The 55,857-nt window shown below is 70.9% G+C and carries 50 protein-coding genes and 1 pseudogene (2 of these 51 running past the window's edge); 30 read left to right on the top strand and 21 right to left on the bottom strand.

The features are described 5' to 3' along the window. The 7 genes from sdhA to F0L46_RS12670 form a co-directional block, all read left to right on the top strand. On the top strand, positions 1-252 hold the end of the coding sequence (gene sdhA, locus F0L46_RS12640) for a succinate dehydrogenase flavoprotein subunit (RefSeq protein WP_149818027.1). Its footprint begins 1,584 nt before the window's first position; 252 of the gene's 1,836 nt are visible here — the last part of the coding sequence; its start codon lies beyond the left edge, outside the window; it ends in the stop codon at positions 250-252. Between the two features lie 81 nt (positions 253-333). Next, positions 334-597 carry a DUF433 domain-containing protein gene (locus F0L46_RS12645; protein WP_149818029.1) on the top strand — a complete coding sequence of 88 codons (264 nt, stop codon included), beginning with the start codon at positions 334-336 and terminating at the stop codon, positions 595-597. 5 nt (positions 598-602) lie between these two features. Then, positions 603-980, top strand: coding sequence for a DUF5615 family PIN-like protein (locus tag F0L46_RS12650; protein ID WP_240539983.1), 378 nt, complete (start codon positions 603-605; stop codon positions 978-980). Then, positions 980-1,759: a succinate dehydrogenase iron-sulfur subunit gene (locus tag F0L46_RS12655; protein WP_149818032.1), complete on the top strand. Its 780-nt coding sequence runs from the start codon at positions 980-982 to the stop codon at positions 1,757-1,759. Before F0L46_RS12650 ends, F0L46_RS12655 begins: the two co-directional genes overlap by 1 nt. 165 nt (positions 1,760-1,924) lie before the next feature. Further along, positions 1,925-2,548 (top strand): AprI/Inh family metalloprotease inhibitor, encoded by a 624-nt coding sequence (locus tag F0L46_RS12660; protein ID WP_149818034.1) that lies wholly within the window; start codon positions 1,925-1,927, stop codon positions 2,546-2,548. After that, positions 2,548-2,949: a carboxymuconolactone decarboxylase family protein gene (locus F0L46_RS12665; RefSeq protein WP_149818036.1), complete on the top strand. Its 402-nt coding sequence runs from the start codon at positions 2,548-2,550 to the stop codon at positions 2,947-2,949. Before F0L46_RS12660 ends, F0L46_RS12665 begins: the two co-directional genes overlap by 1 nt. A gap of 45 nt (positions 2,950-2,994) precedes the next feature. Next, a complete protein-coding gene (locus F0L46_RS12670) occupies positions 2,995-3,309 on the top strand; it encodes a DUF2293 domain-containing protein (protein ID WP_149818038.1) in 315 nt (104 codons plus the stop codon). A gap of 158 nt (positions 3,310-3,467) precedes the next feature. Here F0L46_RS12670 and F0L46_RS12675 read toward each other — a convergent pair whose 3' ends face one another. Together F0L46_RS12675 and F0L46_RS12680 are read right to left on the bottom strand one after the other, a co-directional pair. Further along, complete coding sequence (locus F0L46_RS12675; protein ID WP_149818040.1) at positions 3,468-4,691, bottom strand: adenylate/guanylate cyclase domain-containing protein; 1,224 nt, start codon at positions 4,689-4,691, stop codon at positions 3,468-3,470. A 135-nt stretch (positions 4,692-4,826) separates the two neighbouring features. Beyond that, positions 4,827-5,426, bottom strand: coding sequence for a GNAT family N-acetyltransferase (locus F0L46_RS12680; RefSeq protein ID WP_149818042.1), 600 nt, complete (start codon positions 5,424-5,426; stop codon positions 4,827-4,829). 146 nt (positions 5,427-5,572) lie between these two features. Between F0L46_RS12680 and F0L46_RS12685 the strand changes: the two genes are divergently transcribed. After that, entirely contained in the window at positions 5,573-6,046 is a 474-nt protein-coding gene (locus tag F0L46_RS12685; RefSeq protein ID WP_149818043.1) for a hypothetical protein, read from the top strand. 84 nt (positions 6,047-6,130) lie between these two features. Continuing rightward, the gene (gene zapE / locus F0L46_RS12690) at positions 6,131-7,336 is read left to right on the top strand and encodes a cell division protein ZapE (protein ID WP_149818045.1); all 1,206 of its coding nucleotides are present in this window, start codon (positions 6,131-6,133) and stop codon (positions 7,334-7,336) included. Positions 7,337-7,427: 91 nt separating this feature from the next. On the opposite strand, the gene F0L46_RS12695 is transcribed toward zapE, so the two are convergent. Next, on the bottom strand, positions 7,428-9,137 hold the full coding sequence (locus tag F0L46_RS12695) for an MFS transporter (protein ID WP_240539978.1): 1,710 nt from the start codon (positions 9,135-9,137) through the stop codon (positions 7,428-7,430). Between the two features lie 352 nt (positions 9,138-9,489). Here F0L46_RS12695 and F0L46_RS12700 point away from each other — a divergent pair, with 352 nt between their 5' ends. The 8 genes from F0L46_RS12700 (at position 9,490) to lpdA (ending at position 19,833) form a co-directional block, all read left to right on the top strand. Further along, positions 9,490-10,098: a TetR family transcriptional regulator gene (locus tag F0L46_RS12700; protein ID WP_149818047.1), complete on the top strand. Its 609-nt coding sequence runs from the start codon at positions 9,490-9,492 to the stop codon at positions 10,096-10,098. 263 nt (positions 10,099-10,361) lie between these two features. After that, positions 10,362-11,324, top strand: coding sequence for a malate dehydrogenase (gene mdh, locus F0L46_RS12705; RefSeq protein WP_149818049.1), 963 nt, complete (start codon positions 10,362-10,364; stop codon positions 11,322-11,324). A gap of 37 nt (positions 11,325-11,361) precedes the next feature. Further along, positions 11,362-12,561: an ADP-forming succinate--CoA ligase subunit beta gene (sucC, locus tag F0L46_RS12710; protein ID WP_149818051.1), complete on the top strand. Its 1,200-nt coding sequence runs from the start codon at positions 11,362-11,364 to the stop codon at positions 12,559-12,561. A gap of 12 nt (positions 12,562-12,573) precedes the next feature. Continuing rightward, positions 12,574-13,458 (top strand): succinate--CoA ligase subunit alpha, encoded by an 885-nt coding sequence (gene sucD / locus F0L46_RS12715; protein WP_149818053.1) that lies wholly within the window; start codon positions 12,574-12,576, stop codon positions 13,456-13,458. A gap of 173 nt (positions 13,459-13,631) precedes the next feature. After that, the gene (locus tag F0L46_RS12720) at positions 13,632-16,592 is read left to right on the top strand and encodes a 2-oxoglutarate dehydrogenase E1 component (protein ID WP_149818055.1); all 2,961 of its coding nucleotides are present in this window, start codon (positions 13,632-13,634) and stop codon (positions 16,590-16,592) included. 14 nt (positions 16,593-16,606) lie between these two features. Beyond that, positions 16,607-16,927, top strand: a complete 321-nt coding sequence (locus F0L46_RS12725) for a YciI family protein (protein ID WP_149818058.1) — start codon at positions 16,607-16,609, stop codon at positions 16,925-16,927. A gap of 38 nt (positions 16,928-16,965) precedes the next feature. Continuing rightward, the gene (gene odhB / locus F0L46_RS12730; RefSeq protein ID WP_149818060.1) at positions 16,966-18,219 is read left to right on the top strand and encodes a 2-oxoglutarate dehydrogenase complex dihydrolipoyllysine-residue succinyltransferase; all 1,254 of its coding nucleotides are present in this window, start codon (positions 16,966-16,968) and stop codon (positions 18,217-18,219) included. A gap of 204 nt (positions 18,220-18,423) precedes the next feature. Further along, positions 18,424-19,833, top strand: coding sequence for a dihydrolipoyl dehydrogenase (gene lpdA / locus F0L46_RS12735; RefSeq protein ID WP_149818062.1), 1,410 nt, complete (start codon positions 18,424-18,426; stop codon positions 19,831-19,833). A 286-nt stretch (positions 19,834-20,119) separates the two neighbouring features. Here the strand turns inward: lpdA and F0L46_RS12740 are convergent, their stop codons facing one another. Together F0L46_RS12740 and F0L46_RS12745 are read right to left on the bottom strand one after the other, a co-directional pair. Next, positions 20,120-20,923: a response regulator gene (locus F0L46_RS12740; protein WP_188311950.1), complete on the bottom strand. Its 804-nt coding sequence runs from the start codon at positions 20,921-20,923 to the stop codon at positions 20,120-20,122. Between the two features lie 149 nt (positions 20,924-21,072). Then, positions 21,073-22,050: a tyrosine recombinase XerC gene (locus tag F0L46_RS12745; RefSeq protein WP_438646674.1), complete on the bottom strand. Its 978-nt coding sequence runs from the start codon at positions 22,048-22,050 to the stop codon at positions 21,073-21,075. 65 nt (positions 22,051-22,115) lie between these two features. Between F0L46_RS12745 and F0L46_RS12750 the strand changes: the two genes are divergently transcribed. Then, the gene (locus F0L46_RS12750) at positions 22,116-24,290 is read left to right on the top strand and encodes a primosomal protein N' (RefSeq protein WP_149818066.1); all 2,175 of its coding nucleotides are present in this window, start codon (positions 22,116-22,118) and stop codon (positions 24,288-24,290) included. 159 nt (positions 24,291-24,449) lie between these two features. Here the strand turns inward: F0L46_RS12750 and F0L46_RS12755 are convergent, their stop codons facing one another. Further along, a complete protein-coding gene (locus F0L46_RS12755; RefSeq protein WP_149818068.1) occupies positions 24,450-24,650 on the bottom strand; it encodes a hypothetical protein in 201 nt (66 codons plus the stop codon). A gap of 375 nt (positions 24,651-25,025) precedes the next feature. Between F0L46_RS12755 and F0L46_RS12760 the strand changes: the two genes are divergently transcribed. From F0L46_RS12760 to F0L46_RS12785, 6 genes and pseudogenes are all read left to right on the top strand, one after another. Beyond that, a complete protein-coding gene (locus tag F0L46_RS12760; RefSeq protein WP_149818070.1) occupies positions 25,026-25,598 on the top strand; it encodes a F0F1 ATP synthase subunit delta in 573 nt (190 codons plus the stop codon). Positions 25,599-25,651: 53 nt separating this feature from the next. After that, the gene (gene atpA / locus F0L46_RS12765; RefSeq protein WP_149818072.1) at positions 25,652-27,184 is read left to right on the top strand and encodes a F0F1 ATP synthase subunit alpha; all 1,533 of its coding nucleotides are present in this window, start codon (positions 25,652-25,654) and stop codon (positions 27,182-27,184) included. 48 nt (positions 27,185-27,232) lie between these two features. Continuing rightward, on the top strand, positions 27,233-28,117 hold the full coding sequence (locus F0L46_RS12770) for a F0F1 ATP synthase subunit gamma (protein WP_149818074.1): 885 nt from the start codon (positions 27,233-27,235) through the stop codon (positions 28,115-28,117). A gap of 98 nt (positions 28,118-28,215) precedes the next feature. Then, positions 28,216-29,640: pseudogene (gene atpD, locus F0L46_RS12775) on the top strand (F0F1 ATP synthase subunit beta); the annotation flags it as partial. A 70-nt stretch (positions 29,641-29,710) separates the two neighbouring features. After that, a complete protein-coding gene (locus F0L46_RS12780) occupies positions 29,711-30,112 on the top strand; it encodes a F0F1 ATP synthase subunit epsilon (RefSeq protein ID WP_149818078.1) in 402 nt (133 codons plus the stop codon). A gap of 119 nt (positions 30,113-30,231) precedes the next feature. Next, positions 30,232-31,104, top strand: a complete 873-nt coding sequence (locus tag F0L46_RS12785) for an alpha/beta fold hydrolase (RefSeq protein ID WP_149818081.1) — start codon at positions 30,232-30,234, stop codon at positions 31,102-31,104. Here the strand turns inward: F0L46_RS12785 and F0L46_RS12790 are convergent. Both F0L46_RS12790 and F0L46_RS12795 read right to left on the bottom strand, forming a co-directional pair. Further along, the gene (locus tag F0L46_RS12790; RefSeq protein WP_149818083.1) at positions 31,101-33,287 is read right to left on the bottom strand and encodes a glycoside hydrolase family 3 N-terminal domain-containing protein; all 2,187 of its coding nucleotides are present in this window, start codon (positions 33,285-33,287) and stop codon (positions 31,101-31,103) included. The two genes, F0L46_RS12785 and F0L46_RS12790, sit on opposite strands and share 4 nt — an antisense overlap. A 97-nt stretch (positions 33,288-33,384) precedes the next feature. Next, complete coding sequence (locus tag F0L46_RS12795; RefSeq protein WP_149818085.1) at positions 33,385-34,269, bottom strand: N-acetylmuramic acid 6-phosphate etherase; 885 nt, start codon at positions 34,267-34,269, stop codon at positions 33,385-33,387. A gap of 119 nt (positions 34,270-34,388) precedes the next feature. On the opposite strand from F0L46_RS12795, the gene F0L46_RS12800 reads away from it, so the two are divergent. Beyond that, positions 34,389-35,276 (top strand): glucosamine kinase nucleotide-binding domain-containing protein, encoded by an 888-nt coding sequence (locus F0L46_RS12800; RefSeq protein ID WP_240539984.1) that lies wholly within the window; start codon positions 34,389-34,391, stop codon positions 35,274-35,276. Positions 35,277-35,300: 24 nt separating this feature from the next. After that, on the top strand, positions 35,301-36,320 hold the full coding sequence (locus tag F0L46_RS12805; RefSeq protein WP_149818089.1) for an SIS domain-containing protein: 1,020 nt from the start codon (positions 35,301-35,303) through the stop codon (positions 36,318-36,320). Between the two features lie 9 nt (positions 36,321-36,329). Here the strand turns inward: F0L46_RS12805 and F0L46_RS12810 are convergent, their stop codons facing one another. From F0L46_RS12810 to F0L46_RS12850, 9 genes are all read right to left on the bottom strand, one after another. Beyond that, on the bottom strand, positions 36,330-37,712 hold the full coding sequence (locus F0L46_RS12810) for an FAD-dependent oxidoreductase (RefSeq protein WP_149818091.1): 1,383 nt from the start codon (positions 37,710-37,712) through the stop codon (positions 36,330-36,332). After that, positions 37,709-38,323 carry a cysteine hydrolase family protein gene (locus tag F0L46_RS12815; protein ID WP_149818093.1) on the bottom strand — a complete coding sequence of 205 codons (615 nt, stop codon included), beginning with the start codon at positions 38,321-38,323 and terminating at the stop codon, positions 37,709-37,711. The genes F0L46_RS12810 and F0L46_RS12815 overlap by 4 nt, the downstream gene beginning before the upstream one ends. 179 nt (positions 38,324-38,502) lie before the next feature. Next, positions 38,503-40,047 (bottom strand): acetolactate synthase large subunit, encoded by a 1,545-nt coding sequence (locus tag F0L46_RS12820; protein ID WP_149818220.1) that lies wholly within the window; start codon positions 40,045-40,047, stop codon positions 38,503-38,505. Positions 40,048-40,096: 49 nt separating this feature from the next. Continuing rightward, positions 40,097-41,170 carry an ABC transporter ATP-binding protein gene (locus F0L46_RS12825; protein WP_149818095.1) on the bottom strand — a complete coding sequence of 358 codons (1,074 nt, stop codon included), beginning with the start codon at positions 41,168-41,170 and terminating at the stop codon, positions 40,097-40,099. Further along, positions 41,167-42,207: an ABC transporter ATP-binding protein gene (locus tag F0L46_RS12830; protein ID WP_149818097.1), complete on the bottom strand. Its 1,041-nt coding sequence runs from the start codon at positions 42,205-42,207 to the stop codon at positions 41,167-41,169. The genes F0L46_RS12825 and F0L46_RS12830 overlap by 4 nt, the downstream gene beginning before the upstream one ends. 236 nt (positions 42,208-42,443) lie before the next feature. Further along, positions 42,444-44,045, bottom strand: a complete 1,602-nt coding sequence (locus F0L46_RS12835) for an ABC transporter substrate-binding protein (RefSeq protein WP_149818099.1) — start codon at positions 44,043-44,045, stop codon at positions 42,444-42,446. Between the two features lie 41 nt (positions 44,046-44,086). Beyond that, a complete protein-coding gene (locus tag F0L46_RS12840; RefSeq protein ID WP_149818101.1) occupies positions 44,087-44,977 on the bottom strand; it encodes an ABC transporter permease in 891 nt (296 codons plus the stop codon). Next, positions 44,974-45,915 carry an ABC transporter permease gene (locus F0L46_RS12845; protein WP_149818103.1) on the bottom strand — a complete coding sequence of 314 codons (942 nt, stop codon included), beginning with the start codon at positions 45,913-45,915 and terminating at the stop codon, positions 44,974-44,976. The genes F0L46_RS12840 and F0L46_RS12845 overlap by 4 nt, the downstream gene beginning before the upstream one ends. Before the next feature lie 205 nt (positions 45,916-46,120). Beyond that, positions 46,121-47,755: an amidohydrolase gene (locus F0L46_RS12850; RefSeq protein ID WP_149818105.1), complete on the bottom strand. Its 1,635-nt coding sequence runs from the start codon at positions 47,753-47,755 to the stop codon at positions 46,121-46,123. 219 nt (positions 47,756-47,974) lie between these two features. Between F0L46_RS12850 and F0L46_RS12855 the strand changes: the two genes are divergently transcribed. The 3 genes from F0L46_RS12855 (at position 47,975) to F0L46_RS12865 (ending at position 51,515) form a co-directional block, all read left to right on the top strand. Then, positions 47,975-50,026: a M3 family metallopeptidase gene (locus F0L46_RS12855; RefSeq protein ID WP_149818107.1), complete on the top strand. Its 2,052-nt coding sequence runs from the start codon at positions 47,975-47,977 to the stop codon at positions 50,024-50,026. 151 nt (positions 50,027-50,177) lie between these two features. Continuing rightward, positions 50,178-50,924, top strand: a complete 747-nt coding sequence (locus tag F0L46_RS12860) for a sulfite exporter TauE/SafE family protein (protein ID WP_149818109.1) — start codon at positions 50,178-50,180, stop codon at positions 50,922-50,924. Positions 50,925-51,137: 213 nt separating this feature from the next. After that, entirely contained in the window at positions 51,138-51,515 is a 378-nt protein-coding gene (locus F0L46_RS12865; RefSeq protein WP_149818111.1) for a hypothetical protein, read from the top strand. Between the two features lie 77 nt (positions 51,516-51,592). On the opposite strand, the gene F0L46_RS12870 is transcribed toward F0L46_RS12865, so the two are convergent. The 4 genes from F0L46_RS12870 to F0L46_RS12885 all read right to left on the bottom strand — a co-directional run bounded on the left by F0L46_RS12870 (position 51,593) and on the right by F0L46_RS12885 (position 55,176). Further along, positions 51,593-51,718, bottom strand: a complete 126-nt coding sequence (locus tag F0L46_RS12870; RefSeq protein WP_149818113.1) for a DUF2474 family protein — start codon at positions 51,716-51,718, stop codon at positions 51,593-51,595. After that, complete coding sequence (cydB, locus tag F0L46_RS12875) at positions 51,718-52,779, bottom strand: cytochrome d ubiquinol oxidase subunit II (RefSeq protein ID WP_149818115.1); 1,062 nt, start codon at positions 52,777-52,779, stop codon at positions 51,718-51,720. The genes F0L46_RS12870 and cydB overlap by 1 nt, the downstream gene beginning before the upstream one ends. Before the next feature lie 13 nt (positions 52,780-52,792). Then, positions 52,793-54,253 carry a cytochrome ubiquinol oxidase subunit I gene (locus tag F0L46_RS12880; protein WP_149818117.1) on the bottom strand — a complete coding sequence of 487 codons (1,461 nt, stop codon included), beginning with the start codon at positions 54,251-54,253 and terminating at the stop codon, positions 52,793-52,795. Positions 54,254-54,348: 95 nt separating this feature from the next. Further along, the gene (locus F0L46_RS12885; RefSeq protein WP_149818119.1) at positions 54,349-55,176 is read right to left on the bottom strand and encodes an MBL fold metallo-hydrolase; all 828 of its coding nucleotides are present in this window, start codon (positions 55,174-55,176) and stop codon (positions 54,349-54,351) included. A 165-nt stretch (positions 55,177-55,341) separates the two neighbouring features. Here F0L46_RS12885 and F0L46_RS12890 point away from each other — a divergent pair, with 165 nt between their 5' ends. After that, on the top strand, positions 55,342-55,857 hold the 5' portion of the coding sequence (locus F0L46_RS12890; RefSeq protein WP_240539979.1) for a dienelactone hydrolase family protein. 273 nt of this gene lie beyond the right edge of the window; 516 of the gene's 789 nt are visible here — the first part of the coding sequence; the start codon lies at positions 55,342-55,344; its stop codon lies beyond the right edge, outside the window.

The raw sequence follows: 55,857 nt of genomic DNA on the forward strand, positions 1-55,857 counted from the left end.
GAGGCGATGGAGTTCGACAACCTGATCACCCAGGCCGTCGTCACCATGAACTCGGCCGCCAACCGCACCGAGTCGCGCGGCGCGCATGCCCGCGAGGACTACGCGGAGCGCAACGACAAGGACTGGATGAAGCACACCCTCGCGTGGATCGACGAGACCAAGTACGAGGTCAACATCGATTACCGCCCGGTGCACACCTACACCATGTCGAACGAGATCGAGTACATCGCGCCCAAGGCGCGGGTGTATTGAGAGAGGCGGCCGTGAACGAGGGGACTGCTCATCCTATTCCCTCGCTCACCGCAGCCGACGGCACCTGATCGAGGTCGCACCATGGACACGCCCGACCATACCGCGCTCACCCGCACCTTCGTCGGCTTCCCCCGGCTCACGGTGAACCCCTCCGTGATGGGGGGCAAGGTCTGCATCCGCGGCATGCGCGTGACCGTCGGGATGATCCTCGGCAACCTCGGCGCGGGCGTCTCGATCGAGCGGCTGCTTGAGCTCTATCCGTATCTCGACCGGGACGACGTCCTTGAGGCGCTCCGCTACGGCGCGTGGCTTGCCTCGGAGCGTCATCTTGAGGTCGCTGCTTGAGGTTCGTGGTTGACATGAACCTCTCGCCTCTCTGGTGCGACGTGCTCCAGGCGCATGGCCATGAAGCCGTGCACTGGCGCAGCCTCGGGCCGGGTCATGCGTCGGACGACGTCATCCTGGCCTGGGCGGTCGAGCATGGCTTCGACGTCCTCACGGCCGACCTCGACTTCGCGGCGGCCGTGACCAGCCGCGCGATGGCGGCGCCGAGCGTGGTTCAGCTCAGGGCCGGGAGCACCGATCCCGACGAGGTGGGCGCGTTCGTCGCCCGATCCATCGCCGCCGCTGGCTCGAAGCTCGCCGGCGGCGCCATACTCACGATCGAACGCGGCCAAGCCCGCTTGCGGACGGGGCCGGACCAATCACCGATGACGGACGAACCCTGATGGCCCAGTTTAGTCTCCCCAAGAACTCCAAGATGACCGAGGGCAAGACCTGGCCCAAGCCCTCCGGCCAGAACGTCCAGGAATTCCGGATCTATCGCTGGAACCCGGACGACGACGCCAATCCGCGCATCGACACCTATTATGTCGACCGCGACGATTGTGGGCCGATGGTTCTCGACGCGCTCCTGTGGATCAAGAACAACGTCGACTCGACCATCGCCTTCCGCCGCTCCTGCCGCGAGGGCATCTGCGGATCCTGCTCCATGAACATCATGGGCAAGAACACGCTAGCCTGCACGCTCGGCATCGACGATTGCGACGCCAAGTCGATTAAGATCTACCCGCTGCCGCACATGCCGGTGCTGAAGGATCTCGTGCCGGACCTCACGAGCTTCTTCGCCCAGCACGCCTCCATCGAGCCCTGGCTCCAGACCCAGACCTCCGAGCCCGAGACCGAGTGGCGCCAGACGCCGGAGGAGCGCTCGAAGCTCGACGGGCTCTACGAGTGCATCCTGTGCGCCTGCTGCACCACCTCCTGCCCGTCCTATTGGTGGAACGGCGACCGGTTCCTCGGCCCCGCCGCGCTCCTCCAGGCGTATCGCTGGCTCATCGATAGCCGCGACGAGCACACGGGCGAGCGCCTCGACAATCTCGAGGACCCGTTCCGGCTCTACCGCTGCCACACGATCATGAACTGCGCCAACACCTGCCCCAAGGGTCTCAACCCGGCGAAGGCCATCGCCGAGATCAAGAAGATGATGATCGCCCGCCAGGTGTGACCCGCATCGGTGATGCACCCCCGCAACACCCCCCTTCAAAGGCGCCTCCGGGCGCCTTTTTCATGAGTCCCGCATCCCTACCTCCTTGTCGCGACCACATTCCGGGCCGAACAGAATCCTTCAAGCCCGCCGACCCGAATCCGACCGCCCGACCGGAGCCGCGCCATGCGCCACGCCTGGAAACCCGTCACCGCCCTGATCCTCGTCGCGGCCCTGCCGGCCTGCGTGTCGGCGCGCCTGGGCGGCTCCCCGCCGCGCGCCGTCGCCGCCGTGCCGCAAGCCGGCGCGGGCTATTCGGAGCCCACAGCCCTCGAGCCCGCTCCCGCCGCGCCCGCGGGCTCGGTCTTGGCCGAGCCCCTGCCGCCCCCGCCGGGCTCGCAGGTGGCGGCCGTCGACACGGGCGTGCCGGCTGCCGGCGGCCCCGTCATTGCCGACGTGCCCCCGACCCCCGCGGCTCCCCCGGCCCAGGTCGCGGCGATCAACCCGGTCCCCGCCGCGCCCTCGGGACCGTCGCGCTCCTCGGTGCTCGGCGGCTGGAACGCCCGGGAGGCCACGGGCTCGTCCTGCCGGGTGACGCTGTCGTCCTCGCCGGCCCTCGACCTCTACCGCGCCTCCACCGTGAACTGCCAGAACAAGGACCTCGCCCGAGTCTCGGCCTGGGACTTCCGCGACGGCGAGGTTTATCTCTACCAGCCCGGCGGCACGGTCGCGGCGCGGCTGCGCTCGGGCGGCGGCGCGCTGGAGGGCGCGCTCACCAAGTCCGGCGCGCCTCTGACCCTGGCCCGCTGATGTCCACCGTCCGCCTTCTCGCCGACGACGAGCTGTCGCCCGAGGCGCGCGTCGTCTTCGACGAGATCCGGGCGCTGCGCCGCACCGACGTCGTCAACAATTTCTGGCGGGCGCTCGCCCACGACCCGGCGCTCATGCGCCGGACTTGGGAGAGCGTGCGCGACGTGATGGCGCCCGGCGCGCTCGATCCGCTCACCAAGGAGCTGATCTACGCCGCGGTCTCGATCGCCAACAATTGCGAGTACTGCATCCGCTCGCACACCGCCGCCGCCCGCGCCAAGGGCATGACCGAGGCGCAGTACATGGAGCTCGTCGCCGTGGTGGCCGCCGCCTCCCAGACGAACCGCCTCGCCACCGCCCTCCAGGTGCCCGTCGACGAGGCATTCAAGGCGGTGCCCTGACGGGGCCTCGCGCCCGATCCGCGCTCCCCTGCGTTGACCCCTGCCATGAGCCGTCGCGCCGTCATCGAAGCCCATGTGAGGCTGATCGCCCCCCGCATCCCCCGCCACGAGCTCGGTGCCGTGGCCGACCATGCCCTCGACTCCCGGGGCCTGCGCGGGGCCGCCCCCGACCGCGCCGCCTGGCTCTCCCTCGTGGCCTATATCCGCCATGTCATGACCGAGTACGACGAGCTCCTGGCCGAGGGCTACGACGCCGACAGCGCCCGCTTCTTCGTGCGCGACGCCATCGACGGGATCCTGGAGGGCTGGGGCGCGACCCGGCGCCTGCCGGAGCAGGGAGACGCGGAGGACGAGGCCTGACGCCGTGAGGTTTCACCCTCGATCCTCGTCCTGAGGCGCCCAGCAACGCGGGGCCTCGAAGGGCGTTCTAGGAATCTCCCTCCGGCTCACGACCGTGGTGCGCGCTTCGAGACGCGCTCTTCGAGCGCTCCTCAGCATGAGGAGGGCTGAGCGCACCCTCAGCCGTTCACGCCTCCGGGATCGAGCGTGAACAGCTCCTGCGGGCGGGCCACCCCCCGAAGGGCGTAGCGGCCCACCGAGACGAGGCCGGCCTGCTGCTCCGGGCACGCGGCGGCCTGGAAGGCGCTCGACACCAGGAGGTCCCGCTCGACGGACCGGCACATCGTCGCGATCCGGCTCACCTCGTTCACCGCGGGACCCACCACGGTGAAGTCGAGCCGGTCCCGGCTGCCCACATTGCCGTAGAACACCTCTCCGATATGCAGCGCCACATAGGCCGCCGCGATCGGAAGGCCCCGCGCGCCGCGATCGCGGCTGACGGCATCGACCCGCTCGGTGGCCAGGCGATGGGCGGTCAGGGCGCAGCGGCAGGCGACGCTGGGATCGTCGGCCTGGAATACCGCGAGGGTCCCGTCCCCCATGAGCTTGAGCACGTCCCCGCCGGCCTCGTGGATCGCGGTGATGATCGCGTCCGCATAATCGTTGAGGAACGGGATCAGGAGCTCCGGGGCGATCCGGTCGGCCACCCCGGTATAGCCGCGCAGGTCGCTGAACCAGAGGACGGCCCCGATCCGGTCGGCGACCCCGCGCTCGATTCGCCCGCTCAGGACCCGCCGGCCCGCATCGGCCCCGAGATAGGTCTCCACCAGGGTCTCGGCGATCCGGGCGAGGGACTTGCACTTCACCGCGAGGGCGAGGGACGGGACGAGCTCGGTCAGGGCCGCGACCTGCTCGTCCGAGAAGCCGCCAGGATGGCTCGTCGTCCAGCTCGAATAGACGCAGTCCATCTCGCCGACGCCCCGCTCCTCGGCGAAGCGGCTGATGAGGACGACATGTTCCGTGTGGCCCTCCGCCCTGAGCTCGTCGAGCATCGGGAAATCGCCGTTCGACGGCCGGTCGAGGCGGCAGCGCATGAGCGGCTGTCCCGTCTCGAGAAGGTGGTGGAAGACGCTGCGCCGCCACCGCGCCTGAGCCTCCTCGCTCGCCGAGATGCGGCCGTACTCGACAAGGCTGGTCTTCTCGGGCTCCTGCTCGCGCCAGAGGAAGGCCCGTCCCTCGTGCACGGGGTGGAGCGTGTCGACGAGCACGGTGCCGCGCGCCAGGGGCAGCCCGCGCCCGACGAGCTCCGCGCAGAACAGGGTCAGGAGCTCCGTCTCGGCGATCCCGGCAAGCCCCGCCTCGGTGACGGCGCGATGAACCCCCGTTCGTGTCGCCAGATCCATCGCACGCTCCCGGTTCGCTGCCGGCACATAAGCGCGGCACGATCCCCCGCAAAGGCCTCGGGGGCACACCGTTGCGGGAACGCATGGCACATGTGCGGCAATCGCGGCCGGCGGGGGTGACCCGCGGGCCCGGCCTCACGCCGTCAGGCGCGGCCGGCGGTCAAGGAGCGCAAGCGGCAGGGTCAGCCCTTCGGCGAACGCCTCCTCCCAGATGGAGGCGGGCGTCGGGCCGCGGGTCGCGACCTCGCCCACCATCTCGTCGCCGTCGAAGACCAGACGGGCGCCGTGGCGGCGGGCAAGCGCCTGCATGGCGCGGTTGTGCGGCAGGCAGCGCAGGTGCACCGTCCGGGCGCCGCGGTTGCGGGCGCCGAGCAGGATGCGGCGGAACAGGGCCGCGCCGACGCCGCGGCGGCGATAGCCCGCCTCCACGCTGAAGGCCGCCTCGGCGCGGGTCTCGTCCACCATCTGCAGCTCGGCGACACCCCGCAAACCATCGCCGGCCCGGTAGCCTAGCACGAGGCCGTCGGAGAGGAGGGCGCGCTCGGCGTAGGTTTCCAGGAACGCGTCCGACACCGCGCCCGTGAAGCGCGAGCGCCGCGAGTCGGGATCGAGCCGCAGGAGATGGTCCCGCACGAGCGCGACGTCGCCGGGCCACAGGCGGCGGATGATGCCGGTGGCGGGGAGCGAGGGGGAGGGGAGGCGGATGGGGTCGGTGGCGATTGTGCGCTGCAACATGCCGCTTCAACGGCGGAGCGCGCGGGCCCGTTCCGCCGGGATCCCGCGAACTTTTGCCGTCCGTGCCGAGTTGACGCCCCACACCGACCGCTCCGGACGATGCGCCCTCACGGCGCCCCGGCGGCTGTTCTTGGCAGGAGATCGAGATGAACCAGATGTCGCGGGATGTCACCGCAGGAGCCGTCGGCGGGCTCGCCGGCGGGATCGTGCTCACGGGCGCCATGATGGCCGCCGAGCGCATGGGCGTGGAGCAGCCGCTCCCCGTGAAGGTCGAGCGCTGGGTCGCCTATCACGCGGGGGCCGACCGCGAGGCGCTCAAGCGCGATCCCGACGCCCGCGAGCAGACAATCGCCTATGGCGGCCACCTCGCGGCCTCGATGGCGCTGGGCGCGGCCTTCGGCGCCATGCAGGGCCGGGTCGACGTGTCGCCGACGGTCTCGGGCCTCCTTTTCGGCCTCGGCGTGCATGCGATCAACCTGGGCCTCATCGGCCCCGCGCTCACGATCACCAAGAAGCCCTGGAACAAGAGCCCCGGCACCCATGCCGGCCAGCTCGCCATGCACGCCGTCTTCGGCGTGGTGGCGGCTCTCGTCGCGCGCAACATCGCCCGCCGGCTCTGACAGGGAGCGGGCGGGGGCATCGCCGGGGCGGGTGAACGCCGCGCCCCCGTTGCCCTCGCGCTCCCGCCCCGCTAATCGGAGCCCGTGTCGCCCGCCCCGTCCTCCCTCGCGCCCGCCGGATCCGTCTCGTCGCGCTACGACGCCCTCGTGGCGGCGGGAGCGATCGAGCGCGACCCGGCGCAGGTGGGCCTGCTGCGCCGCCTCGACCGCCTGAGCGCCACGCTCGCCGAGCACCGCCTCGCCCGCAAGGCGAGCCCCTTGGGATGGCTGTTCGGGCGCCGCGGGCGCGATGCGCCGCCCACCCGGGGCCTCTACATCTGGGGCTCGGTCGGGCGCGGCAAGACCATGCTCATGGACCTGTTCTTCGAGAGCCTGCCCGCGGCCTCGAAGCGCCGCGTGCACTTCCACGCCTTCATGGCCGACGTCCACGAGCGCATCCACGCCTATCGGGCGCTCCTGAAGGCGGGCGAGGTGCGGGGCGACGACCCGATCGCCCCCGTGGCGCGGGCGCTGGCCGACGAGGCGGCGATCCTGTGCTTCGACGAGTTCGCCGTCACCGACATCGCCGACGCCATGATCCTCGGGCGCCTCTTCACGGCCCTGTTCGGGCACGGGGTGGTCGTGGTGGCGACCTCGAACGTGGAGCCCGACCGGCTCTACGAGGGCGGCCTCAACCGCGCGCTCTTCCTGCCGTTCATCGACCTTCTGAAGGAGCGCATGGAGGTCTTGCGCCTCGACGCGCGCACGGATTTCCGCCTGGAGAAGCTCGCCGGCGGTTCCGTCTATCACGTGCCGGCGGACGAGGCGGCAGGCCGCGCCCTCGACGACGCCTTCCGCCGCCTCTCGGGACGCGCGCGGGGCCAGCCGGTGCGGCTCACCGTGAAGGGCCACGACCTCGACATCCCGCAGGCCGCGGGCGGCGTGGCCCGGGCCTCCTTCGCGGATTTGTGCATGAAGCCGCTCGGCGCGGCCGATTATCTCGCCCTGGCCCAGCGCTTCCACACCCTCATCCTCGAGGGGATCCCGCGCATGGACCTGTCGCGCCGCAACGAGGCCAAGCGTTTCATCACGCTGATCGACGCGCTCTACGACCGCCGCGTGAAGCTGCTGGCCTCCGCCGACGCCGAGGCGCCCGACCTCTACGTCGCCGAGGACGGCCGCGAGGCGTTCGAGTTCGACCGCACGGTGTCCCGCCTCATCGAGATGCGGTCCGAGGACTACCTGTCGCTGCCCCACGGCAGCCCGGACTCGGCCGCCTCGGGCGCGACCACCGGCCTCGTCGAGACCTGACCCGCATGAAAAAAGGCCCTCCCGGGGGAGGGCCTTGTATAGGCGTGCCGTCGAGGGGCCGTCCCGGCATCGGCCGGGGCGGCCGCCGCGATCAGTTCGTGTAGGTGAAGATGTCGCGATCCTTGGTCTCGGGCACCAGCAGCAGGCCGATGACGAAGGTCATGAGCGCGAAGCCGATGGGGTACCAGAGGCCGGCATAGATGTCGCCCGTGGAAGCCACGATGGCGAAGGACGTCGCCGGCAGCAGGCCGCCGAACCAGCCGTTGCCGATGTGGTAGGGCAGCGACATGGCGGTGTAGCGGATGCGGGTCGGGAAGAACTCGACGAGCGCGGCGGCGATCGGGCCGTACACGGCCGTCACGTAGAGCACCATGATCGTGAGGATGCCGATGATCTTCAGGGCCTGGGCGTTGCCCAGCGCCGAGAAGAACCCGTCCACCTTCACCTTGGCGGGATCGTTCGCCGCCGGGTAGCCGGCCGCGACGGAGGCCGGGCCGATCGCCTGGGCGAAGTTCGCCACCGGTACGTCGGTGCCGCCGACATTGACGGTCGTGGGCGTGCCGGCCGGAGCGGGCGCCAGGTTGTAGCGAAGGGCCTGCTGCGAGAGGGTGCGGCGGGTCACGTCGCAGGGCGTGGTGAAGGTCCGGATGCCCACGGGATCGAAGAGCGAGCCGCAGGTGGCCGGATCCGCCGTCACGGTGATCTTCACGGTCTCGATGGCGCGGGCATAGGTCGGGTTGGCCGTCGCCGTGAGCGCCTGGAAGAGCGGGAAGTAGGTGATCGCCGCGATGAGGCAGCCGCCGAGGATGATCGGCTTGCGGCCAATGCGGTCCGAGAGCGAGCCGAAGAAGATGAACCCGCCGGTGCCGAGCAGCAGCGACCACGCGATGAGCACGTTCGCCGTGAGGAGGTCGACCTTCAGGATGCTCTGGAGGAAGAACAGGGCGTAGAACTGGCCCGTGTACCAGACGACGGCCTGGCCCACGACGAGGCCGAGCAGCGCGATGAGCACCACCTTGCCGTTCTTCCACTGGCCGAAGGCCTCGGAGAGCGGCGCCTTGGACTGGGTGCCCTCCTCCTTCATCTTACGATAGGCCGGGCTCTCGTTCATCTGCATGCGGATGTAGACCGAGATGCCGAGCAGCAGGACCGAGAGGAGGAACGGCACGCGCCATCCGCCCTGCAGGCCCGCGAAGAGCGGGAAGTCGGTCTGGAAGGCCTGCTCGCCCATCGACAGGCGCAGGGTCACGATCACGGCGATGGAGAGGAGCAGGCCCACGGTCGCCGTGGTCTGGATCCAGGCGGTGTAGAAGCCGCGGCGTCCCACGGGAGCGTGCTCGGCCACATAGACCGCCGCGCCGCCGTACTCGCCGCCCAGCGCGAGGCCCTGGAGCATGCGCAGCACGATGAGGGCGACGGGCGCCGCCCAGCCGATCTGGTTGTAGCTCGGCAGCAGGCCGACGAGGAAGGTCGACACGCCCATGATCAGGATCGTGACCATGAAGGTGTACTTGCGGCCGACGAGGTCGCCCAGGCGGCCGAAGACGAGGGCGCCGAACGGGCGCACGAGGAAGCCCGCCGCGAAGGCGAGCAGGGCGAAGATCGCCTGCGTGCTCGGATCGAAGGCGGAGAAGAACTGCCGGCCGATGATCACGGCGAGGGTGCCGTAGAGGTAGAAGTCGTACCACTCGAAGATCGTGCCGAGCGAGGAGGCGAGAATGACCTTCTTCTCCTCCCCGGTCATCGGCCGCGCGCGATTGTTCGCAGCGGCGGCAGGCGTTGTCGCGGTCGTTACAGCCATGGGCTTCCTCCGGCAGGCTCTAAGGGCGCCTGCATTCGCTTGTGTGTGCAAGTGGCGCGGCGCTCGCCCCGGGCTGCAACGCCCGGGGGCGGGGATCTTGTCGAGGCCGTCCCTAGGCCGTGCCACTCTGCCCCCGTTCTAAACCGGCCCCAGCCCGCATTCCACCTGTGAAACCCTTATCAATTGGTGTTGAAACTTTCGTCTAATAAGGCGCCCGGTGGCCCGGCCAAGGTTTCGCTTCGTTTGCACTGCAACAAGACTTGAGCGTCCCCCACGGAAGGCCCCTGTCCGCCTCGACGTCGGCGCCCCTGGCGCCGCCCGGCCGTTTGGGGCAGGATCGCTCGTCTTCGCCATGCTCGGTTCCACCCAGAAACCCTCCGTCGACGCCCGCCTCCTCGCCATCGCGGGGGCGCATCTGCGCCGTTTCGGGCGCCGGCGCCTCACCGTGGTCGGCGTGGCGGAGGACGCCGGCATGACGCACGCCAACGTCTATCGCTACTTCCCCTCGAAGTCCGACCTCGTCGACGCCGTCGTGGCCCAATGGCTCAAGACCCTGGAGGTGGATCTCGCGGCCATCGCGGACGCGCCCGATCCGGCGGACGACAAGCTGGAGCGACTGCTGCTCGCCGTCGCCCATGCCCATCGCGACTGCCTGGAGAGCGACCCCAACCTGTTCGACGCCTATGCGGGCGCGGCCCAGGCCCTGCGGCCCGTGGTGCGCAAGCACCGGGCCAGGCAGCGGGCGCTCCTGGAGCGGGTCCTCGACGAGGGCGTCGCGGCGGACGCCTTCCGGCCGCGCGACCGCGAGCGGGCCGCGGCCTTCGTCATCGACGCGGTTTACCGCTTCATCAACCCGGTCGCGGTCCGAGCCGACGCCGAGGCCCCGCGCGACGTTCTCGACACCCGCCTGAGCGTGATGATCCGGGTCATCCTGCGCTCGCTCGCGAGCGGGAGCGTGTGAAACGACACGAGAGCTGACATTTTTTGTAACTTGTAACACGCTGCCACGTACCCCCGTCAGGAGCGTTAAGGAAACCCTCTCCGGCGGCTAAGTCGTTTCCCTGATGGCACGAATCCGCTTCTCGATCCGCACGCCCGGGAACCCGTCCCTGAGGCTGCGTCCGCTCGCGCCGGGCGCACAGGGTTGAAGGCCGAGGGCCTTTGCGTCAAAGAGGCTGCCATTCGCCGCAAGGCGCCCACGCCCGCTTGGAGGTCAATCTCCCCATGGCACGCAAGAAGATCGCGCTCATCGGCGCAGGACAGATCGGTGGCACCCTCGCTCATCTCGTCGGCCTCAAGGAGCTCGGCGACGTGATCCTGTTCGACATCGCCGAGGGCGTGCCCCAGGGCAAGGGCCTCGACATCGCCGAGTCCGCTCCCGTCGACGGCTTCGACGCCCGCTACACGGGCGCCCAGGACTATTCCGCGATCCAGGGCGCGGACGTCGTGATCGTCACCGCCGGCGTGCCGCGCAAGCCCGGCATGAGCCGCGACGATCTTCTGGGCATCAATTTGAAGGTCATGGAGGCGGTCGGCAACGGCATCAAGCAATATGCCCCCGATGCCTTCGTGATCTGCATCACCAATCCCCTGGACGCCATGGTGTGGGCGCTCCAGAAGTTCTCGGGACTCCCGCCCACCAAGATCGTCGGCATGGCCGGCGTGCTCGACTCGGCGCGCTTCCGCCACTTCATCGCCGAGAAGGTCGGCGTCTCGGTGAAGGACGTGCAGGCCTATACGCTGGGCGGCCACGGCGACGACATGGTGCCGCTCGTGCGCTATTCGTCCGTCGGCGGCGTGCCGCTGCCCGACCTCGTCAAGATGGGCTGGATCAGCCAGGCCGACCTCGACGCCATGGTCGAGCGCACCCGCAAGGGCGGCGGCGAGATCGTAGCCCTCCTCAAGACGGGCTCCGCCTACTACGCCCCCGCGGCCTCCGCCATCTCCATGGCCGAGAGCTACCTCAAGGACCAGCGCCGCATGCTGCCCTGCGCGGCGCACCTGTCGAGCCAATACGGCGTGGACGGCCTCTTCATCGGCGTGCCGGTGGTGATCGGCGCCAACGGCGTCGAGCGCATCGTGGACATCGAGTTCACGGGCGAGGAGAAGGCGATGTTCGAGAAATCGGTCGCTTCCGTGCAAGGCCTCGTCGACGCCTGCAAGACCATCAACCCGTCGCTCGCTTGAAATAGAAGCCCTGGCGACGAGCCCGAGAGAGGCGCGCATGAACATTCATGAATACCAAGCCAAGGCCGTGCTCAAGGAGTTCGGCGTGCCCGTCTCCCCCGGCCGGGCGATCTTCAAGGCCGAGGAGGCCGAGGCCGCGGCGCGCGAGCTCGGCGGGCCCCTCTGGGTCGTGAAGAGCCAGATCCACGCCGGCGGGCGCGGCAAGGGTAAGTTCAAGGAGAAGGAAGCCGGCGAGAAGGGCGGCGTGCGGCTCGCCAAGTCGGTCGAGGAGGTGGGCGAGTTCGCCCGCCAGATGCTCGGCCGAACCCTGGTGACGATCCAGACCGGCGAGGCCGGCAAGCAGGTCAACCGCCTCTATATCGAGCACGGCTCGGACATCGAGGCGGAGTTCTACCTCTCCATGCTCGTGGACCGCGCCACGAGCCGCGTCGCCTTCGTGGTCTCCACGGAAGGCGGCATGGACATCGAGCAGGTGGCCCACGATAGCCCTGAGAAGATCGTCACCTTCACGGTCGACCAGGCCTCGGGGATCATGCCGCTCCACGGCCGCCTCGTCGCCGGGGCGCTCGGCCTCAAGGGCGACCTCGCCAAGCAGGCGGAGCGGCTCGTCTCCAACCTCTACACGGCCTTCATGGCCAAGGACATGGAGATGCTGGAGATCAACCCGCTGATCGTCACCAAGGACCAGCGGCTCCACTGCCTTGACGCCAAGGTGTCCTTCGACGGCAACGCCCTCTACCGCCACCCCGACATCGTCTCCCTGCGCGACACGAGCGAGGAGGACGAGAAGGAGATCGAGGCCTCGAAGTACGACCTCGCCTATATCGCGCTCGACGGCACGATCGGCTGCATGGTGAACGGCGCAGGCCTCGCCATGGCGACGCTCGACATCATCAAGCTCTACGGCGAGGAGCCGGCGAACTTCCTCGATGTCGGCGGCGGCGCGTCGGAGGAGAAGGTCACGGCGGCCTTCAAGATCATCACGGCCGACCCGAACGTGCGGGGCATTCTCGTCAACATCTTCGGCGGGATCATGAAGTGCGACGTCATCGCCCGCGGCGTCATCGCCGCGGTGAGGACCGTCGGCCTCCAGGTGCCCCTCGTGGTGCGCCTCGAGGGCACGAACGTGGAGGAAGGCAAGCGGATCATCCGCGAGTCGGGCCTCAACGTCATCCCGGCGGACGACCTCGACGACGCCGCCCAGAAGATCGTCAGCGCCGTTCGCGGCGGGAAGTAGGGTTTCAGGCCGATGTCCATCCTTATCGACGCAACGACCCGGGTCATCTGCCAGGGCTTCACCGGCAAGAACGGGACCTTCCATTCCGAGCAGGCGATCGCCTACGGGACCAAGATGGTCGGCGGCACGAGCCCCGGCAAAGGCGGCTCGCTCCACCTCAACCTGCCCGTCTTCGACACGGTGCGCGAGGCCCGCGAGGCCACGGGCGCCGACGCCTCCGTGATCTACGTGCCGCCGGCCGGCGCCGCCGACGCGATCCTCGAGGCGGTCGACGCCGAGATCCCCCTCATCGTCTGCATCACGGAGGGGATCCCGGTCCTCGACATGGTGAAGGTGAAGCGGGCGCTCTCGGGCTCCAGGTCGCGCCTCATCGGGCCGAACTGCCCCGGCGTGATGACGGCGGGCGAGTGCAAGATCGGCATCATGCCCGGCAACATCTTCCGCCAGGGCAATGTCGGCATCGTCTCGCGCTCCGGCACGCTCACCTACGAGGCCGTGTTCCAGACCTCCAACGAGGGCTTGGGCCAGACCACGGCGGTGGGCATCGGCGGCGACCCCGTGAAGGGCACCGAGTTCATCGACGTGCTGGAGATGTTCTTAGGCGACCCCAAGACCGAGTCGATCGTGATGATCGGCGAGATCGGCGGCTCGGCCGAGGAGGAGGCCGCGCAGTTCATCGCCGACGAGGCGAAGCGCGGTCGCAAGAAGCCCATGGTCGGCTTCATCGCCGGCCGCACGGCCCCTCCGGGCCGGCGCATGGGCCACGCGGGCGCGATCATCTCCGGCGGCAAGGGCGGCGCCGAGGACAAGATCGCGGCCATGGAGGCGGCGGGGATCAAGGTGTCCCCCTCACCCGCTCGGCTGGGCAAGACCCTCGTCGAGGTCCTCAAGGGCTGACACCGGGGGTCGCAGACCCCACATCAGGATCACGAGCGGGCGGCCCACGGGCCGCTCTCACACCACCCCGTCAAGCCGGGCTCCAGCGGCGGAGATCCCGGACCGGCGGTCCCCCCAGTCGGACCAAAGCCGCGCCCGGGCGAGCGCCCCGGGTTGACGCTCCGGAGAGCACCATGGCACGCCAGGACGCCAACGAAGCCCTTCTTCAGACCTCGTTCCTCTATGGGGCCAATGCGGGCTACATCGAGGACCTCTACGCCCGCTGGACGGTGGATCCCGCCTCCGTCGACGAGCAGTGGCGCGCCTTCTTCGGGGCCTTGAAGGACGAGGGCTCGGTCGTCGAGAAGAACGCCCGGGGCGCCTCCTGGAAGAAGCCCAACTGGCCGATCCACGCCAACGGCGAGATCGTCTCGGCGCTCGACGGCAACTGGACGGTGGTCGAGAAGGCGGTCGGCGACAAGATCAAGGGCAAGGCGCAAGCCAAGGGCGTCGAGATCTCCCAGGCGGACGTGCAGCAGGCCACCAAGGACTCGGTGCGCGCCCTGATGCTCATCCGCGCCTATCGCATGCGTGGCCACCTCCACGCCCATCTCGATCCCTTGAACTTCGAGCCCCGCAACAAGGACGTGGAGCTCCATCCCTCCCATTACGGCTTCACGGAAGCCGACTGGGACCGCAAGATCTTCCTCGACAAGGTGCTCGGCCTGGAGTTCGGCACCATCCGCGAGATCGTCGCGATCCTCGAGCGCACCTATTGCAACACGCTCGGCGTCGAGTTCATGCACATCTCGAACCCGGACGAGAAGGCCTGGATCCAGGAGCGCATCGAGGGGCCCGACAAGGAGATCACCTTCACCCGCGAGGGCAAGCGCGCGATCCTCAACAAGCTCATCGAGGCGGAGGGCTTCGAGAAGTTCCTCGACCTCAAGTACACGGGCACCAAGCGCTTCGGTCTGGACGGCGGCGAGGCGCTCATCCCCGCCCTGGAGCAGATCATCAAGCGCGGCGGAAACCTCGGCGTGAAGGAGATCGTGCTCGGCATGGCCCATCGCGGCCGCCTCAACGTGCTGACGCAAGTGATGGGCAAGCCCCACCGCGCCCTCTTCCACGAGTTCAAGGGCGGCTCCTTCGCCCCCGACGACGTGGAGGGCTCGGGCGACGTGAAGTACCACCTCGGCGCGTCCTCCGACCGCGCCTTCGACGGCAACAACGTCCACCTCTCGCTCACCGCCAACCCCTCGCACCTGGAGATCGTCGATCCCGTGGTGCTGGGCAAGGTGCGCGCGAAGCAGGACCAGCTCGGCTGCCAGCCCGACAACCGCACGGCCGTGATGCCGCTGCTGCTCCACGGCGACGCAGCCTTCGCGGGCCAGGGCGTGGTGGCCGAGTGCCTCGGCCTGTCGGGCCTCAAGGGGCACCGCACCGGCGGCTCGATCCACGTCATCATCAACAACCAGATCGGCTTCACGACGAACCCGCGCTACTCGCGCTCGTCGCCCTATCCGTCCGACGTCGCCAAGATGGTCGAGGCGCCGATCTTCCACTGCAACGGCGACGACCCCGAGGCGGTGGTCTTCGCGGCGAAGGTCGCGACCGAGTACCGGCAGAAGTTCCAGAAGCCGGTGGTGATCGACATCATCTGCTACCGGCGCTTCGGCCACAACGAGGGCGACGAGCCCGCGTTCACCCAGCCGAAGATGTACAAGATCATCCGCCAGCATCCCTCGACGCTGGAGCTCTATTCCAAAAAGCTCGTCGCGGACGGCACCGTGTCCGAGGCGGACATCGAGGCCATGCGCGCCGAGTTCCGGGCGCGCCTCGACACGGAGTTCGACAGCGCCCAGAGCTACAAGCCCAACAAGGCCGACTGGCTCGACGGCCGCTGGGCCGGCCTCAAGGCGGTGCGCGAGGACGTGGACGATCCGCGCCGCGGCGCCACCGGCATCGACGCCGCCATGCTGCGCGAGATCGGCGACGCGCTCACCCGCGTGCCGGACGGCTTCCGCGTCCACCGCACGATCCAGCGCTTCCTCGACAACCGCAAGCGCATGATGGAGACGGGCCAGGGCCTCGACTGGGCCATGGCGGAGGCGCTCGCCTACGGCTCGCTGCTCGTCGAGGGCCATCCCGTCCGCCTGTCGGGCCAGGACGTGGAGCGAGGCACCTTCTCGCAGCGCCACTCCGTGCTCCTCGACCAGGAGAACGAGGAGCGGTTCACGCCGCTCAATAGCATCCGCGAGGGCCAGTCCCGCTACGAGGTCATCAACTCGATGCTCTCGGAGGAGGCGGTGCTCGGCTTCGAGTACGGCTACTCGCTCTCCGAGCCGAACGCGCTGACCCTCTGGGAGGCCCAGTTCGGCGACTTCGCCAACGGCGCCCAGGTGGTGTTCGACCAGTTCGTCTCGTCGGGCGAGCGCAAGTGGCTGCGCATGTCGGGCCTCGTCTGCCTGCTGCCGCACGGCTACGAGGGCCAGGGGCCCGAGCACTCCTCGGCGCGCCTCGAGCGCTTCCTGCAGATGTGCGCCGAGGACAACATGCAGGTCGCCTATTGCTCGACCCCGGCGAACTATTTCCACATCCTGCGCCGGCAGCTGAAGCGCGACTTCCGCAAGCCGCTCATCCTCATGACCCCGAAGAGCCTGCTGCGTCACAAGCGCTGCGTCTCACGCCTCGACGAGCTGGCCTCGGGCTCGACCTTCCACCGGGTCCTATGGGACGACGCGCAGCTCGCGCCCGAGGGCGTGAAGCTCGTGCGTGACGACAAGATCCGCCGCGTGGTCCTGTGCACGGGCAAGGTCTATTACGACCTCTTCGAGGAGCGCGAGAAGCGGGGCCTCGACGACGTCTATCTCATGCGCGTCGAGCAGCTCTATCCCTTCCCGCTGAAGTCGCTTGCCACCGAGCTGTCGCGCTTCAAGAACGCCGACGTGATCTGGTGCCAGGAGGAGCCCAAGAACATGGGCTCCTGGACCTTCGTCGAGCCCTATCTCGAATGGGTGCTCGCCCATTCGGGGGGCAAGGTAAAGCGTCCGCGCTATGTCGGCCGCCCGGCCTCGGCCGCGACCGCCACGGGCCTGATGTCGAAGCACCTGGCGCAGCTCCAGGCCTTCCTGGACGAAACCTTCGCGGCCTGAGGACGGGATCCGCCATGGGCTTCTTCCTCTGCCAGCTGCGCGGGCCGCGCCCCACCTTCCCCAGCGACATGTCGCCGGAGGAGGGGGCGCTCATGGGCGAGCACGCCGCCTATTGGGGCGGCCTCGCCCGCGAGGGCGCGGCGGTCGCCTTCGGCCCCGTCTTCGATCCCGCCGGGCCCTGGGGCCTCGCCCTCGTCGAGATCGCCGACGAGGCGGGCGCGCGGGCGCTCACCGGGGCGGACCCCGTGATCCGGGCCGGCCGCGGCTTCCGGTACGACATCCATCCGATGCCGCAGGTGGTCCTGCGCGCGACCCCCGCTTCCGCAGCATCCTGACGACTTGACAAGGGACGCCCCCCGGGGCGCGCAACGACATGGCCACCGAAATCCGCGTACCCACCCTCGGCGAATCCGTGAGCGAGGCGACGGTCGCCCGCTGGTTCAAGAAGCCCGGCGACGCCGTGAAGGCGGACGAGCCCCTCGTGGAGCTGGAGACCGACAAGGTCACCCTCGAGGTGAACGCGCCGGCCTCCGGCGTGCTCGGGGACATCGTGGCGGGCGACGGCACCACGGTGGAGCCCGGCGCCCTGCTGGGCTCCATCGGCGCCGCCAAGCCTAGCGCTCAGCCGGCTCCGGCCCCCGCGGCGGCTCCCGCCGGCGCCGAGAAGGGCACCTCGGCGGGCTACGGCAACCATGGCGACGTCGCCCCGGCCGCGGCCGGGGCGACGTCGGGCCGCGACAACGGCCCCGCCGTCGGGCGTCTTGCCCGCGAGAGCGGCGTCGATCCCGCGAACGTCCCGGCCTCCGGGAAGGACGGGCGCGTCACCAAGGGCGACATGCTGGCCGCCATCGCGACCGGCGGCGCCACGGCGCAAGCTCCCGCGCCCGCCCCGGTCCAGATGCGCCCCCCCTCCGCCCCCGACGACGCGTCGCGCGAGGAGCGCGTGCGCATGACGAAGCTGCGCCAGACCATCGCGCGCCGCCTCAAGGAGGCGCAGAACACCGCCGCCATGCTCACCACGTTCAACGATGTGGACATGGGCGCCGTGATGCAGATGCGTCAGCAATACAAGGACGTGTTCGAGAAGAAGCACGGGGTGAAGCTCGGCTTCATGGGCTTCTTCACCAAGGCCGTGATCCAGGCCCTGAAGGAGATCCCGGCCGTGAACGCCGAGATCGACGGGCAGGACCTCGTCTACAAGAACTACTACCATGTCGGCATCGCGGTCGGCACCGAGAAGGGCCTCGTGGTTCCCGTGGTGCGCGACGCCGACCGGATGTCGATCGCGACCATCGAGAAGACGATCGCGGATTTCGGCAAGCGGGCGCGCGACGGCAAGCTCGGCATCGAGGAGATGCAGGGCGGCACCTTCACGATCACCAACGGCGGCATCTACGGCTCGTTGATGTCGACCCCGATCCTCAACGCGCCGCAATCGGGCATCCTCGGCATGCACCGCATCGAGGAGCGGCCGGTGGTGCGCGGCGGCAAGATCGAGGCGCGGCCGATGATGTACCTGGCGCTCTCCTACGACCACCGCATCGTCGACGGCAAGGAGGCGGTGACCTTCCTGGTGCGGGTCAAGGAGGCGCTTGAGGACCCGGCGCGCCTCGTGCTGGACCTCTGATCGCCCCGGCGCTGCCCCACCCTCGTCGTCGTCCCCGGGCTTGACCCGGGGACCCAGGCCGACGGGTAGACCGGTCGAAGGACAAGCCCGGCCCTGCCTGACAGGGCGGTGCGCCGAAACGCGATCGGGTGCGGCAAGCCCCCGCTTCCGCCCGCTCCGCCCGCCCCCCATATTCCTGCCATACCCCGCCCTACGAGACCTCCCATGAGCGACGCCCCCTACGACCTCATCGTCATCGGCACCGGCCCCGGCGGCTATGTGTGCGCCATCCGGGCGGCCCAGCTGGGGCTCAAAACCGCGGTGGTCGAGAAGCGCAAGACCCATGGCGGGACCTGCCTCAACGTGGGCTGCATCCCCTCCAAGGCGCTGCTCCACGCCTCGCACCTCTTCGAGGAGTCGAAGAAGCACTTCGCCGATCTCGGCATCGTGGTGGGCGAGACGAAGCTCGACCTCCAGAAGATGATGGGCTTCAAGTCGGAAGGCGTCGACGGCAACACCAAGGGCGTCGAGTTCCTGCTCAAGAAGAACAAGATTGACGCCCACCAGGGCACGGGCCGCATCACGGCGCCGGGCCAGATCGAGGTCACGGCCGACGACGGCTCGACCAAGACGTTCCAAGCCAAGAGCATCGTCATCGCCACCGGCTCCGACGTGACGCGCCTGCGCGGCGTTGAGATCGACGAGCGGACGGTGGTGTCCTCCACGGGGGCGCTCACCCTCGAGACGGTGCCGGGCAAGCTGCTCGTCATCGGCGCGGGCGTGATCGGGCTCGAGCTCGGCTCGGTGTGGCGGCGGCTTGGCGCCGAGGTGACCGTGGTCGAGTATCTCGACCGCATCCTGCCGGGGATGGATGTCGAGATCGGGAAGCAGTTCCAGCGCATCCTCGGCAAGCAGGGCATGCAATTCCGCCTCTCCACCAAGGTGACGGGCGTCGAGACCACGAATGCGGGCGCCCGCGTGACCCTGGAGCCCGCCGCGGGCGGAACCCCTGAGACCCTCGACGTCGACGTGGTGCTCGTCTCCATCGGCCGCGTGCCCTACACCGACGGGCTCGGCCTGGAGGGCGTCGGCGTCGCCAAAGACGACAAGGGGCGCGTGGTGGTCGACGCGCACTACGCCACCAACGTGCCGGGCATCTACGCCATCGGCGACGTGATCGCCGGCCCCATGCTCGCCCACAAGGCGGAGGACGAGGGCATCGCGCTCGCCGAGATGATCGCCGGCAAGGGCGGCCACGTGAACTACGGCGTGATCCCGAACGTGGTCTACACGTTCCCGGAGGTCGCCTCGGTCGGCAAGTCCGAGGAGGAGCTCAAGGCCGAGGGCGTGAGCTATTCGGTGGGCAAGTTCCCCTTCACGGCCAACGGCCGCGCCAAGGCCAACGGCCAGACCGACGGCTTCGTGAAGATCCTCGCCGATGCCGCCACCGACCGGGTGCTCGGCGCCCACATCATCGGCCCCGAGGCCGGCAACCTCATCCACGAGGTGGCGGTGGCGATGGAGTTCGGCGCCTCGTCGGAGGACATCGCCCGCACCTGCCACGCCCACCCGACCCTGGCCGAGGCCGTGAAGGAAGCGGCTCTGGGCGTGGAGAAGCGCGCGATCCATATGTGAGGGGAGGGGGCTCGCACGCGATGGGCGAGCTCGACCTTGTCATCCCCGGCCGGAACTGACCGTCAGGTCAGTGGAGGGGAAGGGGATCCAGCGCAATGATGCTGCCGCGCAGCGGCTCGCGTTGGCCCGCCAAGGGCCCTGGACGGGCGCAAGGCGTCGCTACGCGACATCAAGTCATGCTGGATCCCCTTCTTGGCACGCAAGCGTGCTTCCCCTCCGGCGGACAAGCCGCCTCCGGCCGGGGATGACACGTTGAGCTTGTCCGTTGGATCCTACGCCCCGCCCCCTACCGCGCCGCGGCCTTACCCGGCTGCACGGCCGCCGCGGTGGTCACCTTGCGGATCGCGTTGAGCAGGTAGGGCCGGCGAAGCTCGAAAGCGGCGTGGAGCGCGATGTCGACGTCGCGGGAATAGAACGGCTTGGCGAGCAGCGCCGCGATGCCGAACTGCTTGGCGGCGGAGGCGTGGCGCGCCATGTCGCCCCCCGCCGTGAGCAGGATGCGGCTCTGGGGCGAGATCTCGCGGGTCTGGCACGCGATCTCCAGGCCGTTGCCCCCCGACAGGTTGGCGTCCACGATCACGAGGTCGTAGGAGGTCAGGCGCATGAGCTTCAGGCCGTAGCGCGCGTCCTCCGTCTCGTCGATCTCCAGGTTGAACCGGCTGCCCTCCAGCATCCGCCGGATGACCTGGCGGGCCTGGCCCGATTCCTCGATGAGCAGCGTGCGGGCCGGCCGGAGCATCCGCTCCATGGCGCGCAGGAGCTGCACGACATGCTCGGGGTCGAAGGGCTTCTTCAGGAACTCGTAGGCCTCGAGCTCCGTCGATAGGTCGACCCAGCGCGGCAGGACGAGGTTCGACATCAGGATCGAGACCGGCCGGGCGCCCTTCATGCGGGCGATGGCGAGCGCCTCGGCCCCCGTGACCTCGGGCAGCTGCAGCGACACGAAGGCGACCTCCGGCTGCTCTCTCGTGAGGCAGTCGAGGGTCGCGCGGCCGGTATCCGCCTCGAGGATCGCGACGTTGGGGTCGAAGGCGCGGATCGCCACCGACAGCTGGAGCCGCGTGCCGGCCATGTCGTCCGCGACCAGCACCCTCCATCGGGGTCCTGCCGCCGCAGGCCGTCGGGGTGCGTGGCTGGGCATCCTTCACCTAACGTGTTCGTGTGACCATGTGACCTTAACCCGTGAACCTTTTCATAAGGTTACCAGGCAACTCGCGTTGCGATAGGCATTTGCCGGGATCATGCGCGGCCCGCGCGCGGATGGGCGGCGTCATAGGCCGCGATCAGCCGGGCCGCGTCCACCTTCGTGTACATCTGCGTGGTCGAGAGCGAGGCGTGGCCGAGGAGCTCCTGAATGGCCCGCAGATCGCCGCCGCGGCCCAGGAGGTGGGTCGCGAAGGAGTGGCGCAAGGCGTGCGGCGTCGCCGTCTCGGGTAAGCCCAGCGCCCCGCGCAGCTCCGCGGTGGCGAGCTGGACGATCCGGGGCGAGAGCGGGCCCCCCTTGGCGCCCACGAACAGCGGCCCGTCCGGCGCGAGCCCGTAGGGGCAGATCGCGAGATAATCCTCGATGAGCCGCCGGATCGGGGGGATCACGGGCACGGAGCGGGTCTTCGCCCCCTTGCCCGTGACGGTCACCGCGTCGACGTCCCCCGTCGGCGCGTCGCGCCGCGCGAGGCCTAAGGCCTCGCTGATGCGAAGCCCCGCCCCGTAGAGGAGGGCCAGCACCGCCGCGTCGCGGGCGAGGATCCAGGCCTCCCGCTCCGAGCCCGCCCGGGTGCCGGTGTCGAGCATCGCGAGCGCCGCCGCGGGGCTCATGGGACGGGGCAGGGTCTTTGGCAGCCGTGGCCCCCGGATCGCCGCGAAGGCCGAGGCCGGGCCGTAGCCCTCCTGCGACAGGTGCCGGGCGAAGGAGCGCAGGGCCGCGAGCTGGCGCATCAGCGTCCGGCTCTCGACCCCCTCGGCCCGGCGGCTCGCCAGGAAGGCGCGCAGGTCCACGGGCTTCAGGGCGACGATGCCCACCGCGCCCGGCGTTTCGCCAAGATGGCCGACGAGGAAGGCGAGGAACTGGCGCAGGTCCCGGGCATAGGCCTCCACGGTCTTGGGCGAGAGCCGGCGCTCGCTCGCAAGCCGCCGCAGCCAGCCCTGCGCCTCGCGCACCAGGCCGGGATCGCCCGGCATGAGGGCCGCCTCGACGGAAACTTGCGAATCGTTGGGCATGGGCTCGACCTCGACACGTTCCCTTTTTGTGCCTAACTGGGTTTCCAAGCTCTGAACGGACCCCCATGGCCGACCCCGTCGCGGACGTTCTCATTCCGCTCGCCATCGACACCGCCTATTCCTACGCGATCCCCACGGGCCTCGCCGTAGCCGAGGGCGACGTGGTGCGCGTGCCGCTGGGCACCCGCGAGACGGTGGGCGTGGTGTGGGCCCTGCGGCAGGGCGGGGCGGCGAACCTCAAGAGCGTCGTCGGGCGGGTCGACGCGCCGGCGCTGCCCGCTCCCTTGCGCCGCTTCCTCGACTGGGTCGCCTGGTACACCATCTCCCCCCGCGGCTCGGCGCTTGCCATGAGCCTGAAGGTCGCCGAGGAGATCCCCGACGAGGCGCCCCGGGTGGGGGTGCGCCTCGCCGGGCCCCCGCCCGCCCGCATGACGCCCGCCCGCACCCGGGTGCTCGCGGCCGCGGCCGGCGGGGCGCTGACGACGAAGCGCGAGCTCGCCGAGGCGGCGGGCGTGAGCGCGGGCGTGATCGACGGCCTCGTCGACGAGGGAACGCTCGAGGCCGTGACGCTCGCCCCCGAGCCCGTGGCGGGCCTCCCCGATCCTGACTTCGCCAGGCCCGCTTTGTCGCCTCAGCAGACGGAGGCCGCCGCAGGCCTCGTGCGCGCGGTGGCGGCGGGCGTGGCGGGCGTCACCCTGCTGGAGGGGGTCACGGGCTCCGGCAAGACGGAGACCTATTTCGAGGCGGTGGCGCAGGCGCTGGCCCAGGGGCGCCAGGCGCTCATCCTCATGCCCGAGATCGCGCTCACCTCCGCCTTCCTAGACCGCTTCGCCGCCCGCTTCGGCACCCGCCCGGCCGCCTGGCACTCGGGCGTGACGGGGCGGCGGCGCGAGCGGCTCTACGGCGCCATCGCGAGCGGGGAGGCCCGGGTGGTGGCGGGCGCTCGCTCGGCCCTGTTCCTGCCCTACGCGCAACTCGGCCTCATCGTCGTCGACGAGGAGCACGAGACCGCCTACAAGCAGGAGGACGGGGTCCACTACCACGCCCGCGACATGGCCGTGGTGCGCGGCCGCATCGAGGGCTTTCCCGTGGTGCTCGCCTCCGCGACGCCCTCGCTCGAGACCCGGGTCAACGTGGAGCGGGGGCGCTATGCCCGCATCGCGCTGCCCGAGCGCTTCGGCGGGCGCACCCTGCCCCAGATCGCGGCGATCGACCTGCGCCGGCACCCGCTGCCCCAGGGCCGCTGGATCGCGCAGCGGCTGGAGACCGCGATCCTGGAGACCACGGGGCGCGGCGAGCAGGCGCTGCTCTTCCTCAACCGCCGGGGCTATGCCCCCCTCACGCTCTGCCGCGCCTGCGCCCACCGCTACGAATGCGTGAACTGCTCGGCCTGGCTCGTGGAGCACCGCTTCCGCCGGGCGCTGGTGTGCCACCATTGCGGCCACACCGAGCGCAAGCCCGAGGCCTGCGTCGCCTGCGGCAGCCTCGATTCGCTCGCCGCCTGCGGCCCCGGCGTGGAGCGCATCGCCGAGGAGGTGGCGGCGGTCTTCCCCGACAAGCGCACCATTGTGCTCTCCAGCGACTTTCCCGGCGGCACGGAGCGGCTGCGCCGCGAGCTCGACGCCATCGCGGCGGGCGAGGTCGACATCGTGATCGGCACCCAGCTCGTCGCCAAGGGCCACAACTTTCCCGGCATGACGCTGGTGGGCGTGCTCGACGCCGATATCGGGCTCACCTCCGGCGATCCCCGCGCCGCCGAGCGCACCTTCCAGCTCCTCCAGCAGGTGACGGGCCGCGCGGGGCGCGGCGACCGGCCGGGACGGGCGCTGGTCCAGACCTACCAGCCCGAGCACCCCGTGATCGCGGCACTGCTCTCAGGGGAGGCCGAGCGCTTCTACGAGGAGGAGGCGCGGGTGCGCGAGATCGCGGGGCTTCCCCCCTTCGGCCGGCTCGCGGCGCTCGTGGTCTCGGGGGTCGACCGGGCCGAGACGGAAGCTTACGCCCGCGCGCTCGCCCGCACCGCCCACGAGATCGGCGTCACCGCCTCCGACATGATCGTGCTCGGCCCGGCGGAGGCGCCCCTCGCCCTGGTGCGCGGCCGCTTCCGCTACCGCCTCCTCGTGAAGTGCCCCCGCGAGGCCGACCTCCAGGGCTTCCTGCGCCAATGGATCGCGATGGGCCCGAAGGTGCGCGGCAGCCTCAGGGTGGGGATCGACGTGGATCCGCAGAGCTTCCTCTAAGCCCAGTTCTCTTCTCATCCAGGATCCGCCGCAACCAGGTGAGCGGCGGCAGGATCGCTTCCAGATCCGCCTCGTCGAGGAGGCCGGAGAACCGGTCGAGCACGGGCGTGAAGGCGGTGATGCAGGCCTCGCGCGTGGCACGGCCCTTGAGCGTGCTCGTCATCGTCTGGCGCGTGACCTGGAACGCGGAGCCGAGCCGCACCGGGGAGTGCTCGCCCCCAGCCGCACGAAATGGTTCAGCACCACGAATTGCGGCAGAGCCAGCCCGTCGGGCATGACGCGATCGAACATCGTGCGCGACAATCGCTCGACGATGCCGATCTCGTTGAAGACGCGGAAGGCGAGGGGGGCCGAGGTCATGCGGGGACGATGCGGCTCTCCACGGGCCGCCGGGGGCTCGGCGGGACGCCATCACCATCGCCGATCCGCGCCAGCATCTCCACCTGGCGCCTCTGGAGTCGACGGATAGGCCCGCAGCCGCCATCGCGCCCGCGGGAGAGCGCATCCCCCTTCACCCGCGCCGATTTCAGCCCGCCTCCGTTCACATCGCACTGCACCACTCTGCCCCCTCGCCCTGTTGCGCCCCCCTGACGTCCATGGTAGTGCACGGCCGCCTGACCCGGCGGAGCGCGCCTTCCGCCGTCGTGGCATTTCCGATCGACGTACGCGTCCCGCCTTCCGCCCCCGCGGCGTGGTCCGGCCGGGCGCGGGGGTCCAGTTGAGAGAGACAGGCCGGTGGCTGAGAACGGTTCGCAGACGGGGACTGTGGTGTCGGGCGTGGCGGGGCGTTACGCCTCCGCCCTGTTCGATCTGGCTCGCGATGCCGGGGCCATGGACGCGGTCGGGGCCGATCTCGATCGGTTCGAGGGCCTGATCGAGGGCAATCCGGACTTGGCAAGGCTCGTGCGCAGCCCCATCTTCACGGCCGAGGAGCAGACCCGCGCCATCGCCGCGATCCTGGACAAGGCCGGGATCGGCGGGCTCGCGGGCAACTTCATCCGCCTCGTGGCCTCCAAGCGCCGCCTGTTCGCCCTGCCCCGGATGATCGTGGCCTACCGCGAGCTCCTGGCCGACGCGAAGGGCATCGTGCGGGCCGAGGTGCGGCTCGCCGAGCAGCCCTCGGAGGCCGTGACGAACGAGATCCGCGCCGCCCTCAAGGAGGTGGCCGGGGCCGAGATCGACATGCGGGTGCGCATCGACCCGGCGCTCATCGGCGGGCTGGTCGTCCAGATCGGCAGCCGCATGGTGGACGCCTCCCTGCGCACGAAGCTCAATTCCATCCGCCTGGCGATGCAGGGGGCCCGCTAGGGCCGCCCGCCACCGCCGAACGCTACCCATCATCCGAACCAAAGGGTCCACCGATGGACATTCGCGCCGCTGAGATCTCCGCGATCCTCAAAGACCAGATCAAGAATTTCGGCCAGGAGGCCGAGGTCACGGAAGTCGGCCAGGTGCTGTCGGTCGGCGACGGCATCGCCCGCTGCTACGGCCTCGACCGCGTCCAGGCCGGCGAGATGGTGGAGTTCGAGTCCGGCACCCGCGGCATGGCGCTCAACCTCGAGTCCGACAATGTCGGCGTCGTGGTGTTCGGCTCCGACCGCGACATCGCCGAGGGCCAGACCGTGAAGCGCACGGGCGCCATCGTGGACGTGCCCGTGGGCCGCGGCCTGCTCGGCCGCGTCGTCGACGCGCTGGGCAACCCCATCGACGGCAAGGGCCCGATCGCCTCCACCGAGCGCCGCCGCGTCGACGTCAAGGCGCCGGGCATCATCCCCCGCAAGTCCGTGCACGAGCCCATGTCGACGGGCCTCAAGGCGATCGACGCCCTGATCCCAATCGGCCGCGGCCAGCGCGAGCTCATCATCGGCGACCGCCAGACCGGCAAGACCGCCATCGCCCTCGACACGATCCTCAACCAGAAGCCCCTCAACGTCGAGGGCTCCCCCGAGAGCCAGAAGCTCTACTGCGTCTACGTCGCGGTGGGCCAGAAGCGCTCGACGGTCGCCCAGTTCGTGAAGGTCCTGGAGGAGCAGGGCGCGCTCGAGTACTCGATCGTCGTCGCCGCCACCGCCTCGGACGCGGCCCCGATGCAGTTCCTGGCGCCCTTCTCGGGCTGCGCCATGGGCGAGTATTTCCGCGACAACGGCATGCACGCCGTGATCATCTACGACGACCTCTCCAAGCAGGCCGTCGCCTACCGCCAGATGTCGCTCCTGCTGCGCCGCCCCCCGGGCCGCGAGGCCTATCCCGGCGACGTGTTCTATCTCCACTCGCGGCTCCTCGAGCGCGCGGCGAAGATGAACGACGACAACGGCGCCGGCTCGCTCACCGCGCTCCCCGTCATCGAGACGCAGGCCAACGACGTGTCGGCCTACATCCCGACCAACGTGATCTCGATCACCGACGGCCAGATCTTCCTCGAGACCGACCTGTTCTACCAGGGCGTCCGCCCGGCGGTGAACGTGGGCCTCTCGGTGTCGCGCGTGGGCTCGGCGGCCCAGACCAAGGCGATGAAGAAGGTCGCGGGCAAGATCAAGGGCGAGCTGGCGCAGTACCGCGAGATGGCGGCCTTCGCGCAGTTCGGCTCGGACTTGGATGCCACGACGCAGCGCCTCCTCAACCGCGGCGCCCGCCTCACCGAGCTCCTGAAGCAGCCGCAATTCTCGCCCCTCAAGATGGAGGAGCAGGTCGCGGTGATCTATGCCGGCGTGAACGGCTATCTCGACCGCATGCCCGTCAACAAGGTGCGCGCCTTCGAGGACGGCCTGCTCGGCCGCCTGCGGGGCCAGCACATGGAGATCCTCTCCTCCATCCGCGACTCGAAGGACCTCTCGGCCGACACCGAGGCGAAGCTCAAGGGCGTGGTCGAGGACTTCGCGAAGACGTTCGCCTGAGAGGCGGGCGTCACCCCGCGTGAACAACGATAAAGGTCGAGGCGCTCGATGCCGTCGCTGAAGGATCTGCGCAACCGCATCGCCTCCGTGAAGGCGACGCAGAAGATCACCAAGGCCATGCAGATGGTCGCGGCGGCGAAGCTCCGCCGCGCCCAGATGCAGGCCGAGGCCGCGCGGCCCTTCGCCGAGCGGATGAGCCGGGTGCTCGGGAACCTCGCGGGCGGCCTCACCGCCGGCCCCGACACCCCCCGGCTCCTCTCGGGCACGGGGGCTGACCGCACCCACCTCCTCATCGTCTGCACGGGCGAGCGGGGATTGTGCGGCGCCTTCAACACCAACATCGCGCGCCTGGCCCGCGACCATGCCAACCGGCTCATCGCCGAGGGCAAGACGGTCAAGATCATCTGCGTGGGCAAGAAGGGCTACGACGTCCTGCGCCGCACCTTCGGTGAGCGGATCATCGACTTCGTCGAGCTGCGCTCCGTGCGCCAGCTCGGATTCGAGCACGCCGAGGGCATCGCCCGCAACGTGCTCGCCCGCTTCGACGCCGGCGAGTTCGACGTCGCGACCCTGTTCTACGCCCGCTTCCGCTCGGTCATCGCCCAGATCCCCACCGCCCAGCAGCTGATCCCGGCCCAGATCGAGGCCACCGGCTCGGCCTCGGGCGGCGGCTCCGAGGCGATCTACGACTACGAGCCCGGCGAGGCCGAGATCCTCGCCACCCTCCTGCCCCGCAACATCGCGGTGCAGATCTTCCGGGCGCTCCTCGAGAACAACGCCTCGTTCTACGGCGCGCAGATGTCCGCGATGGACAGCGCGACGCGCAATGCCGGCGAGATGATCAAGAAGCAGACGCTGACCTACAACCGCACCCGCCAGGCGCAGATCACGAAGGAGCTGATCGAGATCATCTCCGGCGCGGAAGCCGTGTGATCCGACTGGCCTGATCGATTGCGGCGGCGCCCGGCGCCGCCACCACCCGACACCGAACGAGGACCACCATGGCCCAGATCAACCCCACCCAGACCCCCGCCGCGCGCGTCGCCACGGGCCGCGTCACCCAGGTCATCGGCGCGGTCGTCGACGTGCAGTTCGACGGCCACCTGCCGGAGATCCTGAACGCCCTCGAGACGCAGAACCAGGGCAGCCGCCTCGTTCTCGAGGTGGCCCAGCAGCTCGGCGAGAGCACGGTGCGCTGCATCGCCATGGACACCACCGAGGGCCTCGTGCGCGGCCAGCCCGTGACCGACACCGGCTCGCCCATCGCCGTGCCCGTCGGCGTCGGCACCCTCGGCCGCATCATGAACGTCATCGGCGAGCCGATCGACGAGGCCGGCCCCGTCCCGGCCGAGGCGCTGCGCGCCATCCACCAGCCCGCTCCCTCCTATTCCGAGCAGGCCACCGAGGCGCAGATCCTCGTCACGGGCATCAAGGTCGTCGACCTGCTCGCGCCTTACGCCAAGGGCGGCAAGATCGGCCTGTTCGGCGGCGCGGGCGTGGGCAAGACCGTGCTCATCCAGGAGCTCATCAACAACGTCGCGAAGGCCCACGGCGGCTATTCGGTGTTCGCCGGCGTCGGCGAGCGCACCCGCGAGGGCAACGACCTCTACCACGAGTTCATCGAGTCCGGCGTGAACAAGCACGGCGGCGGCGAGGGCTCCAAGTGCGCCCTGGTCTACGGCCAGATGAACGAGCCCCCGGGCGCCCGCGCCCGCGTCGCGCTCTCCGGCCTCACGGTCGCCGAGCACTTCCGCGACCAGGGCCAGGACGTGCTGTTCTTCGTCGACAACATCTTCCGCTTCACGCAGGCGGGCTCCGAGGTGTCGGCGCTTCTGGGCCGCATCCCCTCGGCCGTGGGCTACCAGCCGACGCTCGCCACCGACATGGGCAACCTCCAGGAGCGGATCACTACCACGACGAAGGGCTCGATCACCTCGGTGCAGGCCATCTACGTGCCCGCCGACGACCTGACCGACCCGGCCCCGGCCGCCTCCTTCGCCCACCTCGACGCCACGACCGTGCTCTCGCGCTCGATCGCCGAGAAGGGCATCTACCCCGCCGTGGACCCGCTCGACTCGACCTCGCGCATGCTCTCGGCGGCGATCGTCGGCGAGGAGCACTACAACGTGGCGCGCCGCGTCCAGCAGGTGCTCCAGCGCTACAAGGCGCTCCAGGACATCATCGCGATCCTCGGGATGGACGAGCTGTCGGAGGAGGACAAGCTGACGGTGGCCCGCGCCCGCAAGATCGAGCGCTTCCTGTCGCAGCCGTTCTTCGTGGCCGAGGTGTTCACGGGCGCCCCGGGCAAGTTCGTGGCTCTCGAGGACACGATCAAAGGCTTCGGCGGTCTCGTCGAGGGCAAGTACGACCACCTGCCGGAGGCGGCCTTCTACATGGTCGGCACCATTGAGGAGGCGGTCGAGAAGGCCCAGCGCCTCGCGGCCGAGGCCGCGTAAGCGCGCCTTCACCTAGCCGAACCGCCCCTCCCCGCACCCCGGGGAGGGGCCTCTCTTGCCGGAGCGTTCCATGGCCACCTTCCACCTCGAGCTCGTCTCGCCTGAGCGCCTCCTGTTCGAGGGGCAGGTCGAGAGCGTGCAGCTGCCCGCCTCCGAGGGCGACATGACGATCCTGCCGGGTCACTCGCCCGTCATCACCACCCTGAAGCCCGGCATACTGACGGTCTCGGGCGGCACGGGCGGGGCCCAGCGCCTCTTCGTGCGCGGCGGCTTCGCCGACGTGAACGCGGCCGGCCTCACCATCCTGGCCGAGCAGGCCATCCCCGTCGCGGAGCTCGACTCCGCCCGCCTCGACGCCGAGATCACGGCGGCCGAGCAGGCGCTCGCGGGGGCCAGCGGGGCCGACGCCCAGATCGAGGCCGGGGAGCGCCTGTCGCGCCTCCAGGACCTGCGCCGCGCCTCCCTCCAATAGGCTGCGGCGCCTCGTCGCGTCCGCCCTCAAGGCCGCCCCAGGGCGGCCTTTTCTCTACCGGCATCCCCGAACCCTGCCCCGCCGCTCGCCGTTGCCCTGTCCTGGGCAAGGAAGACGCCATGGTCGAGGCCGAGACGGGGGTCGGCGAGGTTCGCCTCGCCACGAACGGGATCACGCTCCACGCCGTCGAGGCGGGGCCGCGCGACGGTCCCCTCGTCATCCTCCTGCACGGCTTCCCCGAGTTCTGGTGGGGGTGGCGGCGCCAGATCGAGCCCCTGGCCGCCGCGGGGCTGCACGTGCTCGCCCCCGACGGGCGCGGCTACGATCTCTCCGACAAGCCCCGGGGCGTCGGCGCCTACGACCTCGACACCCTCGCCGCCGACGTGATCGGCCTTGCCGACGCCCTCGGCCGGCGCAAGGTCGCGCTGGTGGGCCACGACTGGGGCGGCCTCGTCGCCTGGTGGACGGCCTCGAAGCACCCGCACCGCGTCGACCGCCTCGTGGTGCTCAACGCGCCCCATCCGGCCGTCGCGGGCTCCTATATCCGCCGCCATCCAAGCCAGCTCCTGCGCAGCTCCTATGTGGGCTTCTTCCAGCTGCCCGGCCTGCCCGAGGGGCTGCTGCGCGCCCGAAACTTCGCCCTGATGCGCCGGGCCCTGCGCCGGTCCAGCCGCCCCGGCACCTTCTCGCCCGATGATCTCGACCGCTATGCCGCAGCCTGGGCGCAGCCCGGCGCCCTCACGGGCATGCTCAACTGGTACCGCGCGCTTCGACACCGCCCCCGCCTCGCGCGGCCCACGGTCGAGCCGCCGACCCTCCTGATCTGGGGCGGGCGCGACCGCTTCCTGCAAAAAGGCCTCGCCGAGGCGAGCCTCGCGCTCTGCCGGCAGGGGCGCCCGCTCTGGCTCGACGGGGCGAGCCATTGGGTGCACATCGAGGAGGCCGAGACGGTGAACCTCGCGATGCTGCGCTTCCTCACGGGCGGCCGCTAGCGCGCGGCCCGGCGCAGACCGCCCACGACCTCGAAGCGGCCCTCCAGCGCGGCGCGGGCGTCGCCGCCGGCCCAGACCTGGAACGCGCCGGGCTCGACCACGAAGGTCCCGTCGGTGAGGTGGAAGCCGAGATCGGACGCCGCGACCCGGAAGGTCACCTCGCGGCTCTCCCCCGGCTCGAGCCGCACGGCCTCGAAGGCCTTGAGCTCCCGCACCGGGCGGCTGCGGGTCGCAACGGGGTCGCGCACATAGAGCTGCGCCACCTCGCGCCCCGCCCGCGTGCCCGTGTTCGTCACCCGCACCCGCACCCGGATCTCGTCCTCGACGCCGGCCCTCGGCGTGAGCACGGTGAGATCCGAATAGGCGAAGGCGGTGTAGGAGAGGCCGAAGCCGAAGGGAAAGAGCGGCTCCAGGCTCTCGTCCATGTAGCCCAGGGTGAAGCGGTTGTCGGGCGCGCTCGGGCGCCCGGAGGGCAGGCGGTTGTAGGTGAGCGGCACCTGGCCTACGTGCCGCGGCCAGCTCACGGGCAGGCGGCCCGACGGCGCGGCGTCGCCGAACAGAAGTTCCGCGAGCGCAGGGCCGCCCTCCGTGCCCGGATACCAGGCCATGACCAGCCCTGCGACGCGGTCGAGCCGCGGCCCGAGCAGCAGCGGGCGGCCCGTCATGAGGACCACCACCACGGGCTTGCCCGTCGCGATGAGCGCGTCGAGCAGCTCACCCTGGCGTCCCGGCAGGTCGAGCGACACCCGCGACGCGCCCTCGCCCGATTGCGTCCGCGGCTCGCCCATCACCGCCACCACGACGTCCGCCTCGCCCGCGGCCCGCACCGCCTCGGCAAAGCCCTCCGTCGTGCGGCACTCGGCGTCGCAGCCCGGGGCATAGGCGACGCGCACCCCCGCGCGGCCCGCCCGCTCCTCCAGGCCCCGGCGGATCGTGACGCTCTCGTCGGGCCAGCCGCGGGCGGCATGGGGCCCAAGCTGGTCGGCCCCGTTCCCCGCCATCGCGCCGACGAGCGCGATGGAGCGCACGCCGGGCGCGAAGGGGAGCGCCCCGCGATTGGTGAGCAGCACCATGGAGTCGCGGGCGGCCGCGCGGGCCTTGGCGCGGGACTCGGGCAGCATGATCGCGCGGCTCGCCGCCACGGGGTCGGGGTCGGGCCGCCCGAACAGCCCCATCTCCATCTTGATGCGCAGGATGCGCCGCGCCGCCTCGTCCACGCGGCTCACGGGGACGCGCCCCGCCGCGATCTCGTCGGGCAGATGGCGCACGAAGAGGCCGCTCTCCATGTCCATGTCGACGCCCGCCATCAGGGCGCGGCGGGACGCCTCGGCTCCGTCGGCCGCGACGCCATGGGCCATGAGCTCCTTCACCCCGTCCCAGTCCGACACCACGAAGCCGCGAAAGCCCCAGTCCCGGCGCAGCACCCCGTTGAGCATCGCCTCGTTCACGGCGCCGGGCACGCCGTCGAGCGCGTTGAGCGAGGCCATGACGGTCTCGGCCCCCGCCTCGACCCCCGACTTGAAGGCGGGCAGGTGCAGGTCGCGCAGGTCGCCAGGGCCGATCTCCGACACGTCGTAGTCGCGCCCGCCGATCGCGCCGCCATAGCCCACGAAATGCTTGAGCGAGGTGGCAAGCCCGCCCGCGCGAAAACCCTCGACCCGCGCCGCCGTGAACAGGCGGTTCATGAGCGGGTCCTCGCCCGAGCCCTCGACGGCCCGGCCCCAGCGCGGATCGCGCGACAGGTCGGCCATGGGGGCAAAGGTCCAGTTCACCCCCGCCGCGGAGGCCTCCCGCGCCGCGATCGCCGCCGCCTCGCGCGCCATGGCGGGGTCGAAGGACGCGGCTTGCGCGAGCGGCACGGGGAAGATGGTGCGAAAGCCCTGGAGGATGTCGAGCCCGATGAGCAGCGGGATGCCGTTGCGCCCCTCGCGCGCCATGGCCTGGACCCGGGCGACGTCGGGCGCGTCGTTGAAGTTCATGAGCCCGCCCACGAACCCCCGGCGCACCTGGTCCGGCCGGAAGCCCGGGCCGTTGGAGCCCAGATGCAGCTGGCCGATCTTCTCCTCGAGCGTCATCCGGCCGAGCAGGTCCTCGACCCTGCGGTCGATCTCGGCGGGCGTCTGGGCTGCGGCGGAGAGAGGGAGGAGGGCGGCAAGGGCGAGGAACGCAAGACGACGCGACATGGGGGCTCCGAAGGGGCGACGCGATGGGATTTAGGCTGCCGAGCCCGGTTCGCCCAGAGGCAGCGTCGATGGGGGCGGCGATGGACTGCCCTGGTGCTTAACCCTTCAGCATCGCCAGCGCGTCGCGAAGCCGCCCGCCGGCCTGCTCAAGGGCGTCCCGGGCGCGCTCGGGGCTTGCGCCCTCGACGAGGAGGACCGCGAGCTTCACGTGGCCCCCGGCCCGCTCGAGGGCGTCGCCCGCGGCGTCGGGCGTGCAGCCCGTGAGATGGGTCAGCATGGCGATGCTGCGGCGTTCCAGCTTGGCGTTGACGGCCTGCACGTCCACCATGAGCCCGTCATGGACGCGGCCCAGGCGGATCATCACGAGGGACGACAGGAGGTTCAAGGCCACCTTCTGGGCGGTGCCGGCCTTCATGCGGGTGGAGCCCGCGATGCTCTCGGCGCCCGTGTCGAGGAGGATGCCGTGGTCGGCCTCGCTCAAGAGAGGCGTGCCGGGATTGTTGGCGATGCCGATCCCGAGCGCGCCGACGCGCCGCGCCTCGCGCAGGATGCCGAGCGTGTAGGGCGTCGATCCGCTCGCCGCCACCGCGACGACGGCGTCGTCGGGCGAGAGCCCCGCGGCGCGCGCCTCCCCCGCCCCGTCCTCCGCCTGGTCCTCGGCCCGCTCGACGGGATGCAGCAGGGCCCGCTCGCCGCCGGCTAGAAGAAAGACGAGGCGCTCAGGGGGCCAGCCGAAGGTGGGCGTCAGCTCCGCGCCGTCCTGCACGGCAAGCCGCCCCGACGTGCCGGCCCCCGCATAGACGAGCCGCCCGCCGCGGCGCATGCGCGCCTCGACCGCGAGCGCCGCCGCCTCCAGCGCGGGCCGGGCCGCGCGCACGGCGGCCACCGCCGCGAGCTGGCCCTCGACGAGCGCGTCGAGGATGTCGGCGGGGGGCCAGGCGTCGATGCCGGCGAAACGGGGGCTGACGGATTCGGTGGTCAAGACGGTCGCGCTCCCTCGGGGCTTGCCCCGTGAGAACCATCGGGACGCCCTTGGGTTCTGCCCCGGCGCTCCCGACATGACGGGTGAACACGCGGGGGGGAGGGTTCGGCTTGGCCGCGATGCTGCATCTTGGGGTCGACGGCGGCGGCACGGGCTGCCGCGCCCGCCTGTGCGCGCCGGACGGCACGGTGCTCGGCGAAGGCCGGGGCGGGCCCGCGAACCTGCGCTTCGGGGTGGCGGAGGCGCTCGACGCCGTGGCCGAGGCGGCGCGGCACGCCCTGGCGGCCGCGGGGCTCGGCGAAGGCGATCTCGCCCGCGTCGCGGCGGGCCTCGGCCTTGCGGGCGCCAGCGAGCCCGCCCTCGCTACGGCAGCGGCGGCGCATCCCCACCCCTACGGCGCGGTCGCCATCGCGACGGATGCCGGCATCGCGTGCCTTGGCGCCCATGCGGGCGGGGACGGCGGCATCGTGATCGTCGGCACGGGCACCATCGCCTGGGCCGTGATCGGGGGCCGCGAGCACCGGATCGGCGGCTGGGGCTACCCCCTCTCCGACGAGGGCAGCGGCGCCTGGATCGGGGCCGAGGCCCTGCGCCGCACCCTGTGGGCCCATGACGGGCGAGGACCCCGCACCCCTCTCGTCGAGGCGGTCTTCGACCGCTTCGGGGGCGACCCGCACGGGATCGTCGCCTTCATGACGGGAGCGAAGCCCCGCGATTTCGGCGGGCTCGCGCCCCTCGTGGTGGATCGCGCCGGGGCAGGCGACCCGCTTGCCGTCGCGATCATGCAAGACGCCGGCGCCCATGTGGACGCGCTTGCGCGGCGGCTCGTGGAGCTCGGCGCGGGGCGCATCGCGCTGTCAGGGGGCTTGAGCGGGCCGATCGGCCCCTTTCTCGCGGACGAGACCCGCCGCCACCTCGTGCCGGCCCGGGGCGACGCTCTCGACGGCGCTGTCGCCCTGGCCCGATCGCTCGCGGGCCCGGATCGCGCGGCGCCCGAGGGGCGTTAGACGAGCAGCCGAGGGAGGGACGCGATGGCGGACGAGAGCAAGATGGCAGCCGAGATCAGGGAGGCGCCTGCCGTGGTGGCCCGCCAGGCGGAGGCCTTGAGGGCTCCGGTCGCGGATCTCGCGGCGCGGCTTCGCGCCCGTCCGCCCCGCGTGGTCGTCACCTGCGCCCGGGGCAGCTCCGCCCATGCCGCCACCTTCGGCAAGCACCTCATCGAGCGCACCCTCGGCATCCCCGTCGCCGCCGCCTCGCCCGTGATCGCCACCGTGTACGGGCGCCCGCTGAACCTGGAGGGGCAGCTCTTCCTCACCGTCTCGCAATCGGGCCGCAGCGACGATCTCATCGAGCAGGCGCGCTCCGCCAAGGCGGGGGGCGCGCTCACCGTGGCCCTCGTCAACGCCGTCGACAGCCCGCTGGCGCAGGCCTGCGACGTGGTCCTGCCCATGGAGGCGGGCCCCGAGCTCAGCGTCGCGGCCACCAAGACCTTCGTCGCCTCGGCGAGCGCGCTCCTGACGCTTGCGGCCGCGTGGTCGGGCGAGCGGGCCATGGGCGAGGCCCTCGGGCGCCTGCCCGAGCGCCTGGAGCGCGCCTGCGGCCTCGACTGGTCGGCCGCGCTCCCGGCCCTTGCCGACGCGGTGAACCTCGTCACCATCGGCCGCGGCCCGACGCTCGCGATCGCCCGCGAGGCGGCGCTGAAGCTCAAGGAGACCTGCAACCTGCACGGGGAGGCCTTCAGCGGCGCCGAGTTCATGCACGGCCCGGTCACCCTCGTGGGCGACGATTTCCCGATCCTCATGTTCGTCCCGAACGATGCCGGGGCGGAGGGCATGGGACGGCTCGCGGCCTCGCTTCGCCAGAAGGGCGCCGACCTCTTCGCCGCCGGCCTGGACGACGGCGGCCTGCCGGCGCTTCCCCCCGACCATGCCGACGCGGACGCGATCTGCCTCGTCCAGGCCTTCTATGGCCTCGCCGTCCGCCTTGCCGAGCGGCGTGGCATCGACGTCGACCAGCCGCGCCACCTCCAGAAGGTCACCCGCACCCGCTGACCTCGCCCCTCAAGGCTCCGCCCGGCCCGCGAGGGCCCCGTAGGCGACGGCCGTGAGGAGCCCATTGCCCGAGAGGTAGCCCGAGGCCCGGCTGCCCGAGACGCCGCAGGCCGCACCCCCGGCGGCATAGAGGTTCGGCAGGGCCGACCCGTCGGGGCGCAGGACCCGCGCCCGCCCGTCCACCACGAGCCCGCCCTGGGTGTGGAACAGGGCGCCCGTGACCCGCACGGCGTGGTAGGGCGGCGCCAGGGGCGGGACGCCCGCGAAGGAGCGGCCGAAATCGTCGGTGTCGCCTCTGCGCTTGCAAGCCTCCACCGCCTCGAAGGTCGCCATGAACGCCTCCACGGGCAGCCCCAGGCGCCCGGCCAGGGCGTCTGGCGTATCGGCCTGAGGCACGGCGCCCGCGGCCTCCGCCCGGCGGAAATCCTCGAACTGGCGGGCGATGCCCGCGATGCGCGCGTCGAACACGCAGACCGCGAGCCCCTCGGGCTGCGCCAGCACGGGGGCGGCGGCCTCCGAATAGCCCCCCGTCTCGTCGGCGAAGCGGCGGCCCTCCAGGTTCACCTGGAAGCCGCCCTCCATGATCACGGCCCAGGTGATGAGGATCCCGTGGGGATGGGCCACAGAACCGTGGCCCTGATGGCCCGAGAGGTGGCGCGTGGCGGCGCCCAGGGCCTCACCCCAGAGCACCGCGTCGCCCTGGTTGCCCGGATGGCCGAAATAGAGCCCCTCGGCGAGGTCGGGCACGTGGCGGCGCACGAGGTCGCGGTGCCCGCCATAGCCGTTGCAGGCGAGGATCAGCCGCCCGCAGCCGATGCGCTCGCGCGAGCCGTCCGGCCGGGCGATCTCCACGCCCGCGACCCGGTCCGAGGCGTCGGCGAACAGCGCCACGACATGAGCCTCGGGCAGGATGTCGACCCCAGCCGCCTCCGCCGCCGCCCTCAGCCGGTCGATCAGCTCCTCGCCCGAGCGAGAGGGCAGGCCGTGCATGCGCAGGGCCGAGTGGCCGGGATAGCGGAAATCCTCGATGAGCGAGAAGGGCAGGCCGTGCCGGCCGGCGAGCCATTCGAGCACAGGGCCCACGGTCTCCGTCACGGCCGCCACCGCCGCCGCGTCCGGCTCGCCGTGCGCCTTCTTGAGGATGTCGGCGGCAAAGAGCGCGGGGCTGTCCTCGATCCCCGCCGCCCGCTGCCAGCGGGTGCCGGCCGCGGGCACGAGGCCCGCCGAGAGCGCCGTGGAGCCGCGCGGCACGGGATCGCGCTCGAGCACCAGGGCCTCCACCCCGGCCTCGCGGGCCGCGAGCGCCGCGACCAACCCCGCCGCGCCCCCGCCCACCACGAGGAGCGGCACCTCGGCCTCGAACTCGGGCACCTCGCGGACGACCCGGCTCATGCGGCCTCGACCTCCCGGGCCATCTCGGCGATCGTCGCCACCCGGCCGACGGGCCGCAGCGCGTCGATGGCGGTGCGGTGCACCTCCGGCGAGAACGCCGCGCAACCGTCCTCCAGCACGATCGCGTCGATGTCGCGCACATGGGCGTCGCGCACGGTGGAGGCGACGCCGCCGTTCGTGACGATGCCCGCCACGAGGAGCCGCTCCACGCCGAGCTTGCGCAGCACCCATTCGAGGCGGGTCATGTAGAAGGCCGAATAGGCCACCTTCTCGATCACGACGTCCGCGGGCTGGAGCTCGTCCACGAGGCGATGGCCCCAGGCGCCGGGCAGGAAGTCGCCCTTCCCGAGGAAGGGCCGCAGCGCCTTCAGATGCGGCGAGACGATCGGCTCGCCGCCCCGCCCGGGCTGGAGGGTGAACTGCGTCGAGACCACGAGCCCGCCCCGCGCCCGCATGAGATCGGCGAGCGGCTTCACCCGGCCCGGCAGCGCCACGATCTCCGCCGCCCCCTGGCCGGCCCGGCTATAGGCGCCGTCGGGGTGGAGGAAGTCGTTCTGCAGGTCGACGATGAGGAGGGCCGTACGGGCGAGATCGAGGGAGCTATGGGCCATGGGGAACTCGACGGTGTCCCCCTCCCCCTTGCGGGGAGGGGTTAGGGGTGGGGGTCGGAAAGTCGGAGCTGGTGATCGGGATTTGGAGCACGCACGCCCGTACAGCCCTATCTTGGATCGACGGCGGATGGCGTCCCGACCCCCACCCCCAGCCCCTTCCCGCAAGGGGGAGGGGGGACTCACAGCACCACCTCGACGAGGTATGGCCCCGGCGCGTCGAGGCCGGCGCGGATGGCGCGGATGAGGGCGTCGGGGGTCTCGGCGCGCGCTGCCTCGACCCCCATGCCGCGGGCGAGATGCACCCAGTCGAGGGCGGGGCGGTCGAGGCTCAGCATGTCGTGGGCCTTGGGGCCCGGATTGGCGCCGACCCCCGCGAGCTCGCCTTTCAGGATCTCGTAGGAGCGGTTGGCGAAGATGAGGGTGAGGACCTTCAAGCCCTCGCGCGCCTGCGTCCACAAGCCCTGGAGCGTGTACATCCCGGAGCCGTCGGCCTGGAGCGTCACCACTTGCCGGTCGGGGCAGGCGACGGCGGCGCCGGTGGCGAGCGGGATGCCGATGCCGATGGATCCGCCCGTGAGCTGGAGCCAGTCGTGGGGCGGCGCCCCCATGGTGGCCCGGAAGAAGTCCCGCCCCGTCGTGATCGATTCGTCGACCACGATGGCGTTCTCGGGCAGGAGCGCGCCGATCACCGCGGCGATCGCGGCGGGATCGAGGGCGCCGCCGTTCGGCAGGGCGGGACGGGACGCCGGCGCGAGAGGCGGCGGGGTCCCGGCCGCGTTCACGGCGTCGGCAAGGCGCGTGAGCGCGTCGATCCCGTCCTGGGCGGGGGTCGCCAGCACGTGCACGTCGCAATCGACGGGCTTCAGCTCGCTCGGCTTGCCCGGATAGCCGAAGAAGGCGACGGGCGCGACGGCGCCCACCAGCACGAGGTGGCGGATCCCTGCGAGCTTCGTCAAGGCCACGTCCACGGGATAGGGCACCCGCTCCACCGCGACCCGGCCCGCGCCGCGCTCCATGCGAGCGTTCGACATCGGCGCCATCAGCCGCGCGCCCGTGGCCTCCGCGATGCGCCCGGCAAGCTCTGGCCCGCGTCCCCTCAAGGTCTTGTCGCCGATGAGGAGCATCACGGGCTCGCCCGAACGCAGCAGCCCCGCGACGTGCCGCACCGCCGCCTCGTCGACCCGCTCGCGTGCGGGGATCGCGGGGACGGGGGCGATCGCGCCGCCCTCGCCCCAGGCGGTGTCGGCGGGCAGGATGAGGGTCGCGATCCCGCCCGGGGGTGAGAGCGAGGCGGCGATGGCCTCCGCCCCGTCCGCCGCCACCGTGAGGGAGTTCTCGGAGGTGCGCATCCAGGCGGAATGTTGCCCGGCGAGCGCCTCGATGTCGGCGGTGAGGGGAGCGTCGAAGCGCCGGTGGAAGGTGGCGTGCTCGCCCACGATGTTGACGATCGGGGTGCGGGCACGCCGGGCGTTGTGGAGGTTGGCGAGCCCGTTGGCGAGGCCGGGCCCCAGATGCAGCAGGGTCGCGGCGGGCTTGTCGGTCATGCGGGCATAGCCGTCGGCTGCGGCCGTGACCACGCCCTCGAACAGGGCGAGCACGCAGCGCACCCCCTCGACCCGGTCGAGGGCGGCGACGAAGTGCATCTCGGAGGTGCCCGGATTGGCGAAGCACACCTCGACGCCCCCGGCATGCAGGGTGCGCACGAGGCTCTCGGCCCCGTTCATCAGCGGCGCGGGAGCGGGGGCGGGGAGGGGCATGACGGTCCGGGAGCTCTCAGAGGATCGGGGCGAGGGCGGCGCGGCGGGAGGCGAGGACGCCGAGCCGCTCCGCGACGGCGGCCGAGCGCGCCGCGCCCCCGGCGGCCTGGGGCGGCGCGATCTCCTCGGCGAAGTGGCAGGCCGCCTCCCGTCCCGTCCCCACCGGCCGGAGCGCGGGCACGTCCGTGCGGCAGCGCTCGCGGGCATGAGGGCAGCGGGTGTGGAAGGCGCAGCCCGGCGGGGGCGCCAGCGGGCTCGGCACGTCGCCCTGCAGGATGATGCGCTCGCGGGCGAGCAGCGGATCGGGGCGGGGCGCCGCCGAGAGGAGCGCCTGGGTATAGGGGTGGCGCGGGTCGTCGTAGAGGATGCGCTTGTCGCCGATCTCGACGATGCGCCCGAGATACATCACGGCGACCCGGTCGGCGATGTGCTTCACCACCGCCAGGTCATGGGCGATGAAGACGTAAGCCAGGCCGAAGCGCGCCTGCAGATCCTGGAGCAGGTTCACCACCTGGGCCTGGATCGAGACGTCGAGGGCCGAGACGGGCTCGTCGCAGACGATGAGGTCCGGGTTGGTGGCGAGCGCCCGCGCCACCCCGATGCGCTGGCGCTGGCCGCCGGAGAACTCGTGGGGATAGCGCTCGCCGTGCTCGGGCGCGAGGCCGACCAGCCCAAGGAGCTCGCGCACCCGCGCATCCGTCTCCGCCCCTTGCGTCAGTCCGTGGAGCTCCAGGGGCTCGGCGAGGATCTGCGCCACCGACAGGCGCGGGTTGAGGGAGGCGAACGGGTCCTGGAACACGATCTGCATCCGCCGCCGCAGCCGCCGCAAGGGCCCCTTGCCGAGCGCCCGCATGTCGGTGCCGTCGAAGGTGACCCGGCCGGCGGTGGGCTCGATCAGGCGCAGGATCAGGCGGCCGAGGGTCGACTTGCCGCAGCCCGACTCGCCGACGAGCGCCAGCGTCTCGCCGCGCCGCAGGGTCAGCGACACCCCGTCGACGGCCTTTACGACCCCGGCGGGCTTGGCAAAGAGCCCGCCGCCGACGGGAAAGTGCTTCACGAGATCCTCGGCGACGAGGAGCGGCCCGCTCATGCCCGGATCTCCTCGATGGGCGCGTACCAGCAGCGCGCCTGATGGCCGGGCCCCAGATCGCGCAACGGCGGCTCCTCGCGCAGGCAGCGGGAATCGGCGAGCGGGCAGCGGGGCGAGAAGCGGCAGCCCTTGGGCATGGCGTTGGGTGCGGGCACCGCGCCCTCGATGGTCTGGAGCCGGCTGCGGCTCTCGTCGAGGCGGGGGATCGAGGCGAGAAGCCCTAAGGTGTAGGGGTGCTGGGCATCCGCGAACAGGGTGCGCACGTCGGCGCGCTCCACCACCTGGCCGGCATACATCACCACCACCTCGTCGGCGGTCTCGGCGATCACGCCGAGGTCGTGCGTGATGAGGACGATGGCGGTGCCGAGCCGCCGCTGGAGATCGCCCATCAGGTCGAGGATCTGGGCCTGGATGGTGACGTCGAGCGCGGTGGTGGGCTCGTCGGCGATGAGGAGCCGGGGATCGCAGGCGAGCGCCATGGCGATCATCACCCGCTGGCGCATGCCGCCCGACATCTCGTGGGGATAGGCGTCGACCCGCGTCTCGGGGGAGGGGATGCGCACGAGACGCAGCATCTCGACTGCCCGCTCGCGGGCCGCCCCCGCCCCCAGGGCGCGATGGCGGCGCAGGCCTTCCACGATCTGGTCGCCGACCCGGTAGACGGGATTGAGCGATGTCATGGGCTCCTGGAAGATCATGGCGATCCGGTCGCCCCGGATTGCCTCCATCTCGGCGCGGCTCTTCTTGAGGAGGTCCTCGCCCTCGAACAGGATTTCGCCCCCCGCCCGGATGCCAGGCGGCTCGGGCACGAGGCCCATGATGGAGAGGGAGGTCACGCTCTTGCCGCAGCCCGACTCGCCCACGATGCCCAGGGTGCGCCCCGGCCGCACGTCGAAGCTCACCCCGTCGACCGCGCGATAGAGGCCGCGCTCGGTGCGAAAATGCGTGCGCAGGTCCCGCACGCTGAGCAGCGGCGCGGGCTCGGGAGCGACGTCGGGCGCGGGGCCGTCCAGGGTGAGGACGCCGTCGGAGGTCATGAGGTCAGAGGTCCTGGTCTGCTTTGGTGACAGTCACCTCTCCCCGCCGTGCGGGGAGAGGGCCTCAAGCCCCCCTGCCGGGGCTTGAGGCGAGGGCGGCAGCCCGAAGGTGAGGGGGCGTTCCCGGACGAGACTCACCCCGTGAGACCCCCTCACCCCCGCTCACCGTCGTTCGCTTGCCGCGCCTGCCGGTCCGCAGGCGCGGCCCTCTCCCCGCCCGGCGGGGAGAGGGGGGATCAGCGCACGAATTTCAGGTCCAGCCCCTTGTAGAGGCCGCACCCGTAGATGTTGTGGGCCTTGATGGGCGCGAGCCGGTTGGAGGCCGCGACCTTCATGGGCTCGTGGAAGAGCGGGATCCACACGTTCTGCTCGTGGACCTGGCGCAGCACCTCGCCATAGGCCTTGGCCCGGTCGGCGGGGTCGACGGCGGTCATGCCCTGGTCGAGGAGCTTGTCGACGCCCGCGTCGCGGAAGTTCATCCGGTTGGGCGACGGGATGTTGCCCGAGCGGAAGTAGAGGTTCAGCGCGTCGCCCGCCGAGATATAGGGGAAGCTCAAGGCGAAGAGGTCGAACTCCTGCGTCGCGAGCTTGCCCCAGCCAGCGGTGGCGTCGAAGAGCTGGATGCGCATGTCGACGCCGATCTTGCGCACGTCGCCCTGCACCGCCTCCATGATGGTGCGGAACTGGGGCGCGCTGAAGCTGTAGCCGAGCGGCGAGAGGCGCTTGCCGTCCTTCACCCGGACGCCGTCGGGCCCGCGAGCCCAGCCCGCCGCGTCGATGATGCGGTTGGCCTCTTCGACATTGGTGCGCGGGAGCTTGCCCTCGATCTCCTTGTTCCAGTCGAGCGCGTCGCGGCTGATATAGGAATTGGCCGGCTCGACCTCGCCGAAGAACAGGTTCTTCGACATGGCGGCCTGGTCGACGGCCATCACCATGGCGCGGCGCACCTCGGGGTCGCTCACGCCCTCCTTGTCGAGCTTGAAGCCGATGAAGTTGGTCCAGAACGCCTCCTTCGACTCGACGACCCGGATCTGCGGGTTGCGGCGCAGGACCTGGTAGCCGGAGAAGGGCACGTATTGCGTGACCTGGGACTGGCCCGTCATCACGGCGGCGAGGCGCGTGGCCTCCTCGGGCACGATCTTCCAGACGATCTCCTGCACCCCGGCCGGGCCCCGGTTCTCGTAGATCGGCGGGCCCCACTTGTAGGCGGCGTGGCGCTTGAGCGTCATGTCGTTGCGGGGCTTCCAGTCGCCCCAGCAGAACGGCCCGGTGCCGTTGAAGCCCTTGACGCCGAAGTCGTTGCCGAGCGCCTCGACATTCGCCTTGTCGATCACGACCGCGAAGCTCTGCGTCAGCTGATAGAGCATCTCGCTGAAGGGCGCCTTCAGCCGGTACTCCACCGTCTGCGGATCTTTCGCGACGATGTCCTCCACGGGGCCGGCGCGCCAGCGCACGGGGGACTTGGTCTCGGGGTCGATCCAGCGCTTCAAGGAATAGACCACGTCGTCGGCGGTCATCCTCTTGCCGTCGCAGAAGCTGACGTCGCCGCGCAGCTTGAACGTATAGGTCTTGCCGTCCTCCGAGACGGTCCAGCTCTCCGCGAGGCCCGGCTTGATGGTGGCCATGTCGTAGTCGAGCGACACGAGGGTGTCGCCCAGCATGAACAGGACCTCGGACGCAGCGCGGGCGGTCGATTTGTGCGGGTCGTAATTGTTGGAATCGAGCTCGCGCACGATCGTGATCGTGTTCTGCGCCAGGGCCGGCCCCGCCGCCATCGTGGCGCCGAGCGCAAGCGCCCCCGCGAGCCATGGCCATCGCTTGAAGCTTGTCACCGTCATGTCCGTTCTCCTCTGGTTTCGATCGGGCGGTGGGCCGCCTCTCATGTGTTGCGAAGGCGGGGATCGAGCGTGTCGCGCAGGGCGTCGCCGAGCACGTTGGCGCACAGGACGACGAGCACGATCATGAGGCTCGGCAGGGTCGAGATGTGGGGGGCGAAGAGAAGAGCGTCGCGCCCCTGCGAGGCCATCATGCCGAGCTCCGCCGCGGGCGGGCGGGCGCCGAGCCCTAGGAACGACAGCACGGCGCCGATGAGGATCACCTGGCCGAATCGCAGGGTGAGGAACACGAAGACCGACGACATGCAGTTGAGCGCGAGATAGCGCCACAGGAGCGTGCGGTCGGGCAGGCCGACGGCGCGGCCCGCCTCCATGAAGTCCTGCCCCATGATCATCACCGCCGCGCCCCGCGTGATGCGCGCCACGTCCGGCACGGTGGCCACCGCGAGCGCCACGATGATGGCGCCCATGCCGGGGCCGATCACCGCCGCGAAGGCGAGCCCGAGCAGGATCGCGGGGAAGGACAGGAGCACGTCGGCCAGCCGCATGAGCACGCCGTCGAGGCGCCGGTAGAAGGCCGCGAACAGCCCGACCAGCACCCCGATCCCGCCCCCGAGCGCCACGGCGAGCACCGCGATGAGAAGGGTGAGGCGGGTGCCGTGGAGGAGGCGGCTCAGCATGTCCCGGCCCTGCCCGTCCGTGCCCAAAAGATAGTCGGCAGTGCCGCCCTCGGCCCAGACGGGGGGCTGGAAGGGGATGGGCTTGGTCTCGAAGGGATCGTGGGGCGAGAGCCAGGGGGCGAGGAGCGCGGCGAGGGTGATCAACGCGAGCACCAGGGCGGCCGCGAGCGCCAGCCGGTCGCGCAGGAGACGGCCGAGGAACGGCGAGGCGCCGCGCCGGCGCCGCAGGGGCAGCTGGGCCAGCGCCGCCCTCATCGGCGCTGCACCCGGGGATCGAGGCCGGCATAGAGCATGTCGACGACCAGGTTGATGAGGATGAAGGACACGGCGAGCACCAGGATGGCGCCCTGGGCCAGGGGCATGTCGTTGGCGAGGATCGCGCCCACCGCGAGCCGCCCGACGCCGGGCCAGGAATAGATCGTCTCCGTCACCACGGCGCCGCCGAGGAGGTAGCCCGCCTGGAGGCCGATGAGCGTCACCACGGGGATGAGCGCGTTGCGCAGCACGTGGCGCAGGATCACGGTGCGCTCCTTGAGGCCCTTGGCCCGGGCGGTGCGCACGTGGTCGGCGTTGAACACCTCGAGCGCCGCCGTGCGGGTCATGCGCGCCACGGGGCCGATGAAGACGAGGCCGAGGGAGAGGGCGGGCAGCGCGATGTGGCGCAGGCCCTCCAGGGTCCATAGGGGGCCGGCGCGGCCCAGGAAGGGCAGGAGCTCCCAGCGATAGCCGATCCACTGCATGAGAAGGAGCCCGATGAAGAAGATCGGCGTCGAGACCCCGAGCACCGAGATCGCGATCACGATCCGGTCGAGGGCGCGCCCCCGGTGGGCGGCGGCGATGGTCCCCAGGCCGATGCCGAGCGGGATCGACCAGACGAGGCAGGCGAGCATCAATTCGAGGGTGGGGCCGATGGCGTCGGCGAGCTCGCTCGCGACGCGGGTGTTGGAGATCATCGAATAGCCGAGGTCCCCCTGAAGCACCCGCACCAGGTAGAGCCCGAACTGCACCGCCACGGGCTTGTCGAGCCCCATCTCGGTCCGGATCCGCGCCACCACCTCGGGCGGCGCCATGGGGCCCGCCACCACCATCGCCGGATCGCCGGGCACGAGCTTCAGGAGCCCGAACCCGAGCAGGAGCACGCCGAACAGGACGGGGATCGACAGGGCGAGACGCGACAGGATGTGGGATGCCATCGCCTCGTTCCGGATCAGGTCGCAGCCACCAGTCCCCCTCCCCATTGCGGGGAGGGGTCAGGGGTGGGGGTCGAAAAGTCGGAGCTGGCGGAGAGGCGGGGCGCACGCACGCTCGTACAGCGCTTTTCTGGACCGGGACCTCTCGCGTCCCGACCCCCACCCCTGGCCCCTCCCCGCAAGGGGGAGGGGGATCCGTATCGCCCCATCACCCCGTCTCCCCGGCCCGGTCGAACGCCACCTCGCCGCCGCGGATCGTGAGATCGCAGCGGGTGTCGTGGAGGATTTCCTCCGGGGTGGCGCCGAGGAGGTCGCGGGAGAACACGGCGACGTCGCCGGCGAGCCCCGGGACGAGGCGGCCGCGGTGGCCCTCCTGGTGGTTCACGTAGGCGCCGAACTCCGTGAAGGCCTGGATCGCCTGCGCGATGTCGACCCGCTCGCTCTCCGCCATGACCGTGCCCCGCTGGGTCTTGCGGGTCAGCATGGTGAAAAAGTTCGGGAAGGGGTCGATGTCGCAGACCGGCGCGTCGCTCGACGCCGCCGGGCGCAGGCCGTGGTCGATCCAGGTCTTCAGGGGGTAGGACGGATCGGCGCGCTCGTGGCCGAGCACGGCGGCGTAGAGATCGCCGAAATCGTACATGAAGACGGGCTGCGGCACGGGCTCGACGCCGAGCCGCACCATGCGCTCGATCTGCGCCGCGCTGTTGAAGCCGCAATGCTCGATGCGGTGGCGCCGGTTCGGGTCGGGCATCCGCGTCAGCGCCCGCTCGAAGGCGTTCAGCGTCTGCTCGATCGCCCGGTCGCCGATGGCGTGGACCGCGAGCTGGTAGCCCTTGGCGTGGTAGTCCTCGACGAAGCCGTTCATCTCGTCGTCGTGGAGCATCATGAGCCCCGTGGTGCGGGGCTCGCCGAGATAGGGCTCGAACATCGCCGCCGTGCGCCCGCCGGCGCTGCCGTCGGTGAAGATCTTCACGGGGCCGACGCGCAGCATGTCGTCGCCCACCCCCGTGATCACCCCGTCGGCATGGCAGCGCTCGACGATGCCGCCGGGGCCGCCGAACAGGCACTGGTTGGTGCGCACCGGCAGCCGGCCCTGGCGCTGGGCCTCGCGATAGGCGATCACCTCGCGATAGCCCGCCCGCATGCCGACGCCCGCGTCCATGACGCTCGTGATGCCGTAGGCGAGGCAGGCCTGGCCCGCATCCTCCACCGCGGCGACGAGCTCCTCGCCCGTGGAGTCGGGGATCACGGTTTTCAGGGCGTCGCGGGCGTTCTCGGCGAGGAGGCCCGTGAGGCGCCCGTCCCGGATCTCGATGGCGCCGCCCTGCGGGGCCTCGCTCGTCTCGTCGATGCCGGCGAGCCGCAGGGCCATGGAATTGGCCACCGCGATGTGGCCGCAGGCCCGGGTCACCACCACGGGGTTGTCGGGCGCGGCCGCGTCGAGTTCGTCGCGAAGGGGATGGCGGCGCACGTCGAGGGCGAACTGGTCGTAGCCCCGGGCCTGAACCCAGGCGCCCGGCCCCAGAGCCCCGGCCCGCTCGCGCACCAGGCCGAGCAGGCGCTCCAGGGTCGGCGCCGCCTTCGGACGCACGTCCACCTGGCGCATGGTGAGGCCGAGCGGCAGGAGATGCATGTGGGCATCGTAGAGCCCCGGCGTCGCGAGGCGTCCGCGCAGGTCCACCACGCGGGTCGCCGGGCCGCGCAGGGCCTCGATCTCCGACGCCCGGCCCGTGGCGAGCACGCGGCCCGCCCACAGCGCCACCGCCTCCGCCACCCCCTCGGCCATGCCGAGGAAGATCCGGCCGTTGGTGAGGATCAGATCGGCTTTGGGAAGCGCGGACATGGGAACTTTCCGTTCGCAGCCCCCGTTCGGAGGGGCTGCCGTAGCGGGACCGCGGCAGCATGGCACGCTGGTTTTCCGCTCCGCAAGTGGGGCGCGGCGCTTCCATCCCCAGACCCGTCTGGGCAAGGTGTGGGATTCGGGGCCCTCGCGGCCCATTGCGTCCCGGGCCCGCGGGGTTACATCCCCCCTCCTGGGCCGTTTTGATGAGGGATCGCCACCATGGCTTCGCACGACAGCAACCCGTTCTTCGCGGACTGGACCACCCCCTTCGAGGCGCCCCCCTTCGACGCGATCCGCCCCGAGCATTTCGAGCCCGCCTTCGCGGCGTCGCTGGCGAGCCACCGCGAGGCGATGGACGCCATCGCGTCCGACACGGGACCGGCCGACTTCGCCACCGTGATCGAGCCGCTGGAGCGTGCCGGGCGCGATCTCGGGCGCGTCGCCATGACGTTCTTCAACCTCACGGGCGCCGACACCAACGACGCCCTCCAGGCCATCGAGCGGGACATGGCGCCCAAGCTCGCCAAGCACTGGAGCGCCATCATGCTCGATGGGCGCCTGTTCGCCCGGGTCGCCGCCATCTTCGCGCGCCGCGACGAGCTCGACCTGACCCCTGAGCAGCGCCGCGTCCTGGAGCGCACGCATCTGGGCTTCGTGCGGGCCGGCGCGCAGCTGCCGCAGGAGAAGAAGGACCGCCTCGCCGCGATCTCCGAGCGCCTCGCGACGCTCGGCACCGCCTTCTCGCAGAACGTCCTCGCCGACGAGAAGTCCTACACCCTCGTGCTGGAGGGGCCCGACGACCTCGCAGGGCTGCCCGACATGCTGCTCGCCGCGGCGGCTCGCACCGCGGCCGAGCGGGGCCTGGAGGGCCGCCACGTCATCACCCTGTCGCGCTCCTCCATCGAGCCCTTCCTCACCTTCTCCGAGCGCCGGGACCTGCGCGAGCGCGCCTTCAAGGCCTGGATCGCCCGGGGCGAGGGCGGGGGCGCCACCGACAACCGTACCGTCATCGCCGAGATGGTGGCCCTGCGGGCCGAGCGGGCGCGGCTGCTCGGCTACGACACCTTCGCCCATTTCAAGCTCGACGACGCCATGGCGAAGACCCCCGACGCCGTGAGCGAGCTCCTGGAGGGCGTCTGGGAGCCGGCCCGGGCCCGTGCCGGGCAGGAACGCGACGCCTTGGCCGCGCTCGCCCGGGCGGAGGGCGCGCCCGCCGACATCGCGCCCTGGGACTGGCGCCACTACGCCGAGAAGGTGCGCCGCGCCCGCCACCGGCTCGACGAGGCGGAGATCAAGCCGTATTTCCAGCTGGAGCGCATGATCGAGGCGGCCTTCGAAGTGGCGACGCGGCTCTTCGGCATCACGTTCCATCCCCGCGCCGACGTGCCCGTCTATCATCCGGACGTGCGGGCCTGGGAGGTGCGCCGCGCCGACGGCTCGCATCTGGGCCTGTTCCTCGGCGACTATTTCGCGCGGCCCTCCAAGCGCTCGGGCGCCTGGATGAGCGCCTATCGCGGCCAGCGCCGGCTCGACGGCGAGGTGCGGCCGATCATCGTCAACGTGATGAACTTCTCCAAGGGCGACCCGGCGCTCCTGTCCTTCGACGACGCCCGCACCCTCTTCCACGAGTTCGGCCACGCGCTGCACGGGCTCCTCTCCGACGTGACCTATCCGTCCATCGCCGGCACGAGCGTAGCGCGCGACTTCGTCGAGCTGCCCTCGCAGCTCTACGAGCACTGGCTCGAGGTGCCGGAGGTGCTGGAGCGCTTCGCCGTCCACCACAAGACCGGCGAGCCCATGCCCCGCGACCTCCTCGACCGGCTGCTCGCCGCCCGCAACTTCAACCAGGGCTTCGCGACGGTGGAATATCTCTCCTCCGCCATCGTCGACCTCGACCTGCACCTGCTGCCGTCGGCCGACAACCTCGACCCGCTCGCCTTCGAGCGCGAGACGCTCGCGCGCATCGACATGCCGGACGAGATCGTCATGCGCCACCGCACGCCGCACTTCACCCACGTGTTCTCGGGCGACGGCTATGCGGCTGGCTATTATTCCTATCTGTGGTCCGAGGTGCTCGACGCGGACGCCTTCAAGGCTTTCGAGGAGGCGGGCGACCCCTTCGACCCGGGGACCGCGCGCCGCCTGCACGACCACATCTACTCGGCGGGCAACCGCCAGGATCCGGCGGAGGCCTACATGGCGTTCCGCGGCCGCATGCCCACCGTGCAGGCGCTTCTCGAGAAGCGGGGTCTCGCCGGGGAAGCGGTCTGACCCGGCACCCGCTCCCCTCGCGGGAGCGAGACGGGGGTGACTGGGGCTGCGGACCGGTCTAGGCCTGCCGCGGCCAGGCGGCGGTCCCGTCGGGCGCGATCACCACACCGGCCTGCCTCGATCGGGGGCGGGTGCGTCGAGGCTCTCATCGATGGCTCTGCCCCTCGACGGAACGTTCCTGGTCGTCCTTGCGATCTTCGCCTTCGCGGGCTTCGTGAAGGGCATGCTGGGCCTAGGCCTGCCGGCCATCGCGGTCGGGCTCCTGGGCACCCTCATGGCGCCCGCGCAGGCCGCGGCGATCCTCATCGTGCCCGCCTTCGTCACGAATGTCTGGCAACTCGCGGGGCCGAGCCTTCCCGCGCTCGCCCGGCGCCTTGCCACCATGATGCTCGGTATCGCGGCGGGCACGTTCCTGGGCGCGGGCCTGATCACGGGCGCCGCCGGCGGGCGGGCCTCGGCGGCCCTCGGCGTCGCGCTCGCGGCCTATGCCGCGTTCGGGCTCACGGGCCTGCGGCTCGCCGTCGCCCCACGGCGCGAACCCTGGCTCTCGCCCCTCATCGGAGCGGCGACGGGCGTGATCTCGGGCGCGACGGGAGTCTTCTCCATCCCGGCCGTGCCCTATCTCCAGGCGCTCGGCCTGGAGAAGGACGAGCTCGTCCAGGCGCTCGGCCTGTCCTTCCTGGTCTCGACCGTGTCGCTGGGCCTCAGCCTCTCCTCGAACGGCCTGTTCGGCGCCTCCATCGCCGGCACGTCCCTCATGGCCCTGGCGCCCGCCCTGCTCGGTATGGCCCTGGGGCAGGCCGTGCGCACCCGGATCAGCACCGACCGGTTCCGGCGCTGGTTCTATTGGGGCCTGCTCCTGCTCGGCGCCCACCTCGCCCTGCGCGGCCTTGCCTGAAGACGTACGAAAAGCGTCACGGCCCGCACGTAAAGCCAAGCTGTTTGGCATGATCGGCTGTCCCGCGACACTATTGCTGACGAACAGGGCCGCGCTCACGCAGGACTCGTCAGGGCCGTGAAGGATCCGCCGGGAACGGCGATCTTGCCTCTACGTTGACAGCCACACGCATCGGCGCGTGCGCGCCGGCAAAGCTTCACGGAGAACGCATCCATGGCCAACGCCAGCAAGAAGACGATGGGGCAGGGCTTGCAGGGCAAGCGCGACGGCTCGGGCGCCATGACCAGCGAGTCCGTCGCCGACGGGCTCCTCGGCGACAATCAGGTCCTCAGCAACCGCGACAAGTCCCAGCACAGCGGCGAGCGTGGTCTCGACAGCAAGTTCGTGCAGACCGAGCAGCGCCAGGACCATGCCGGCAACCACGAGATCCCGAAGTCGGAGATGCCCGCCGACCTCGTGCTCGGCAACAGCAGCGGCATGAGCCAGCCCATGTCCACCACGTCGGGCCAGGACAGCAGCCTGGAGAGCCAGCAGGGCCCCGCCGGCGGCCTCGCCGACCCCTCGGGCACCATCTCGGGCGTGAAGAAATAGATTGATTCCGGGTTCCTGCCCGTTCCCCGCCGCCCCGCCATCGCGGGGCGGCGTTTTTCGTGGCACCGGCGCGCGCGTCACCGCGGAATGAAGGCGCGAAAGCCGTAGACGAAGGCCGCGAAGCCGACGAGGCTGCCCGTATAGATCAGGACGAACCAGCCGATGCGCTGCCAGCGGGAGGCGGGGGGCGCGTCGCGGGCCATCAGTGATACCCGCTCGACTGAACGTCCTCGGCGACCTTGCCGCGGAACACCCAATAGGCATAGGCCGTGTAGAGGAAGGTGAGCGGCGTCACGACCGAATAGCCGATGAGCGCGAACATCTGGGACGAGGGGTGGTTCGACACCTGCCAGATGGTGAGGCGCGGGGGAACGGCATAGGGAAACAGGCTGATCGCCAGCCCCAGGAAGCCGAGCAGGAACAGGCAGATGCTCAGGAAGAAGGGCGGGTATTGCCTGTTGTCGCGCAAGGTCGCGTAGATGCGCCAGGCCACGAAGGCCGTGAGGAGCGGCACGGGCGCCAGATAGGCGATGTTGGGCCAGGCGAACCAGCGCTGCTCGATGCGGGTGCCGAGGAACGGGACCCACGCGCTGACGATCGCCATGGCGACGATGGTGGCCCCCAGGAAATGCAGCGCCTTGCGCCGCGCCCAGAGCTCCAGCTCCCCCGTGGTCTTCATCACGCACCAGGTGGCGCCGAGCAGGCCGTAGCCGCACACGAGGCCCACCCCCGTCATGAGCGCGAAGGGGGAGAACCAGTCGAAGGTGCCGCCCGTGAACTGGCGCCCGTTGGACTCGAACCCCTGCACGAAGGCGCCGAGCACCATGCCCTGCGCGAAGGTCGCGACGAGGGAGCCGTAATGGAACGCATAGTCCCAGATCCGCTTCGAGCTCTCGGCCTTGAACCGGAACTCGAAGGCCACGCCCCGGAAGATGAGGGCGATGAGCATGATGAGGAGCGGGATGTAGAGGGCCGGCAGCAGGATCGCGTAGGCGAGGAAGAACACCGCGAAGAGCCCGCCGCCGCCGAGGATGAGCCAGGTCTCGTTGCCGTCCCAGATGGGGGCCACCGAGAGCATCATCCGGTCGCGCCAGTTGTCGGAGCGCGCGGCGGTGAACAGGATGCCGACCCCGAGATCGAACCCGTCCACCACCACGTACATGGCGACCGCGAGCGACAGCAGCGCCGCCCAGACGAGGGGGAGCCAGAGAGCCGGGCCTTCGAGGCCCGCTGGCGCGTATTGAGCGATGAAGGCTTCGAGCATCGGGGCGTGCCTCTCACTCGGCGGGTTGCGGGGGAGCCTTGCGGCCGGGGCCGCCCTCCAGGCTCTCGTCGGGGAGCGAGAAGGGGCGCTTGGGCTTCTTGTCCACGCGGTTGCCGTCGATGAAGTCGCCGCCGCGCGCCGCCTCCTCGAGGGGCTCGGGGCCCTTGCGCAGGAGCTTGGCCAGGTAATAGGAGCCGAACCCGAAGATGACCGCGTAGACGATCATGAAGGTGGCGAGCGAGGTGCCCACCGCCCCCGTCGCGACGGGCGAGACCGCGTCGGCCGTGCGCAGGTAGCCATAGACCACGAAGGGCTGGCGCCCGATCTCCGCCGTGAACCAGCCGAAGATCACCGCGCCGAAGCCGGACGGCGTCATGAGCATCGCGGCGCGCAGGAACCACTTGTTCTCGAACAGCCGGCCGCGCCAGCGCAGGTACAGACCCCAGAACGCGAGCCCCAGCATGGCGAAGCCGATGCCCACCATGATCCGGAAGGAGAAGAACACGGGCCAGACCGGCGGGCGCTGGTCGCGGGGCACGTCCTTGAGGCCGGGCACCACGCCGTCATAGGCGTGGGTGAGAACCCAGGACCCGAGCTTCGGGATCGCGATCTCGTAATGGTTCATCTCGCGCTCCTGATCGGGGATCGCGAAGAGGCGCAGGGGCATGTTGTCCTGGCGGACCCAGTTGCCCTCCATCGCCGCGAGCTTCGTCGGCTGGTACTTCAGCACGCCGAGCCCGTGCAGGTCGCCGAGCCCGATCTGGACCGGCACGAAGACGAGGGCGAACCACATCGCCATGGAGAGCGACACCTTCGCCCCCGCCACCTTGGCCGGCGGCTCCTCGCGCTGGCGCAGGATCATCCAGGCCGACATCCCGCCCACCGCGAAGGCCGTGGTGAGATAGCAGCCCATCACCATGTGGGCGTAGCGATAGGGGAAGGACGGGTTGAAGATGATGTGGAACCAGTCCTCGGGCACCGCCACGCCGTTCTCGACGCGGAAGCCCGCGGGGGTCTGCATCCAGGAATTGGCCGACAGGATCCAGAAGGCGGAGGTGAGCGTGCCCAGCGCCACCATGCAGGTGGCGAAGAAGTGGAGCTTGTTGCCCACCCTGTCCCAGCCGAACAGCATGATGCCGAGGAACGCCGCCTCCAGGAAGAACGCGGTGATCACCTCGTACTGGATGAGGGGTCCCAGGATGTTGCCCGTGAACTCGGAATAGCGTGACCAGTTCGTGCCGAACTGGAAGCTCATCACGATGCCCGACACCACCCCGAGCCCGAACGATACGGCGAAGACCTTCACCCAGAACTTGAACAGGTTCTTGAAGAGGATGTTGCCGCTGGTCAGGTAGCGGAACTCGAGCGCGACGAGCCAGCTCGCCAGCCCGATCGTGAAGGCTGGGAAGATGATGTGGAACGCGACCGTGAACGCGAACTGGATGCGCGAGAGAATGAGCGCGTCGAGTTCCATGAGTCTCCCCTTCGTGATGGCTGGCGGCCGAAGCGGAACTCCAACGCAGGGTCCGGAGGCCCGTTCCGGGACTGCGACAGCCCGCCGTGCGACCGTTAGCGCGGCGGGCGGGCCAGCGCCTCGTACTCCACCGCGTCATGGCTGCAGAAGATGCGCACCCCGGCGCCCGGCCGGTTGGCGAGAGCCCTCAGGCGCTCCTGGTTGGCGAGCCGCGCCGGTCGGTCCACCTCCATCATGGTCTGGTAGAAGCGCAGGCCCGGCGTGCAGCTCGGCTCCGGGTTCATCTCCTTGCGGAAGAAATAGGCGTCGCCCGCGTTGAGCAGCCAGTCCCGGCCCGTGTCGATCGCGACGCCCGCGTGACCCCGGGTATGGCCCGGCAGGGGGAGCACGAGGATCTCCGGCGGAAGCCCGTCGAGGTCGCGCACCGCCTCGAACCCGTTCCAGCGGTCGCCCCGGGTCCGGTCGTAGAAGCGCCAGCGGCGCACGTCGTCCCATTGCGCCCGGGCGTAGCGGTTGCGGGCGATGAAGCCGGCCTGCGCCTCCGCAGCGTCCTTCTCGGCCTGGAGCACGTGGACCGTCGCCTCAGGGAAATCCTCGAGACCGCCCGCATGGTCGAAGTCGAGATGGGTGAGCACGATGTGGCGCACGTCCCGCGGCCCGAAGCCGAGCTCCCGCAGGCGATGGATCGCGGTGTATTGCGGGTCGAACTGGATCCGGTTGAAGGCCCGGAAGAAGGCGCTCAGGCGCTCGGGGTTGCGCATGTCGCCCATGCCGAAGCCCGTATCGACGAGGACGAGCCCCTCGCCCGCCTCGATGGCGAGGCAATGGCAGACGAGGTGGGACGAGATCCCTTTCGAGAACCCGTCGAACAGGGCGCCGCCCACGGGGCACATGCAACCGCAATTGAGGTGGTGGATCCGCATCGGCGCCCTTTCGTCGCAAGCCGCGGGCGTAACGTGGAGCGGGCGGTTCGGTTGCGGGACGGCCCCACGATCCCCATCTGAGAGGGGCGCGAGGGAGGGGCCGAGGGCCCCGCAGGGCGCCTGGGGCGCCGCGCGCTTTCACGATCTTCCGAGGATATCGAGACCATGGGGCGAGCGACCACGCGCGTCCTCGGCCCGGTGCTGGCGCTGATCATCGGCGCCGCAGGGCCGGTCGCAGCGATCGAGGCAGGACAGATGCAAGGCTTGGCAGGCGAGGCGAGGGCGCGTGACGCCGGCCCGCGGATCTCCAGATTTCAGAGCGGCGGACGGGCCATCACGGTGGAGTGGTTCGCGGCCGAAGGCGCGCCGGCGAGCGCGCCCGCCGTGCTCATGCTGCACGGCGCCGACGGGCTCGGCCAGCGCGGCGACCAGTACCGGGCGGGCGCGCGGGCGCTCGCGGCCGGGGGCTACCATGTGGGGCTCGTGCACTATTTCGACCGGACGGTGAGCCGCTGGGCCTCCCTGCCCGCGATCTTCCAGAACTTCCCTGCCTGGATGGAGACCCTGCGCGACGCGCTCACCTTCGCGGCCGGCCAGCCGGGCGTCGACCCGGCACGGCTCGGCGTGGTCGGCATCTCCCTCGGCGCCGCGCTCTCGCTTGCCACCGCCGCGGAGGACACC

Origin of the sequence: Salinarimonas soli (assembly GCF_008386575.1) — a bacterium.
Taxonomy (GTDB): domain Bacteria; phylum Pseudomonadota; class Alphaproteobacteria; order Rhizobiales; family Beijerinckiaceae; genus Salinarimonas_A; species Salinarimonas_A soli.

Excerpts from the sequence above, each read along its gene's own strand:
- odhB (WP_149818060.1), top strand. The coding sequence starts at position 16,966 with ATGGCCACCGAAATCCGCGTACCCACCCTCGGCGAATCCGTGAGCGAG.
- lpdA (WP_149818062.1), top strand. The coding sequence starts at position 18,424 with ATGAGCGACGCCCCCTACGACCTCATCGTCATCGGCACCGGCCCCGGC.
- F0L46_RS12745 (WP_438646674.1), bottom strand. The coding sequence starts at position 22,050 with ATGCCCAACGATTCGCAAGTTTCCGTCGAGGCGGCCCTCATGCCGGGC.
- F0L46_RS12645 (WP_149818029.1), top strand. The coding sequence starts at position 334 with ATGGACACGCCCGACCATACCGCGCTCACCCGCACCTTCGTCGGCTTC.
- F0L46_RS12805 (WP_149818089.1), top strand. The coding sequence starts at position 35,301 with ATGGCGGACGAGAGCAAGATGGCAGCCGAGATCAGGGAGGCGCCTGCC.
- F0L46_RS12770 (WP_149818074.1), top strand. The coding sequence starts at position 27,233 with ATGCCGTCGCTGAAGGATCTGCGCAACCGCATCGCCTCCGTGAAGGCG.
- F0L46_RS12665 (WP_149818036.1), top strand. The coding sequence starts at position 2,548 with ATGTCCACCGTCCGCCTTCTCGCCGACGACGAGCTGTCGCCCGAGGCG.
- F0L46_RS12750 (WP_149818066.1), top strand. The coding sequence starts at position 22,116 with ATGGCCGACCCCGTCGCGGACGTTCTCATTCCGCTCGCCATCGACACC.
- F0L46_RS12655 (WP_149818032.1), top strand. The coding sequence starts at position 980 with ATGGCCCAGTTTAGTCTCCCCAAGAACTCCAAGATGACCGAGGGCAAG.
- F0L46_RS12860 (WP_149818109.1), top strand. The coding sequence starts at position 50,178 with ATGGCTCTGCCCCTCGACGGAACGTTCCTGGTCGTCCTTGCGATCTTC.
- F0L46_RS12675 (WP_149818040.1), bottom strand. The coding sequence starts at position 4,691 with ATGGATCTGGCGACACGAACGGGGGTTCATCGCGCCGTCACCGAGGCG.
- F0L46_RS12670 (WP_149818038.1), top strand. The coding sequence starts at position 2,995 with ATGAGCCGTCGCGCCGTCATCGAAGCCCATGTGAGGCTGATCGCCCCC.
- F0L46_RS12720 (WP_149818055.1), top strand. The coding sequence starts at position 13,632 with ATGGCACGCCAGGACGCCAACGAAGCCCTTCTTCAGACCTCGTTCCTC.
- F0L46_RS12830 (WP_149818097.1), bottom strand. The coding sequence starts at position 42,207 with ATGACCTCCGACGGCGTCCTCACCCTGGACGGCCCCGCGCCCGACGTC.
- F0L46_RS12840 (WP_149818101.1), bottom strand. The coding sequence starts at position 44,977 with ATGAGGGCGGCGCTGGCCCAGCTGCCCCTGCGGCGCCGGCGCGGCGCC.
- F0L46_RS12680 (WP_149818042.1), bottom strand. The coding sequence starts at position 5,426 with ATGTTGCAGCGCACAATCGCCACCGACCCCATCCGCCTCCCCTCCCCC.
- F0L46_RS12700 (WP_149818047.1), top strand. The coding sequence starts at position 9,490 with ATGCTCGGTTCCACCCAGAAACCCTCCGTCGACGCCCGCCTCCTCGCC.
- F0L46_RS12835 (WP_149818099.1), bottom strand. The coding sequence starts at position 44,045 with ATGACGGTGACAAGCTTCAAGCGATGGCCATGGCTCGCGGGGGCGCTT.
- F0L46_RS12865 (WP_149818111.1), top strand. The coding sequence starts at position 51,138 with ATGGCCAACGCCAGCAAGAAGACGATGGGGCAGGGCTTGCAGGGCAAG.
- F0L46_RS12685 (WP_149818043.1), top strand. The coding sequence starts at position 5,573 with ATGAACCAGATGTCGCGGGATGTCACCGCAGGAGCCGTCGGCGGGCTC.
- F0L46_RS12825 (WP_149818095.1), bottom strand. The coding sequence starts at position 41,170 with ATGAGCGGGCCGCTCCTCGTCGCCGAGGATCTCGTGAAGCACTTTCCC.
- F0L46_RS12870 (WP_149818113.1), bottom strand. The coding sequence starts at position 51,718 with ATGGCCCGCGACGCGCCCCCCGCCTCCCGCTGGCAGCGCATCGGCTGG.
- mdh (WP_149818049.1), top strand. The coding sequence starts at position 10,362 with ATGGCACGCAAGAAGATCGCGCTCATCGGCGCAGGACAGATCGGTGGC.
- sucC (WP_149818051.1), top strand. The coding sequence starts at position 11,362 with ATGAACATTCATGAATACCAAGCCAAGGCCGTGCTCAAGGAGTTCGGC.
- F0L46_RS12800 (WP_240539984.1), top strand. The coding sequence starts at position 34,389 with ATGCTGCATCTTGGGGTCGACGGCGGCGGCACGGGCTGCCGCGCCCGC.
- F0L46_RS12780 (WP_149818078.1), top strand. The coding sequence starts at position 29,711 with ATGGCCACCTTCCACCTCGAGCTCGTCTCGCCTGAGCGCCTCCTGTTC.
- F0L46_RS12850 (WP_149818105.1), bottom strand. The coding sequence starts at position 47,755 with ATGTCCGCGCTTCCCAAAGCCGATCTGATCCTCACCAACGGCCGGATC.
- F0L46_RS12815 (WP_149818093.1), bottom strand. The coding sequence starts at position 38,323 with ATGGCCCATAGCTCCCTCGATCTCGCCCGTACGGCCCTCCTCATCGTC.
- F0L46_RS12660 (WP_149818034.1), top strand. The coding sequence starts at position 1,925 with ATGCGCCACGCCTGGAAACCCGTCACCGCCCTGATCCTCGTCGCGGCC.
- F0L46_RS12820 (WP_149818220.1), bottom strand. The coding sequence starts at position 40,047 with ATGAACGGGGCCGAGAGCCTCGTGCGCACCCTGCATGCCGGGGGCGTC.
- sucD (WP_149818053.1), top strand. The coding sequence starts at position 12,574 with ATGTCCATCCTTATCGACGCAACGACCCGGGTCATCTGCCAGGGCTTC.
- F0L46_RS12885 (WP_149818119.1), bottom strand. The coding sequence starts at position 55,176 with ATGCGGATCCACCACCTCAATTGCGGTTGCATGTGCCCCGTGGGCGGC.
- F0L46_RS12755 (WP_149818068.1), bottom strand. The coding sequence starts at position 24,650 with ATGACCTCGGCCCCCCTCGCCTTCCGCGTCTTCAACGAGATCGGCATC.
- cydB (WP_149818115.1), bottom strand. The coding sequence starts at position 52,779 with ATGCTCGAAGCCTTCATCGCTCAATACGCGCCAGCGGGCCTCGAAGGC.
- F0L46_RS12725 (WP_149818058.1), top strand. The coding sequence starts at position 16,607 with ATGGGCTTCTTCCTCTGCCAGCTGCGCGGGCCGCGCCCCACCTTCCCC.
- F0L46_RS12785 (WP_149818081.1), top strand. The coding sequence starts at position 30,232 with ATGGTCGAGGCCGAGACGGGGGTCGGCGAGGTTCGCCTCGCCACGAAC.
- F0L46_RS12695 (WP_240539978.1), bottom strand. The coding sequence starts at position 9,137 with ATGGCTGTAACGACCGCGACAACGCCTGCCGCCGCTGCGAACAATCGC.
- F0L46_RS12790 (WP_149818083.1), bottom strand. The coding sequence starts at position 33,287 with ATGTCGCGTCGTCTTGCGTTCCTCGCCCTTGCCGCCCTCCTCCCTCTC.
- F0L46_RS12855 (WP_149818107.1), top strand. The coding sequence starts at position 47,975 with ATGGCTTCGCACGACAGCAACCCGTTCTTCGCGGACTGGACCACCCCC.
- F0L46_RS12810 (WP_149818091.1), bottom strand. The coding sequence starts at position 37,712 with ATGAGCCGGGTCGTCCGCGAGGTGCCCGAGTTCGAGGCCGAGGTGCCG.
- atpA (WP_149818072.1), top strand. The coding sequence starts at position 25,652 with ATGGACATTCGCGCCGCTGAGATCTCCGCGATCCTCAAAGACCAGATC.
- F0L46_RS12880 (WP_149818117.1), bottom strand. The coding sequence starts at position 54,253 with ATGGAACTCGACGCGCTCATTCTCTCGCGCATCCAGTTCGCGTTCACG.
- F0L46_RS12845 (WP_149818103.1), bottom strand. The coding sequence starts at position 45,915 with ATGGCATCCCACATCCTGTCGCGTCTCGCCCTGTCGATCCCCGTCCTG.